We start from the raw sequence: 56,576 nt of genomic DNA, 5'->3' as shown, positions 1-56,576 counted from the left end.
CGCAGGCGACCCCGCCGACGTGGTGCGCGACCTCGGCATCTACTGCACCGCCGACGCCCGCGCCGAGCTCGTCGAACAGGTCCTCGCCGGCGCCGACCGCCAGGCCCTCGTGCGCGATCTCGCCCGAGACGTCTACGCCGACAGCCCCGCCCATGACCTCTCCGTCCCGGCCGCGAAAACCCGCCTCCGGCGCGAAGCCGAACGCCTCCTCGCCGGCCACACCCTCACCCCCGCCGCCCGCGCGGCCCTGGCCCCGGCGCTGACGACCGGCGGCGACGAGGCCATCCGCACCATCGTCGAGGCCACGTGGGCCCACCAGCTCGCCGTGCCGGCCTGGGACATCACGGTCGCCGCGGCCGACCTGTACCCGATGACGGTGCCGGGCGCCCGCCCGCTCGTGGCCCCGATGACGGCGGCGGCCTGGCGCCGAGCTGCCCTGCATGCGGTCCGCCACGCCTAGCGAACCGGAAGCGCTCGGTCCCACCGGCGCGATTGGTACCGCTCATGCGGTGCGCGCTCCGGCCGCTGAGCAGCGTCGACTTCGGTGCTGCGCTGTGGACTCGATCTGAAGCCGTCCGCCGGTATCGGCGCGACCGAAGCGCTCGTCGACCCGCTGCGGTCGGCATTGGCGTGCGCCTAGTTCTCGGCGACGACGGCTCGTTTGCGTTCCAGCAGGGCCCGTTCGGCGGCGTTCTCCGTGAGCTCCACTGCCCGGTCGTACGCGGCCACCGCCTCGCCGCGACGGCCCGCGCGTGCCAGCAGGTCGGCCCGGACGGCGTGCAGCAGGTGGTAGCCGTCCAGATCCAGGGCGTCCACCAGAGCCAGTGCCGGCTCGGGCCCGTCGACCTCCGCGACGGCCACCGCACGATGCAGCGCCACCACCGGCGTCGGCGTCAGAAGCAGCAGGTGGTCGTACAGCTGCACGATCTGCCCCCAGTCGGTCTCGCCGGCGGTGGCCGCGTCGCTGTGGACGGCGTTGATCGCGGCCTGCAGCTGGTACGGCCCGGGCCGGTCGCGGCGCAGGCAGCGGCGCACGAGGTCCTGCCCCTCGGAAACCAGCGCACGATCCCACTGGCCCCGGTCCTGCTCGGGCAGCAGCACCACCGTGCCGCCGGGACCCGTGCGAGCGGGACGGCGTGCCTCGACCAGCAGCATCAGCGCCAGCAACCCCAGCACCTCGGGCTCGTCGGGCATCAGCGAAGCCAGCACTCGTCCCAGCCGGATCGCTTCCGCCGCGAGGTCGGGGCGGTCCAGCGACGCACCGGACGTCGCCGTGTGGCCCTCGGTGAAAATCAGGTACACCACGGCCAGCACGGCGCCGAGACGGGCGGGCAGGTCGGCGTCGGCGGGAACGCGGTAGGGGATGCCGGCGTCGCGGATCTTGGCCTTGGCGCGGGAGATGCGCTGCGCCATCGTGGGCTCCGGCACGAGGAACGCGTGGGCGATCTCGGCCGTCGTCAGGCCGCCCAGCAGCCGCAGGGTGAGCGCGACGCGGGCGTGCTGGGCGAGCGCCGGGTGGCAGCAGGTGAAAACGAGGCGGAGCCGTTCGTCACGCACCGGGCCCTCCTCGACCGGTTCCGCGCCGGCGTGCAGAAGCGAGGCTTGCGCGTGCCGGTCGGCGCGCGAGGCCTCGCGGCGCAGGCGATCCAGCGCCCGGCGGCGAGCCGTGGTCACGAGCCAGCCCGCGGGACTCGGCGGCAGCCCGTCGGCCGGCCAGCGGCTCGCGGCCACCGCGAAGGCCTCCTGCACCGCTTCCTCGGCGACGTCGACGTCGCCGAACACCTTCACCAGCACCGCCACGGTCCGCCCGTACTCGGCGCGGAACACCCGGTCCAGCGCGTCCACAGTGGACACGTTCAGGCCTCGCCCTGGAACGGCCGGACCTCCACCGGCAGCGTGGTGATCTCCGCGAGCCGCCCGGCCCAGCCGAGCGCGGCGTCGAGGTCCGGCGCGCGCACGATCGTGAACCCGCCCAGGTGCTCCTTGCCCTCGGTGAACGGGCCGTCGGTCATCAGCAGGTCACCGTCCTTGGCGCGGACGACCGTCGCCGAACCCGGCGCGTGCAGGCCACCGGAGAAGACCCACGCGCCGGCGGCCTTCATCTCGGCGTTGAGCGCGTCCAGCCGGTCCACGATCCGGTCGAGCTGTGCGGCCGACGGCGTGGGTCCGTCGGGCTGGTAAACGCTGAGCAGGTACTGCTTCATGGCTCGATCCTTCCCTCTCGTCACCCGTTACACGAACGGCCGAAGGGCGTTTCGACACCGCCGGCATCTGCCGACGACAAAGGGCTCTTCGCCGGAGCGCCGCCGGCGAAGAGCCCTCGTACCCGTCGCGCGCCGCTACGGGTAGCTGACCACGTTCACCGGCACCGTGCCGGACGGAGTCGCCGCGCCGGTGTCGTTGACGACGTGCGTGATGCTGCCCCGGGTGTTCAGCGAGACCGTGAGCAGGCTGTGCAGCCGCACGCCGGGCGCGGTCGGCACCTCGAACGCGTGGTAGCTCGACACGGCGGGGTTGGTGTCGAAGAAGCAGTAGCTGCCCAAGCCCCACGCCTCGTGCGAGGTCACGTTCGCCCCGACCTTGTACGCCGCGTACCCGGCGACGCCCGAGGGCGCGTTCCACGACGCCTGGTCCGGCACGTCGTAGGGCATCTCGTTCTGGAAGAAGATCGTCCGCCCGCGCTGGCCGTTCCAGATCACCTGGTACTTCTGGTAGTGCTCCACGAACAGGCCGGTCGCGAGCACGTCGTCGCCGTTGACGAGCACACCGGTATCAGCGGTGTTCGTGGTCCAGCCGACCGTTCCGGGGTTGCCGTGGTCGGCGCGCCAGGCCCACGTGTGGTCGACGATCGTGTCGTCGCTGTTCACGACCAGGCTCGTGGTGGCCTTGCCGGCGAGCTCACCGCCGACGCGGAAGAACACGTCCTGCAGCGTCGTCGGGTCCGCCGAGTGGTCGACGTGCGACCCGGCCGTGCCGACGGTCAGCAGCGACTGCGAGTTCGTGGTGCCCGCGTCGAAGAGCAGGCCCTTCACCCGCACGCCGTCGACGTCGGCGACGTGCATGGCGTCGACCCCGTTGTCGGGCACCAGCGTCGGGTAACCGATGCCGAGCACGACGGTGTCGGCGCGCGTGACGTTCAGCGTCTGGTCGAGGTGGTACACGCCGGGGGTGAAGAACAGGTTGCAGCCGGCGGCCAGGGAGCTGTTGATCGATGCCGCGGTGTCACCGGGCTTGACCACGCGGAACTGGCTCATCGGCAGCGACGTCCCCGGCGTGGAGCCGCCGGCCCAGCTCGGGCCCGACGCGTTGGTGCGCAGGGCGGGCAGGAACACGCGGTAGTTGCCACCGTCGAGGTAGAGGTAGGGCACGTCGCGCGAGACGGGCGTGGTGGCCAGCGTCGTCTCAGGCGGGTTCGGGAACGTGTTCGCCGGCGCGCCGGTGGTGCCGGAGAAGACCATGTTCCACACGCCGCCGTCCCAGCTGCCGAACGCGGAGTCGCGGGTGTACCACTGCTGCTGCGAGATCGACGCGGTCTGCCCGGACACGCGCGTGTCGGCCACGTAGCCGCCGCTGGCGAAGCCGAAGCCGGCCGGGTAGAGCTGCAGCCCGCCGCGGATGTCCATCCGCCGGAACGGTGCGGCCTGCGCCACGGCCCACCGGTCGTTGCCGCTGGAGGGGTTCACGGCCATGTTCTCGGCCGAGCGCCAGAAGTTCTGCAGCGCCACGCCCTGGTCGGAGGCGTTGAACGCGTCGACGGTGATGTCGCCGTTGATCGTCACGTCGTCGGGGTTGCGCCCGAGCCCGGCAACGGAGGTGTAGAAGCCGACGTCGTCGCGCACGGCGTAGGTGCCGGGCTTGAACAGGTGCGCCACGCGGCGGTCGGCGAACTGCGCGGTCTGCGTGTCCTTCTGGGCGTTGAAATCGGCGTCGAGCTGCGCCTGGATCGACGCGGCGGACATGCCCGGGTCGAAGATCCGCACGTTCGGCCCGAAGTCGGGGACGTCGGGCTGCGCCGGGCAGCCGGCCTGCGTGCCGCCGCCCTGGGTGAACGTGAAGTGCGGGGTGTCGAACTGAGGCCCGTTCTTCTCGTAGGTGAACCAGTAGTCGAGCACGCTGCCGCTGCCGAGCCCGCCGACGGTGGTGCGCCAGGTGCCGCCGCCCTCGGTCATGCGCACGTTCTGCTGCCCGGCGCCGGGCACACCGGTGTAGTGCACGTCGACGTAGCGCGCCGGGCTCGCCGGGGTGAAGGTGAGCTGCACCTGCTGCGCGCCGGCCGACGCCGCGGCCTGGGTGTAGTCGCCGGCGGCCGAGGCAGGGGGAGCGGCGACCAGCCCGGCCCCCGCCAGGAGCGCGGCGGTGGCCAGTGCCCGGCGCCATCGCGAGGTGCGGGATGGGGAGCTGCGGTCCAAGGTCCGGTTCACGCCGCGACACCTCCGTCGGTGATTCACAGACACGGATTTGTTGCAAGTCACGACAAAGTAACCGCCGGTCGGTGACCCGGACGTCACGCCTTGGTAACAGTTGTCTGGACCAATACGGCCGAGGGTGGGCCAGGCGGAAACAACGGTGTGGAACTTTCCCTCATTCGGACGGGTGACCCGGAACGAGTTACATGCGACCATTCGCGCTGTCTCAGCGTGATCGAGGGAGGCCGTTGTGTCGCGACTCAGGAACTTGGCCCGGGTGCTCGTGGCGGTGGCGCTGGCCGTTCCGCTGGCGGCTTCCACCACGACCGCGGCGAACGCCGCTCCGCTGCTGGCCGGCGGCTTCGTCGACTTCGGGTGCGCGCAGGCCCGCTTGCACTGCCTGGGCAAGGCGATCAAGTCGCCGGACGGGCCGGGACCGTTGGTCGCGTCGACGCCGGTCGGCTACGGACCGGCCGAGATCCAGGCCGCCTACGGCCTCGGCGGCCGGCACGCGAACGGCCGCACCGTCGCCATCGTCGACGCCATGGACGCACCGACCGCCGAGAGCGACCTCGCAACCTACCGCGCCGCGCGGGGGCTGGCGCCGTGCACGTCGGCCGACGGCTGCTTCCGCAAGGTGAACCAGCACGGGGCGGCGAGCCCGCTGCCGGCGCCGGACTACGGCTGGGCGGAGGAGATCAGCGTCGATCTCGACGCCGTCTCCGCGACCTGCCCCGACTGCCGCATCCTGTTGGTGGAGGCCGATTCCCCGGACACCGACCCGCTGATGACGGCCGTCGACACGGCCGCGGCGACGCCCGGCGTCGTGGCGATCTCCAACAGCTACGGCGGCGTCGAGGACCCGACGATCACCGCCGCCGACACCCACCTCGACCACCCCGGCATCGCCATCACCGCGTCGTCCGGCGATGCCGGCTACGGCGTGAGCTGGCCCGCGTCCTCCCCGTATGTCACCGCGGTCGGCGGCACGACCCTGACCAAGGCCGCCGGCACTTCACGTGGCTGGGCGGAAACGGCGTGGTCGGGCAGCGGCAGCGGGTGCTCCGCGCTCGAGCCGAAACCGGAGTGGCAGCACGACACCGCGTGCGCGAAGCGGACTGTCGCAGACGTGGCCGCGGTGGCCGACCCGAAGACCGGGCTCGGCGTGTACGACACGTACAACAGCTGCGGCGGCGGGGCGTTGTGCGACCTGCTGCTCACGCTCGGGCTCGCGCAGGGCGCCGACGGCTGGGTGCAGGTCGGCGGCACGAGCCTGTCTTCGCCCGTCGTCGCGTCGGTGTACGCGCTGGCCGGCAGCGGCGTCACGGCCGGCGCGCGGCCGTACGCCCACCCCGGCGGCCTGTTCGACGTGACCTCCGGCAGCAACGGCTCGTGCGGTGGTTCGTACCTCTGCACCGCCGGCTCGGGCTACGACGGCCCGACCGGTCTCGGCACGCCGAACGGCACGGCGGCTTTCTGACCGGGGCGCCGTGAAATTCGTGGCGTTGTGACCCGCCGCGCCCAGGGGGAGGGTGGGGGGACCGGTGGCGTCACCGGGGCGCCGCCACGACCGGCGGGAGGTGGATCGTGTTCGCTCGCACCACGACGATCCAGCTGAAGCCGGCGTCGCTGGACGACGCGGTCGCGCACGTGCGTGACAACGTGATGCCCGCGGCGCTGGCGACCGAGGGCAACGTGGGACTGTCGATGCTCGTGGGCCGCAAGGACAGCCGCACGATCGTGACCACGGCGTGGCGCTCGGCCGAGTTCATGCACGAGAGCGCGCAGGCGATGAGCGTGCTCCGGCAGCAGGTCGCCGAGATGTTCGGCGGGCCGCCGCAGGTGGAGGAGTGGGAGATCGCGCTGCTGCACCGTGATCACCATTCCGGTGCCGGGGCCGCGGTGCGGGGCACGTGGATGAAGGTGGATCCCGGGAACGTGGACGCCGCCGTCGACGTGTTCAAGATGACCACGCTGCCCGCGCTCGCCGAGTTCGACGGGTTCTGCAGCGCGAGCCTGCTGGTCGACCGCACGAGCGGCCGGTGCGTGGCCTCGATCGGCTACGACAGCGCCGAGGCGCTCGGCCGTACCGCCGAGAAGGCCAACTCGCTGCGCGCGGCCACTTTGCGGGAAGCGGGCGCCGAACGGCTCGACGTCCGCGAGTTCGACCTCGCCATCGCGCACCTGAACGTGCCCGAGATGGCGTGAGCGGTGTCCGGGCCGCCGGTGCGCGGGGAAGCGCACCGCCGGCCCGGCCCGTGATTCACCGCCGGTGAAGTGAATGCGCGGAATGCGCACCGGCGGATGGGGGAACGATTCTCCGTCGTGCCCATTTCCGGGCGACGAAGAAACGTTAGGGCTGCGCATTTCCCGCGGTTACCGTGGTGCGATGGTGATGTCCAGGCGCGCGATTCTCGCCCAAGCCACCCTCGCCGCCGCGGGCGGTCTCGTGTGGACGGCCGGCCCGGCCACGGCCACCGGACGCCCCCGCGTGGAGGAGTCGCTGCGCGCGGCGATCCGGCGGTTGCACGAGAGCCCGCACGGGCCGCCGGCGGTTGTCGTCGCGATCGGCCGCGGGTCAGGTACTTCCCTCTACACGGCGGGAGTTCCCCGGCTCGGCGCCCGCCGCTCCCCACGCGCGGACGACCACATGCGGGTCGCGAGCGTGGCCAAGGCGTTCAGCGGCGCGACAGCGCTCTCGCTCGTGAGCAGCGGCCGGCTCTCGCTCGACACCGCCGTGGGCCGGACCGTGCGCGGAATGCCCCGCCAGTGGTCGGCGGTGACGTTGCGGCAGCTGCTCGGGCACACCAGCGGCATCCCCGATTTCAGCGGAACCACCGAATTCCGCGACGTGCTGGTCGCGAATCTGCAGAATCCGCCGCCGCCGCGGGAATTGCTGTCGTACGCCGTGGATCCCGATCTGCTGTTCCGCCCGGGCAGCCGCTACGCGTATTCGAACTCCGACAACATCCTCGTCGCGCTGATGTGCGAAGCCGTCACCGGCCGCCGCTACGAGGACGTGCTCCGGCAGCGTGTGCTGCAGCCGCTGGGCCTGCGCGACACGAGCCTCCCTTCTGGTCCGGACCTGCCGGAACCCGCGCTGCACGGCTACGACACCACCGTCGCGGGCCCGCCCGAAGACGTGACGACCGCCGTCGCCGCCGGCTGGAGCTGGGCTTCCGGCGGCGTGGTCTCCACCCCCGCCGACCTGGTCCGCTTCATCCGCGGCTACGTCGGCACCACCCTGCCCGACCGCGACCCCCGGCTCGGCTTCCGCCCGGGCAGCTCCGAACCACCCGGCCCGGGCACCAACGCGGCCGGCCTGGCCCTCTTCCGCTACGACACCCGCTACGGCCGCGTCTACGGCCACACCGGCAACACCCTCGGCTACACCCAGTTCACCGCCGCCACCCCGGACGGCCGCGGCGGCGTCGCGGTCTCCACCACGGCCCAGATCACCCCGACGACCGGCCCACCACTGTTCGGACAGCTGCGCGAGGTGTTCGAACTGGCTGTCGGGGTGCTGCTCGCGGAGGGGTAGCGGCGGGTCGGACGTCATCCGGATTGCCGGTGGCACGTGGGCCAGGTGATGGTCTGGAACAGACGCCATGGTCGCGCCCGCGTTCGACGCCTACGGCTACAGCCTTGACGCGCACGGCCCGGGCGCCGACCGGTTCGTGGTGCTCAACGACGCGCCACTGGGCGAAGGTGACGGCGCCGACCTGCTGGAGACGACCCAGGTCGCGCGCGGCCTGGCCGACCTCGTCGTCGCGTCGCGTGCCGCCGCGCCTTTCGCGCTCGCCGTGGACGCAGCCTGGGGTATGGGCAAGAGCAGTCTGATGCGCGAGCTGGAGTCGACGCTGGCCGCCGAGCCCGCGGTGTCGGTGGTGTGGTTCAACGCGTGGACCTCGGGGCGGGCCAGCGCGCTCGAAGGGTTGATCAAGTCCGTGCTGCTGCGCTTCGACCGCAACCTCGTGCGGCGGGCCGTGCGGTCCATCCAGCGGCAGACGCACCTGCTCGGGGTGCTGCGCGCGGCCGCGCTGGTGTCGGGCAGCGTGTTCGGCCTCGGCCGGCTCGTTGACGAGATCTGGCGGGCGCTGTCGGTGGACGCCCGGTCCCGCAACCAGATGAAAGGCGTGTTGCGTGATCTGTTCGCCGCCTGGCTGGCCAAGGGTGAGCGAGCGGGCGACCGCCGCCTGCTGGTGGTGTTCGTCGATGACCTCGACCGGTGCGCGGCCGAGCGCATCGTCGAAGTGTGCGCGGCGATCAAGCTGTACCTCGACGTGCCGGGTGTCGTGTTCGTGCTGGCCTGCGACCAGGCGGTGCTGTGGAAGGCCGTGCAGGGCTCGGCAGCCGAAGGCGAGCCGGCGGGCGCGGTGGAATACCTGGAGAAGATCATCCAGATCAACTACCGGATTCCGCCGCCGAGCACCGCATCCGCGCTGCGGCTCGTCGACGGCTACTTGGAGATGTCGCGCACCGCGGGGTTGTTCGACGAGTCGATGAAGAGCGTGATCATCGAACGGTCCGGGCGGAACCCGCGACGGATCAAACGGCTCATCAACAGTTTCGTGCTGGAGTACCACCTGAACCGGTCGTGGGACGAGCTCGGCGGCGCGAACCTCGTCCGGGTCGTGCTGCTGCAGCACTTCTACCCGGCGTTCTACGGCATTCTGGTCAACCCGCGCGAGGCGGACCCGATCCGGGATTTCCTGCGCTACCACGAGTTCCGCGGCCGGGTGCGCCACGGCGAGGCCGAGGACCGGCACGATTGGCGAGAACTGTTCACCGACAAGCGACTCCGGCAACCGGACCCCGAGCAGAGGCCGCTCACGGAGTCGCTCGCCGAGCTGGAACGCGAGCTGCCGGCCCAATTCCCCCTGCTGGCCGCGGACCACGACTTCGTCGCCCTGCTCGAAAGCCTCGACGGCCCCGTCAACTCGGATCAGTTCCGCCGGCTCCTGCGCAAGCCGTTGACCGGTGGTCCCGCGCTTTCCCCGCCGGACCCGGCATACCTGGCGCCGTTGTCACAACCGCGGCAACCCTTGGCGGCGACCGGCCGCGACGTCGATCTCGCGGGTCTGCGGGTGCTCTGGATCGACGACAACCCGGTCAGCAACCGCCGGGTGATCGAGCGGCTGTCGAACGCCGGGGCCGTCGTGACGACCGCGACGGACCGCACCTCGGCCTTCGCGGCGGCACTGCGTGAGGGTGAACCCGACGTCGTCCTCTCCGACTTCACCCGCGACGGCGACCCGTTCAGGGGCGTCGACGACCTGGCCTACATCCGCGAGCGCGGCCTCTACCACGGGCCGGTGATCTTCTGCTCGGGTCAGCGGCTCCCACAGCTGCTGCGCCGCGTCGAGGAGCTCGATGCGATCGGCCCGACCAACGACGAGAACGAGATCGTCCGCTGGGTGGAGCGCATCGCGGAGGTGAAGGCCTCGGCACGCCCACCCAGCTAACCGGTGGGCCACACCACGCGACGGTGTGGCCCACCAACGCCGGGCGGCGATCGTCGTTTACGGCTGACGCCCGGCCGTGGCCGGCGCCCCGACCTCGGTCAGCCCCGCCAGCGCCTCCGGCAACGGGCCGCGATGCAGGACACCGAGGCGCTGCGTCGCACGGGTGAGCGCCACGTACAGCTCAGCAGCGCCTCGGGGACCATCCTCGAGAATGCGGTCCGGGTCCACCACCAGGACGGCGTCGAACTCCAGTCCCTTCGTCTCCGCGGCCGGGACCGCGCCGGGCACGTCCGGGGGGCCGATGACGATGCTGGTGCCCTCGCGGGCGGCTTCCGTGCGCTCGAACTCCGCCACCGCGGCGGGCAGGTCGGCGTCGGTGACGGGCCGGGACCACGGCTGGACCCCGTTGGCGCGCACCGACTCCGGCGGTCGGATGCCCGGGGCGAACCCGGCGAGCACCGCGGCCGCGACGCTCATGATCTCCGCCGGCGTGCGGTAGTTGACCGTCAGCGACCGGTACACCCAGCGGTCGCTGACATACCGCTCCAGCATCGAGGACCACGACGTCGCCCCGGCGGCCGAGCGGCGTTGCGCGAGGTCGCCGACGACGGTGAAGGAGCGGCCGGGGCAGCGGCGCATCAGGACGCGCCAGTCCATTTCGGACAGTTCCTGGGCTTCGTCGACCACCACGTGGCGGTAGGTCCAGTCGCGGTCGGCGGTGGCGCGTTCGACGAGGTCGCGGGTGTCGCGTTCGGTGAACCGGTCGGCGAGGTCCTCGGCGTAGAGGAGGTCCTTGGCGAGCAGGCCGACGTCGTCGTTGAGGTCCTCGCGTTCGATGAGCGAGTCGAGCACGTGGGCGGCGTAGGCGGCCTGGGTCTTGCGCTCCCGTTCCGCCGCCAGCGAGGCTCGGGCGTCGGCGGCCTTGTCGCGGCCCAGCAGGTCGACGAGCTCGTCGAGCAGCGGGACGTCCGACACCGTCCATGCCTCGCCGTCTTCGCGCAGCAGCGACGCGTCGGCGCCGGCCGCGCGCAGCCGTTCCGGCGACTCGTACAGCGACGCGAGCAGGCCCTGCGGCGTGAGGATCGGCCACAGCTCGTCGACGGCGGCGGCGAACCGCGGATTGCCGGCGAGGTCAGCGAGCAGGGTGCGTTTGAGGTCGGCGCGTTCCTCGCGGTCGTCGCGGCCCAGCCAGCCGCGGCCGATGCGGGTGATCGCGCGTTCGGTGAGGACGTAGCTGACGATCTCGGTGAACACGTCGCGCGCCTCGTTGTGCGGCAGCCGGCTCGCGCGCGCCTCCTCGACGGCCCACTGCGCGGTCTCGGTGTCGATGCGCACGGTGACGTCGCCGAGCGTGATCGGCACCGGCTCCTCCGGCGTCCGCTGCCGGTCGGCGATCGCGGCCGCCAGCACGTCGAGGATCTTCAGCTCACCCTTCAGCCGCGCCGCCTCCGGCCCGTCCTCGGCCGTGACGTGCAGGCCGGGCACGAAACCGCCGGTGGTCGTGAACACCACGTCCGTCTCGCCCAGCGACGGCAGCACGCGCCCGATGTGGTTCAGGAACGCCGGGTTCGGCCCGACGACCAGCGCGCCGTGGCGCTCCATCCGTTCCCGTTGCGTGTAAAGCAGATAGGCGACGCGGTGCAACGCCACCACGGTCTTCCCGGTTCCCGGGCCGCCCTCGATCACCAGCACGCCGGGGTGGTCGAGCCGGATGATCTCGTCCTGCTCGGCCTGGATCGTCGCCACGATGTCGCGCATGCCCTCACCGCGCGGCGCGTTGACGGCCGCCAGCAGCGCCGCGTCGGCGTCACTGTGCTCGCCGGTACCGGGCCGGCCCAGCACCTCGTCGGTGAACTCGGCGACCCGCCGCCCGCGCGTGTGGAACTGACGGCGCCGGCGCACGTTCTCCGGGTTCGCCCCGGTCGCGGTGTAGAACGGGCGCGCCGCCGGCGCCCGCCAGTCCAGCAGCACAGGCCGGTACTCGTCCTCCTCGTCGAACAACCCGATGCGCCCGACGTAGGACACGTCGCCGTCGAGCGTGTCCAGGCGGCCGAAGCACAGGCCGTTGTCCGCCACGTCCAGCCGCCGCACCTCCCGGCCCAGCGCACGCACGCGCACGTCGCGCTCCATGGGCGTCCCGCCGTTTTCCCCCAGCGCCGCCTCGTACTCGCCCTTCACCCGCGCCCGCTCCCCGTCGAGCCGCGCGTAAAGCCCGGCGACGTAGGTGCGCTCGGACTGCAATTGCTGTTCGTACCCCTCAGCCGACACAGATCCCCTTCACCATTTCCGCCGCGTTTTCGCAGGTCGCAGCTTCAGGGTGGTGATTGTGCGGCATCACCCGGGTCTTGCCGCAAGCCCCGGGGTGCGTTATAAGTTGATAGTGGCGGGGGAGTGTTTTTCCCGTCCCGCCGTTTTCCGGCCTCAGGAACTCCCTCGAATCGCGTCGTTCACGGTGGCCGACGCCCACCACCGCCACGAACGACTCAGCCGTTCTGCTCAGCCCACCACTTCCGCCCACTTTCCGGCAGCGTCGAAATCGGGTCGTAGTACGGGTACTTCCGCTGCAGCGCCTCAGGATCGGCGTGCTCGATGCCCGTGCGGTAGTTCTTCGTCCAGTACGAGATGCCCAGGTCGCGGTCGTAGTCGGCGAGCTGGTGGACCCAGCGCTTCCCGACGTACGGCACGTCGCAGACGATGCGGGGCGTGGCGTAGCCCGGGAGGTAGCCCATGATGGCGTGCTGCAGGTCCTGGGCTTCCCACACGGCGACGCGCCAGTGTTCGGCGTTGGGGATCATGTCGCACATGTAGAAGTAGTACGGCAGGATGTTCGCCTCGCCCTGCAGGGCGAAGCACAGGTCCAGCAGCGCGGCGGGGGTGGCGTTCACCCCGCGCATGAGCACGCCTTGGTTGCGGACGTCGCGGACGCCGACCCCCAGAGCCGTGCGCGCGGCTTCGGCGACCAGGGGCGTGACGGACTGCGCGTGGTTGACGTGGGTGTGGATGGCGAGGTTCACGCCGCGCCGCTGGGCGGTGACGGCGACGCGTTCGAGGCCTTCGACGACCTTGGGCTGCAGCCAGTGCTGCGGCAGCGCCGCCAGGGCCTTCGTCGCGAGGCGCACGTCGCGGACGGTCTCGATGTCCATCAGGCGCATGAGGAACGCCTCGAGCTGCGGCCACGGCACGTTGGCGACGTCCCCGCCGGACACCACGACGTCGCGCACGCCCGGGGTGCGCTTGAGGTAGCCGATCATCGCGTCCTGGCGGTCGACCGGCTTGAGTGCGAGCTTGTGCTTGTCGACCTGCTCGGTGGAGTTCCCGACGAGGTCCATGCGGGTGCAGTGCCCGCAGTACTGGGGACACGTCGAGATCATCTCCGCGAGCACCTTGGTCGGGTACCGGTGCGTGAGCCCCTCGACGACCCACATCTCCGCCTCGTGCAGCGAGTCGCGCTCCGAGTGCGGGTGGCTGGGCCACGCGAGGTCGCGGTCGCTGCGCACGGGCAGCATGTAGCGGCGGATCGGGTCGGCGTAGAACGCCTCGGTGACCTTCGCCGGGTCGCTGCCGGCGGAGGCGGCCATCGTGTTGAGCATCTGCGGGGGCAGCAGCATCGACATCGTGGCCATTTCACGCTGGTCGGCGAGCAGGTCCTCGTAGAACCGCTCCTCCAGCAGATCACCCATCAGCGCGCGGAGCTGCTTGACGTTGCGCACGCAATGCACCCGCTGCCACTGGGCGTCGCGCCACTCGGCGTCGGTCACGTCGTGCCAGCCGGGGAAGCGGCGCCAGTCCGGTTCCACCAGCTCGGTGCGGGCGTACTCGTACGGCTGGTCGTGGGCGGCAGGCGGCACAGGTTCCTGGATCGCAGTCATCTGTACTCCAGTCATTCGTGCTTCAAGTCGTCGGGAACGCGTTAAATTATCCTGCCATAACGTTCCCACGGCGTAAATCTTCTTGCACGGTGACTGTGCGTGCCGCAGCTGTCGGGACCGCCGCGGCACGCGGGGTCAGGCGGCCGGACGGATGTTGTGGTTCACGCGGAAGAGGTTGCCGGGGTCGTAGACCTGCTTCACCGCGGCGAGCCGGTCGTAGCGTTCCGGCCCATAGATGGCGCGCACCGCGGCGGCCGACGACCCCTCGTCGGCGGAGAGGAAGTTCGGCGACTGGCGCTCGGCCGTCCACGGCTGCAGCGCGCCGACAACGTTGTCGAGAGCCGCGCGCAGCTCCTCGGCACGCTCGGGGCCGCCGACGCCGAGCGCGAACAGCAGGAACGGCACCCCGCGCACGGGCACCGCGTTCGGCGCGGCGGGCTCGCGGTCCAGCGCCCCGCCGAGGGCGCGCAGCTCCACGCCCAGCAGCGGGCAGTCCGAGCCCGGCCCGGTGAGCTCGACGAGCGCGTCGATCGTCTCCGCGGTGACCTCGCGCAGGCTGGTGGTGCGGTCGTAGTAGGGGATCGGGTCGGCCGGGTCGAGGTGGATCTCGCCGATGGAGCTGAACGGCTTGTCCTCCACCAGGTCCAGCAGCACGGGGGCGACGTCGCGCAGCGGCGCGAGGAGCCGTTCGGCGTCGGCGGGCGAGCCGAGGTGGGCGTAGCGCAGGTGCACCACGAACGCGCCGCGCAGCACCTCGGGCAGCTCGGGCGCCAGCGGCAGCCGCTGCACCATCACCGACGTCGTGGCCTCCTCCGGCAGCAGCGGCACCCACTGGCGCCACGCGTGCAGCACCACGGCCAGGTCCTCGCCCGCGTAGTAGAGGCCGCCGCCGTAGAAGCGGGTGACGGGGAACAGGTCGAACTCCAGCGCGGTGACCACGCCGAAGTTGCCCTTGCCGCCGCGCAGCGCCCAGAACAGGTCGCGCTCGGTCTCAGCCGTCACGGTCCGGTGCGTGCCGTCGGCGGTCACGACCTCGATGAGCCGCACGTGGTCGGCGGCGTAACCGCGGGTCCGCCCGATCACGGGGCTGAGGCCGCCGCCGAGCGTGTAGCCGACGACGCCGACACCCGGCGCGGACCCGGCCAGCGGCGCGAGGCCGTGCTCGGCCGCGGCGTCGAGGACCTGCTGCCAGCGCGCGCCCGCCTCGACGCGGGCGGTGCGCCGGCGCGGGTCCACGGTCACGCCGGTCATGCGGCTCGTGGTGATCAGCACCGCGCCGTGGGCCGGAACCACGACCTGGTGGGCCGTGGCCTTGATCGCTACGGGCAGTGATCGGCGCCGCGCGAAGCGGACGGCGTTCTGCACGTCGGAGGCCGAGGCCGCGGCGACGACGAGCGCGGGTTCGAGCGGGTTGTTGACGTTGAACGCGGCGCACTCGGCGGCGTATCCGCGCTCGCCGGGCAGCAGCACCTCGCCTTCGGTCACCGCGACGAGGTCGGTGATGTCTTCGGCCTGGATGAGCCCGGTCACCGGGCTCGCGACGATCTGGTGCATCGAAGTCCCCTTGTCTCCCGCGCGGCCGGTCGCCCGCACCGCGCGTCCCCTTCGGCGGCCACCTGGCGGCGGCGCTCCCTCACGGACCAAGCACGTGCCGATCCGCCCGACCCGTTCAGGTGACCTGGCTCACAGGGGTGGAACCGTGTTCACGCGGAGTGAGGAAAACCGACCCCCGGCGGCCGGCGCCGGGGACGCGGGGGAGACTCGACACCGTGACGAACGACAGCACGACGCTCCTGCTCGGCGGCAGGATCTACACCCCGTCTTCCCCCGACGCGACAGCCCTCGCCGTCTCCGGCGGCACCGTGGTCTGGGTGGGCCAGGACGCCCCCGCCCGCGCGCTGCACCCGGACGCGACGGTGGTCGACCTCGACGGCGCGTTCGTCGCCCCCGCGTTCGTCGACGCCCACGTGCACGCCACCGCCACCGGCCTGCACCTGACCGGTCTCGACCTCACGCGCGTGCGCAGCGCCGGCGAGCTGCTGGCCGCCGTCCGCACCGCCGTCGCCGCCGCACCGGGGCAGGTGCTCCTCGCGCACGGCTGGGACGAGTCGGCCTGGACCGACCCGCGCCTGCCCAGCCGCGCCGAGCTGGACGACGCCGCCGGCCCGGCCCCGGTGTACCTCAGCCGCGTCGACGTGCACTCCGCGCTCGTGTCCAGCGCCCTGATCGATCTCGCCCCCGGGGCCCGCGCCGCCGCGGGCTTCTCCGCCGACGGACCGCTCACCCGCGACGCCCACCACCAGGTCCGCGCGGCCGCGCGCGCCGCGATCACGCCGCAGCAGCGCACCGCCGCGCAGCGCGCCTTCCTCGCCGAGGCCGCCGCGCGCGGGATCGTCGGCGTGCACGAGTGCGGCGGCCCCGACATCGCCGGCCGGGACGACTTCGCGGACCTACGCACCCTCGCCGCCGAACCGGGCCTGCCCGAGGTCGTCGGCTACTGGGGCGAGCTCCGCGGCCTCGACACCGCCCGGGCCCTCGGTGCGCACGGCGTGGCGGGCGACCTGTTCGTCGACGGCGCGCTCGGCTCCCGCACCGCCGCGCTGAGCAGCCCGTACGCCGACGAGCCGGGCACGTCCGGCGCCCTCTACACCGACGCAGCCGGCATCGGCGAGCACCTCGCCGCGTGCACCGAGGCCGGGCTGCAGGCCGGGTTCCACGTGATCGGCGACGCCGCCGTCGCGGAGGTCGTCGAAGGCTTCCGGCTGGCCGAGAAGGAGGTGGGCCAGCGCGCGCTCGCGGCTCGCCACCACCGGCTGGAGCACCTGGAGATGGTCACCGCCGAACAGGCCCGTGCCCTCGCCGGCTGGGGTGTGGTCGCCTCGGCGCAACCGCTGTTCGACGACGCCTGGGGCGGCGAGGCGGGTATGTACGCCGAGCGCCTCGGCGCCGAGCGCGCCGCCGGGCTCAACCCGTTCGCGACGCTCGCCGCCGAGGGGGTGGTGCTCGCCTTCGGCTCCGACTCCCCGGTGACGGCGCTCGACCCGTGGGCCGCCGTCCGGGCGGCCGTGCACCACCACACCCCGGCCGCCCGGCTCTCGGCGCGCGCCGCGTTCACCGCCCACACGCGTGCGGGCCACCGCGCCGCGGGCGTCAACGACGGGGTGACCGGCAGCCTCGTGCCCGGCGCGCCGGCGCACTACGCGATCTGGGACGCCACCGACCTCGTCGTCGCGACGGCCGACACCCGCGTGCAGCGCTGGTCCACCGATCCGCGCTCCGGGGTGCCGCCGCTGCCGCGCCTCGACCCGGGCGCGCCGCTGCCGAAGTGCCTGCGGACGGTGCGCGGGGGCACGGTCATCTACGACCAGTTCACCTCAGCCTCCTAGAGTTCGAGGCGTGGCAGTGACTGTCGCGGACCCCGAACCGGGCGCTCCGCACGAAACGACCTCCAAGCGGCGGAAACGACCGCGGTTCTCGCGCGCGTGGCTGGTGCGGCTCGTCGCCGCCGGCGCCACGGGCTACCTGTACTACCTCAGCTTCGCGCCGAGACCGCTGTGGTGGCTGGCGCCGATCGCGTTCGCCGGTTTCGCGCTCGTCCTTCGTGGACGGTCGCTGCGCGGCGCGTTCGGCTACGGCTTCGTCTACGGCGTCGTGTTCTTCCTCGCGTTGCTGGTGTGGCTGCAGGACTTCCTGGGCCGCGAGTTCGGTCCGTGGCCGTGGCTGGGGCTGTCGTGCGCGCTGTCGCTCTACTTCGGACTCGCCGGGGTCTTGATCCGGGTCGTGTCCCGGCTGCCGCTGGCGCCGCTGTGGGGGGCGCTGGTGTTCGTCGCGCTGGAGACGCCGCGGGCGTGGTTCCCGCTCGGCGGCTTCCCGTGGGGCCGCGTCGCGTTCAGCCAGCCCGAAGGCGCGTACCTGTCACTGGCGTCGGTGGGCGGCGCGCCGCTCGTCGGGCTCGCTGTGGTGCTCAGCGGCTTCGGCCTCGCGGCGCTGGCCGCCCGCTGGTGGGAACAGCGCAAGCTGCGCGACCGCAAGCTCATCGCGCCCCTGGTGCTGACGTTCCTTCCGGTCGTCGCCGGGCTCGCGGTGTGGCCGACGGTCGGCACCGACGCGCAGGACGGCTCGCTCACCGTCGCCGCCGTGCAGGGCAACGCACCCGACATCGGCATCGCCCTCGAAGGCCAGCGGGACGTGCTGCGCCAGAACCACCTCGAGGAGAGCGCGAAGCTGCTCGCGCAGATCCAGGCCGGCAAGGTGCCCAAGCCCGACCTGCTGGTGTGGCCCGAGACCGCCACCGCGGTCGACGGCGACGACCCGGCCGTGGACCAGATGGTGAACTCCTACGGCGTGCCCGCCATCATCGGCGCGCTCTACCGGCTGCCCGACGGCACCGCCCAGAACTCCGCGATCGTGTGGGACCCGAAGACCGGGCAGGGCCAGCGCTACGCCAAACAGCAGCTCGTGCCCTTCGGCGAGTACGTGCCCGCGCGCGACATCGCGCGGCTGGTCACCCCGTTCGTCGACGACACCGCCGACATGCGCACGGGCGACGGCAGCAACGCCGCCCTGTCGGTCGCGGGCACCAAGGTCGGCGTGTTGATCTGCTACGAGACCGCGTTCGACTACCCCGCCCGCGAAGCGACCGACGACGGCGGCGAGCTGCTGGTCGTGCCGACCAACAACGCGTGGTACGGACCGGGGGAGATGAGCTACCAGCAGCTGGCGATGTCGCGGCTGCGCGCGGTCGAGCACGGGCGCGCCGTGGTGGTCTCGGCCACCTCCGGGGTGAGCGCCCTGGTGGCCCCCGACGGGACGATCACCAGCTCAACCAGCCTTTTCACCGCAGACGCCCTGGTCGGCCGCATGCCGCTGCGGACGCAGACTACGCTGTCGGATCGACTCGGTGCGTGGACGGAGTACGGACTGCTGGCACTGGCGATCGCCGGTGTCGCCGGCGGGTTCGTACTCCGTTTTCGCACTCGGCGCGCGAGCGCCGGCACGACAGCAGGGGACGCGGCGGGCTGAACCGCCGGATTCGGAGGAGACGGATGGCGCAGGCGCCGCGGGGGGCCGAAGGAATCGAGCCGGTGCTGGTGGTGATCCCGACCTACAACGAGCGGGAGAACCTGGGCCCGGTTCTGGACCGGCTCCACAAGGCACTCCCGGACGTCCACGTGCTCGTCGTCGACGACGGCAGCCCGGACGGCACCGGTGAGCTCGCCGACGAGCGGGCCGCCGCCGACGAGCGCGTCCACGTGCTCCACCGGACGGAGAAGGCGGGGCTGGGCAAGGCCTACATCGCCGGGTTCCGCTGGGGCCTGGCGCAGGGCTACGCCACGTTCGTCGAGATGGACGCCGACGGCTCGCACGCCCCGGAGGACCTGCCGCGGATCCTGGACGCCGTCGCGGACACCGACCTGTCCATCGGCTCGCGCTACGTGCCCGGCGGCAGCACGGTCAACTGGCCGCTGAGCCGGCAGCTGCTCTCGCGCGGCGCGAACCTGTACTCGCGCATCGCCCTGGGCCTCAAGGTGTCCGACATGACGGCCGGCTTCCGCGCCTACCGCCGTCCGGTGCTGGAGAAGCTCGAGCTCGACGAGATCGCCTCCCACGGCTACTGCTTCCAGATCGACCTCACCCGCCGCACCGCCGACGCGGGCTTCGACATCGTCGAGGTCCCCATCACCTTCACCGACCGCGAGATCGGCCAGTCGAAGATGAGCGGCGACATCATGCGCGAAGCCTTCTTCCGCGTCGCCGAGTGGGGCGTGAAGCGGCGCCTGGAGCAGGTCAAGCGCCTGCTCGGCCGCCACTGACGCACCCGAGAACCACGAACGTCGGCCGTCCCGATCCGGGGTGGCCGACGTTCGCATGTCCGGAGGAACTGTGCTGGTGCTGGCCTTCTCCGGCCAGTCACGCAGGCCTCCGGCTCGCAGTGAAGCGGCGCTTCGGGTGACGGGTCAGCGTGCGCCGGGTTTGGGGAGCCGGACGCCGGCGGCCAGCAGGCGGGCTTCGAGGAGCGCGGTGAGGCGGGCCGCGGCCGATTCGTGTTGTTCGCGGTGGTGGGCGACCAGCCGGTAGCGCGTGGCGGCTTCGGTGCGGGCTTGCAGGCCGGTGACGATCCTGAGCTGCGCGGGGTTGGCGAGGTAGTGCTCGGCGAGGTCGGCGGCCAGTTCGGCGACGCGGGGGTCGTCCGGTGCCCAGGCGGCCAGCTCGGCGGTGCGCCGGGTCAGCTCGACGAAACGCGGGTCCTGCAGTGCGTGTTCGATGTCGGTGAGGTAGTCGTCGAAGCGTTCGGGGACCAGGGCCTTGGCCAGGACGAAGGACTCGCAGGCGGTTTGCACGTCGTACGGGGTGAAGCCGAGGGTGGGCATTCCCTCCAGCATGGCCAGGGCGCGGTCGGGCAGCAGGGTCCGGTCGCCGGAGGCGAGCCGGTGGAGGGTGTCCCGGCGCTCGGTCAGCTCGGCGATCCGGTCGGTGAGGTGCTGCTCGACGTCGACGAGGGCGGCGGCGAAGGACTCGGCGTCCGAGGCAAGCAGCGGGCCGATGTCGGCCAGTGGCACCCCGGCGGCGGCCAGCGTCTTGACCTGCACCAGCCGCAACAGCTCGGCCGAGCCGTATCGCCGGTAGCCCGAGCCGTCGCGCGCGGGCTCGTCGACCAGGCCGAGCTTGTGGTAGTGCCGCACCGTTTTGATCGTGATGCCGGCGAACGCGGCCGCCTGGCCGATGGTCACCCCGTCCGTCATCGCCTCAGCGCACCTGGTGGCCGTGTGCGTCGGCGGTCTCCCGCACGGCGGCGGCGACCGCCCGGAAGTCCTTGCGCAGGATCTGCGTGTGGTTGCTCCCGACCTTCGCGCTGACCCGCAGGTTCGGGTTGCGGCGCAGGACCGGGTCGAGCGAGGCCCGCATCTGCTCCATCTCCTCCGCGCCACCACCGAGGTTCGCGCCCGTGGCGAGAACGTAGCGCACCGGGCAGGCCAGCCGGTCCAGGACGGGTTCGAGGGCCGCGCAGACCTCGTTGATCTCGATGTTGACCTCCGCGTGCTGAGCGGCACTCATCGAGGCGGCCAGCCCGAACGGACGCGCGAGCGGCAGAACCAGCCGCATCTTCCGGAAGATGCGCCGGATCTGCTCCCGGCCTTCCTCGCCGGTATGCCCCCACGGAACCGCGCCGTCGACCGAGACCACGCCGGTGACCCGGTCCGGGTGCCGGTCGGCCCAGTGCACGGCGAGCGCCGCGCCGTAGGACCAGCCGACCAGGAGGGGCCGGTCGACCCCGGTCGCCTCGACTACCGCGTCGACGTCGCGAAGGCACCCCTCGAAGGAGTAGTCCGCCGAGCGCTTCGACCGGCCACGCGCCCGTTCGTCGTAGGTGATGTGTCTCCAGCCGGGGCCGAGCTCGGCGATCACGCGCCGCCAGGACCGCTGGGCTGCGAAGGAGCCGTTGAGGAAAACGACGGGACGGCCGGGGCCGTGGCTGTCGCTCACGAACAGTGCGGTGTCGTCGACCGGGACCAGGCCCGACCACGGTGAAGGAGGAGTCATGCACGCACCATCCACGTTGACCTCGGGTCAAGGTCAAGGTCAAGGGACGACATCGGGGGTGTCAGCGCCCGGACATGCGATCGGCCCCCGTGGAGGGAGGTCACGGGGGCCGATCGATCGGGGGATGGGTGGGAGCCAGCTACTGGCCGAAACTCACGCGGACCGGCTGGTCCGGCGTCCCTTGAGTTCGGCGAGACGTTCGTTCAGCAGGTCCTCGAGCTCGGGAATGGAGCGGCGCTCCAGAAGCATGTCCCAGTGCGTCCTGGGGGGCTTGGTCTTCTTCTGCTCGGGCTGCCCGCCGTCGACGATCTCGCTCTCGCTGCCGTGCAGGCGGCACTCCCAGACGGTCGGGATCTCGGCGTCGTCGGAGAACGGCACCTCGAACTCGTGGTTCTTGGGGCACGCGTAGCGCACGGTTCGGCGCGGGGCGAGGTCGTGATTGCGGTCGGTCTCGTAGCTGACCGCTCCCAGCCGGCTTCCACGGAGAACACGGTCGGCCATGATGGGGTCCTTTCAGTCAGCTCCGGGTGGAGCCAGGGTGTTGCTCACCCTATGCAACGAACGCGGCGTCCGGGGGATTCCCCGGTAACCATGTCGTTGCTCACGATGAGCTGTGTCACCCTTCGGCATCAGCTTCCTCTACTGGGACAGGTTTCGCGCTCCGGCGTGACGCAGACACCGCCTTCCAAGTGCGGATATCCCCCAGTTGGGCTACTGACGCTCCGTTCACGACAACCGTAACTGACCGTGGTGGGCCGTTGCGGGACCCAAGTCACCCAACCGGAAGTGTCGGCGGCACAATACCTGATAACGGACCGTAGTGGATTCAGCATCGGAACGTGCCGAAGCTGAAGATTCAACTACAGACTGGTCGGTATCTGCTACCACAACGGTGTCACCCTCACGGAGTATTTCGTCGTCCCGAACGCGCGCGTTGAACCGGCCCGGCAGCCCGCACCAGCACAGCACCTCGACCTGCACCGGCTGCAGCTCGTCGGCCAGTTCGAACAGCCGGCCCGCGCCCGGGAACAGACGGCTGCGGAAGTCGGTGGCGATGCCGAAGCAGTACACGTCGATGCCGGCCTCGTCGGCCAGCTCCGCCAGCTGGTCGACCTGCGCGGGGGAGAGGAACTGCGCCTCGTCGACGATGATGTAGTCCACGTGCTGCCCGTCGGCCCAGCGCTCGCGAACCAGGTCCCGCACGTCCGTGGTCGTGCCGACCTCCGTGGCGCGGCGCGTGATCCCGATCCGGCTGCTGATCTGCGGCGCCCCGGACCGGTCGTGGCGCACCAGCACCAGCCCGCGCCGGCCCTGCCGCGCGTGGTTGTGGTCGATCTGCAGGGCCAGCGTCGACTTCCCGCAGTCCATCGGGCCGTAGCAGAACTTCAGGCGGCCGCCCCGGGCGCGCGCGGCGGGGACCGGGGACAGCGCGTCGGTGGGATCGTCGGGAACGGCTTCTTCGAGGGCAGTCACGACGATCGACCCTATCCGGCCCCGGCCCGCCCGCTCACAGCACGGCGGGCGGACGGTTCCCGGCAGCCACGATCGCGCGCCGCACCGGCACCAGCGCCACGAACACGAACCCGAGCACGAAGAAGACCACCAGCGCCACGATCGCCAGCCGGAACGACCCCGTCGCCTGCCCGACGCCCGCGAACACCAGCGGACCCAGCCACGACGTGCCCTTCTCGCCCACGACGTAGAGCGAGTAGTACTGCGCGTCCTTCCCGGCCGGGATCATCTGGCTGAACAGCGACCGCGACAACGCGTTCGTGCCGCCCAGCACCAGCCCGATCCCCACCGCGACCGCGTAGAACTGCAGCGGCTGCTGCGGCTGGATGAAGTACGCGCCCGCCAGCACCACGACCCACAGCACCAGGCTGCCCAGGATCGTCCGCTTCGCACCCAGCCGGCGCGCCACGAGCCCGTGCAGCACCCCGCCCACGTAGGCGAGGAACTGGATCACCAGCACCGTGACGATCAGCACCTCGTCGGAGAAGCGCAGCTCGTCCTTCCCGTACTGCGCCGACACCGCCACCACCGTGGAGATCCCGTCGGCGAAGATCAGGTAGCTGCCCAGGAACGCCAGCGTCAGCGGGAACGCCTTCGCCTCCACCGCCGTCCGCCGCAGTTCCCGGAACCCGGCCCGCAGCACCGACACCCCGCGCTCGACCGCCACCGGCGTGTGGACGCGGGGGAGCGCCCGCAGCACCGGGATCGTGAACACCGCCCACCACAGGCCCGAGGTCAGGAAGCAGATCCGCACCGCGGTGCCCGTGTCCACGCCCAGCGCGTCGCGGCTGAGGTAGAACGCCAGCTGCAACGCGAGCGCGAGCCCACCGCCCAGGTAACCGAACGCCCAGCCCTTCGCGGACACGTCGTCGCGCTCGTCGGGCTCGGCGATGTCGACCAGGAACGAGTAGTACACGACCAGCGAACCGCCGTAGCCGATGTTCGCGACGATGAACAGCGCCGCCCCCAGCTGCCAGTCGGAGCCGGCCATGAAGAACATCAGCGCCGACGCCAGCGCGCCCAGCCACGCGAACCAGCCCAGGATCCGCCGCTTGTTCCGGCTCCGGTCGGCCACCGCGCCCGCGATCGGCAGCACCAGCACCTGCACCACCGTCGCCACCGACAGCAGGTAACCCCACGTCGAACCGGCGGGAAAATGCAATCCGAACACCGACACGTCGCAGTTGTGGAGCTTGTCGTCCACACCGGACGCGTCGAGGCACGCCTTGTCCCCGTTAAGGGTGATGTTCTGCTTCGCGTCCGCCGCCGCGACAGTGCTCATGTAGAGCGCCCCGAACACGGTCGTGACCGATGAATAGAACGGCGAATTGGCCCAGTCGTAGAAGTACCAGCCCCACCGTTCCCGCTTCTTGTCACGGGTCTCGGCCAGCGTCATCCACGGCTCCTCAGCGGTCGCGAATCTCCAGGTCAGGCGGCAGACTACTGGGGCGGCCGCGCGCGACACCGCCGAACGGGTAAACCGTGTCCGGTTCGTCGCCTGCCGATCATCCGCGCTGAGCCGAACGGCTCTCGAAATGGCGCGCGAGGCGTGTCGCTCACCCGATTCTTCGCCGTTTTGTGTGAGGCTGGTGTGCGTGGTGTGACTCTTGTGGTCAATGGGTCGCGTGCTTACTGTGCACCCATGACCAACCGCGTTCGCACTGCTCACCGCGGTGCCGTGAGGATCGTGCTCCTCGCGGCCGCCGTCCTGGGGCTGCAGCTCGCCGTCGCCGGCGCCGCGTCCGCGGACCCCGCCTCCAGCTCCTGGGCCAAGCTCCGCATGTGCGAGGCCAGCGGCCGCTACACGATCAACACCGGAAACGGCTACTACGGCGCCTACCAGTTCGACCTGCCCACCTGGCGCAGCGTCGGCGGCCAAGGCCGCCCCGACCAGGCCAGCCCCCGCGAACAGGACTACCGCGCGCTCTACCTCTACCGGATGCGCGGCTGGCAGCCCTGGCAGTGCGCCGGGATGCTCAAGCTCACCGGCGACGCCGACGCACGCAGCAAGCGCATCCCGTCCTACGACGAATCCGCCTACATGGGCGGCACCGGCCTGCCCGCACCGCCGGCCCCGAAACCCCAGCCCGCACCACCCGCGCCGCCCGGCGCCATGCCCGCCTGGCCCGGCGTCGTCTACGCCTACGGCGACTGCGCACCCGCGCTCAAGACCTTCCAGCTGCGCATGAACGCCTTCGGCTACGGCTTCACCGGCACCGGCTGCTACTACGACAAGACCAAAACCGCCGTCCTCGACCTGCAGCGCGCCAACGGCATCAACGACTCCGGCCGCCTCGGCCCCCTCACGTGGAAGGCTGCCTGGCAGGGCAAACGCCCCCGCTAGAACCGCGGCTCAGCCGGCCTGCTGCCACACACCCCGCTCGACGAGCACATCGCGCAGCAGGTCCGGCCGATCCGTCACGAGCCCGTGCACACCCAGGTCCAGCAGCTCCCGCATCTGCGCCGGCTCGTCGATCGTCCACACGTGAACCTCGAACCCCGCCCGCTCCGCCGCCTTCACGAACGAACGGTCCACCACCGTCAGCGGCCCCTGCTTCACCGGCACCTGAGCCAGATACCCGCCCGCCAACCGGCTCAACGGCAACGGCGGCACCCACCCGTTGGCCCACACCATCAGCACCGACCGCGGCCCCATCGCCGTGCACAGCTTCGGCCCCGCCAGCCGCCGCAACCGCGCCAGCCGCGAGTCCGAAAAGGACGCAGCCGCCACCCGGTCGAACGCGCCCGTGCGCTCCAGCACCCGCACGAACGGCTCCACCGCGCCGTTCGCCTTCACGTCCACGTTGAACCGCGCCTGCGGTAGCTCCTCCAGCACGTCCTCCAGCCGCGACAACGTCGCCCGCCCGCCGACCTTCACTCCCTTCAGCTGCTCCCACCTCTGCGCCGCGATCGACCCACCACCGTCGGTCGTCCGGTCCAGCGTGTCGTCGTGGTGCACCACCACCACACCGTCCGACGTCGCGTGCACATCCGTCTCGACGTACCGGTACCCCTCCTCGACCGCACGCTTGAACGCCGGCAGCGAGTTCTCCATCCCCTCCAGCTCGTCCAGGTGCCACCCGCGGTGGGCGAACGCACGGGGGAGCGGATCGGCCAGGTACGCAAACGGTGGGCGCATGCCCACAGTGTGCGCCACCGGCATGGCCTCGGCATGAGAACACGATGGCCAGCTAGGGTCTGGCGGGTGAGGGAACTGGCCGAGCACCCGATGACCGGCGACGAACTGGTCGTACCACGCCGCAGCAACGCACCCAAGCACTGCGGCTGGTGCGGCCGCCGCCTGCCCGAAGGCGGCAACGTCGGCCGCCGCCGCCGCTACTGCGGGCAATCCTGCCGCCAGCGCGCCTACGAACGCCGCACCGCCCTGCAACGCAGCGGCCTGCCCGAAGACGCCGTCGTGCTCTCCGACACCGAGATCGCCGCCCTGCAGGACCGCCTCTTCCAGCTGCGCTGCGCCGCCGAGGACATCGCCACCGCCACCCACGACGGCGCCGACGCCGACGAACTGCGCCGCCTCGCCGAAGAAATCGTGCACGCCGCAAAGGACCTCGAGCAGCTCCGCTGAGAAGCCACCCCGGCCCACGGAGACTTCCAACGGCTCCGCGGTGAATTCAACCGGCTCCGCCGGCCCGCCGAGCGGACTAGAGTCCGGAATGTCCCCGGGGGACTTGCCGGCAGCGAAGCCGCGCGCCGGCCGAGCAAGGGAGACGCCCGTGACGAAGGCCGCGTTCACACCCGCCACCGAACTCGACGCCGTCCGCGAACTCACCGTCGGCGACCTGCTCCGCGAAGCCGCACGCCAAGCCCCGGACGCACCCGCCCTCGTCGAAGGCCTGCCCGACCCCGCGACGCGTCGACGCTGGACCTACGGCGAGCTGCTCGGCGAAGCCGAAGACGCCGCCCGCGCCCTGCTCGGCCGCTTCGAACCCGGCGAACGCGTCGCCGCCTGGGCCAACAACATCCCCGAATGGGTCCTGCTCGAGATGGCCGCCGCCCTCGCCGGCCTGACCCTCGTCACCGTCAACCCCGCCCTGCGCGAAGCCGAACTCCGCCACGTCCTCGGCCAGTCCGGCGCCTGCGGCGTCTTCCTCGTCAGCGAGTACCGCGGCACCCCCATGGCCGCCATCCTCGACCACGTCCGCCCCGACCTGCCCCACCTGCGCGAAACCATCCGGTTCGAAGACTGGCGCGCCTTCCGCGCCTCCGGGCTGCCCACCCAGGCCCTGCCCGGCGTCGAACCCGGCGACCCCGCCCAGATCCAATACACCTCCGGCACCACCGGCACCCCCAAAGGCGCCGTGCTCCACCACCGGGGCATCATCAACAACGCCCTGCTCTCCTACGCCCGCACGCTGGACATGCGCCCCGGCGAGAACTTCGTCAACCCCATGCCCCTGTTCCACACCGCCGGCTGCGTACTCGCCACCCTCGCCCCGATCGCCACCCTCGGCACCCAGGTCCTCATGCCCTGGTTCGACCCCGCACTGCAGCTCGCCCTCCTCGAACAGGAGAGGGGAGTGGTCTTCGGCGGCGTGCCCACCATGCTGCTCGCCCTGCTCGGCCACCCCGACTTCCCCAAGACCGACCTCAGCTCCGTCCGCTACGCCCTCAGCGGCGGCGCCACCGTGCCACCCGCCCTCGTCCGCCGCATCGAAGCCACCCTCGACGTCCCCATGTGCATCGTCTACGCCCAGACCGAAGCCTCGCCCTGCATCACCATGACCACCCCCGACGACAGCGCCGACGACCGCGCCGAAACCCTCGGCCGCGCCCTGCCCGCCTGCGCCGTCAAGATCGTCGACCCCCTCACCGGGGAAATCGCCGCCACGGGGGAGACCGGCGAACTCTGCACCCGCGGCTACCACGTGATGACCGGCTACCACGCCATGCCCGAACAGACCGCCGCCGCCATCGACCCCGAAGGCTGGCTCCACACCGGCGACCTCGCCCGCATGGACGACCGCGGCTACCTCACCATCGAAGGCCGCGTCAAAGAGATGATCATCCGCGGGGGAGAGAACATCTACCCCCGCGAGATCGAACACGTCCTGCTCGACCACCCCGCCGTCGCCGACGTCGCCGTGGTCGGCATCCCCGACCCGGAGTGGGGCGAACAAGTCGGCGCCTTCGTGCTCCTGCGCCCCGGCGCCGACACCGGCGAAGAAGAACTGTTCGCCCACGTCCGCAAACACCTCGCACCGCACAAGACACCCAAGGTCTGGCAGTTCGTGACCGAGTTCCCGCTCACCGGCTCCGGCAAGATCCGCAAACACGTGCTCCGCGACCAGTACATGGCCCACCACTGAACCTCAGCCCGCCTCACCCGCGCCCAGCCCGTCCAACGCCCGGTACGTCCGGTTGCTCGCGGCCGCGGCCCGCTGCTCCCGCCCCGTCGCCTCGATGTAGTTCTGGCTCGTGGCCAGGCTCGCGTGCCCCAGCAACGTCATGATCTCCGACGCCGTCGCCCCGTCCTCCGCCAGCCGCGTCGCGAACGTGTGCCGCAACGCGTGCAGGTTCGCCCCCGTCGGCACCCGGTCGTGCAACCCCGCCCACCGGTAACACGACTTCACCAGGTACTCCAGCGCCCCGCGCCCGATCGGCTCACCCGCCCGGTCGCGCAGCAACGGCTCCGACGCCGGGAACCGCAGCTGCGGAAACCGCCGCCGGCACGACTTCCCGTAGTCCTCGATCAGCTTCGCCAGCACCGGCTGCACCGGGATCGACCGGTCCCGGCTGCCCTTGCCCGACACGTGCAACCGCAGCTCACCGTCCCGGCCCACCACTGAACGCGGTGTCAGCGCCCGCATCTCCGCCGCCCGCAACCCCGCCACCAGCCCGAGCGCCAGCACCAGCACATCGCGCTCCGGCCACGGATCCCGCGCGCGCCGCGCACCGTCGGCCGCCGCGGCGAGCAACCGCTCCGGAGTTTCCTCACCCCGCAACGGTTTCGGCACCAGCGGAGGAGTCTTGGGCCGGGCGACCGCGCCCATCGGGTTGCCCGCCAGCAGCCCGTCGGACACGCAGAAGGTGAGGAACTGGTTCCAGGTCGACCAGGCCCGCAGCACCGAGCTCTTCGCGTGCCCGTCGGCGAACGCGCCGAACGCCGTGCGCAGCGCCGGCGCCGTCAGGTGCCCGACGTCCAGCTCCTCGGGCGCACGGCCGAGCTCCTGGAGCAGGAGAGTGGTGATCCCGGCCAGGTCACGACGGTAGGCGGCAGTGGTGTGCGGCGAGTCCTTGCGCGGCCGCCGTGCCGCGAAGAACGCTTGCTGTGCCTCGGAAACCAGCATGTGGATCTTGTACAGCACGGCACCGACAGTTTCGACGTCCGGATGGTCATCCGGTATGCTGCATAATGGCAATTATGCATGAAACGTGGCTGCGGAAGGGCTGAATCCCCTTGGGGGACAACGGTTCTCTCGGTCTCGTGCCCTCGGCTCGCCTGGCCGGTTTCGCGCGTCTACAGCTCTGTTGTCCGGCGTTGCCGAGGGATCGTTCATCTGTTCGAGTGGTCGGCCGGGACCGCCTCGGGCGGCCCGCCGCGGGCTGATCGACTGTCAGCGCTCCAGAGCGCGTGTTGGTTGCGTGCTTTCGATGTCCTGCCAGTCGCGTTCAATTCGTCACGGTGACGAATTGAACGGGTGCTTCGGGTGGTGTTGACGCCTGAACTCGGGGATCTCCGCCGAGGTCTCCGGACGGCCTCCCGGAGGCTCGCTCAGGAGCCGTCCTGAGGCAGGCGATCAGGTTGAGTGGATCCGCAACCCTGACGGGCTTCCCGGGGTGCGCTCTCGACTGCTGCCCATACCGCTCGGATCAGCCTCCTGAAGCCCCTCTCCGGGCTTCCTTCCGCAGGTCGGCCAAGTGCCGATAATGTACATTATGTCAAGTAAGGTGGATCGGCACGGCTCCCCACACCTCACGTGCCTACGTCCGGCAGGGACAGGCTCGAATCGCGACCCGGCGCAATACTCGAAGACACGCCATTCCCCATGACCCGGCTTGGGGTCCGGGATTTGACACTGCCGGACAAGGAGCAGTCATGAGCTTCGCTACGGTCAACCCTGCCACGGGTGAACTGGTCAAGGAATTCCCGCTGCAGTCGGACGAAGAAGTCTTCGCCGCACTGGAAACCGCGGACAAGCGGTACCGCGAGGACTGGAAATTCCGCCCCGCGGCCGAACGCGCGCGGATCGTCGCCCGTGCCGCGCAGATCCTGCGCGAGAGGCGGGACGAATACGTCGACCACCTGACTCTGGAAATGGGCAAGGTGACCCGGTTCGGTTACCTGGAAGTCGATTTGGTCGCCGACATCCTGGATTACTACGCGCAGAACGGTGAACGGTTCCTGGCGGCCGAAGAACTGCCCGACGAGCCCGGTGCGACAGTGGTCGCCGAGCCGATCGGGGTCATCCTGGCGATCGAGCCGTGGAACTTCCCCTACTACCAGCTGGCCCGGGTCGTCGCGGCTCAGCTGGTGGCGGGGAACGTCGTGCTGCTGAAGCACGCGGAGAGCGTTCCGCAGTCCGCGCTCGCGTTCGCGCGGCTGTTCGAGGAAGCCGGCGCGCCGGAGGGGGTGTACACGAATCTGTTCTGCAGCATCGAGCAGATCGCGGCGCTGATCGAGGATTTCCGGGTGCGCGGGGTGACCTTGACGGGCAGCGAGCGGGCGGGTGCGTCCGTCGGTTCTCGTGCGGGGCGGAACCTGAAGAAGGTGGTTCTGGAGCTGGGTGGCAGCGATCCCGCCCTGGTTCTGCCGGGTGCGGATCTCGGATTCGCGGCGGAGCAGATCGTGATGGGCCGGACGTTCAACTCGGCGCAGGGCTGCGTGAACATCAAGCGGGTGATCGTGGTCGGGCGTGCGCGGGGCGAGCAGCTGCTGGCCGATCTGACGGCGCGGTTCGCGGCGTTGAGGGTGGGTGATCCGACGGACGAGACGACGCAGCTGGGCCCGGTGGCGATGGAGCGGGCGCTGGATACGCTGCTCACGCAGATCGCGGACGCCGAGGCGGCGGGAGCGCGGATCGTCGTGGGTGGTCGTCGTCTGGACCGGCCGGGGTTCTTCCTCGAGCCGACGATCGTCACGGACATCGCGCCGGAGAATCCGCTCTACCAGCAGGAGGCGTTCGGTCCGGTGCTGTCGTTCTACGTGGTGGACAGCGAGGAGGAAGCGCTGGCGCTCGCGAATGCGACGAAGTACGGGCTGGGCAGCTACGTCTTCGACGCCGACGTCGAGCACGCGAAGCAGGTGGCCGCGCGCTTGGAGGCCGGCATGGTCTACATCAACTCGTGTTTCTTCGATTCGCCGCGCATGCCGTTCGGCGGGGTGAAGAACTCGGGGTTCGGGCGGGAGCTGTCGGAGCTGGGTATCGGCGAGTTCCTCAACCGCAAGCTGATCCGGGTGGTCGAGCCTGTTTGAGCCACTCCCCTGCGCCCCGGGCCGCGTCCTCGATCCGGGGCACAGGGCTCAGCCGGCAGTGAGCATTTCGAGGTAGTGCGGGTTGGACATGATGCCGAGGACGTTGCCGAACGGGTCGACGACCGACGCGGTGACGAAGCCGTGGCCGCGTTCGCGGATGCCGTCGTGTTCCTTCGCGCCGAGGGCCAGGAGGCGGTCGAGAGAGCCGGCCAGGTCGTCGACGTGCCAGTAGAGGATGGCGCCGGCGGGGCCGTCGGGGGCCGGGGGCAGGTATTTGCGGTCGACGATGCCGAGCTCGGCTTCGTGGTCGCCGAGGCGGTATTCGATGTAGCCGGGGCGGGAGAAGTAGGGCTCGATGCCGAGGACGTCGGTGTACCAGGCCTGGGCGGCCCGCAGGTCGTCGGCGGAGAAGTTCAGGGTGGCCATTCCTCGCAGCATGAGCTGGTCCTTTCGCGGTGGTGTCCGGTTTGTCGTGCCTTCAGCCAAGCACGGTTAAGTGCTCATCCGCCGAGCACTTTTTTTGCGAGGATCGGGTCATGCGAGCGGATCGGCTGGTGGCGGCTCTCCTGGTGTTGCAGGCGCGGGGCCGGGTGACGGCGGCGCGCCTGGCTGAGGAGCTGGAGGTGTCGGTCGCGACGGCGCGGCGGGATCTGGAGGCGCTGGCGGCGGCCGGGGTGCCGGTGTATCCGCAGGCCGGGCGGGGTGGCGGGTGGCAGCTGGTCGGTGGGGCGCGCACGGATCTGAGCGGGTTGACGGCGGCGGAGGCGCAGGCGTTGTTCGTGCTGGTGGGGCCGACGGGGCGCCTGTCCCCCGACGTCCGGTCGGCGTTGCGGAAGCTGGTGCGGGCGTTGCCGGAGACGTTCCGGGCCGATGCCCGGGCGGCGGCGGGCGCGGTGGTGCTGGATCCGTCGGCGTGGGGTCGTGAGCTGCGGAAGCAGCCGGGGTTCGTGGCGGTGCTGCAGCAGGCCGTGGTGGGCAGGCGCAGGGTCGGGCTGGAGTACACCAGCTGGGGTGGCGAGCCGGCGGAACGGCTGGTGGATCCGTGGGGGCTCGTGGACAAGGACGGTGTCTGGTACCTCGTCGCGGGGACCGAGCGGGGCCGGCGGACGTTCCGGGTGGACCGGATCTCGGCGGTGACCGTGACCGACGAGCCCGCCGAACAGCCGGAAGACCTCGGCCGGGAGTGGGCGCAGGTGGTCGCCGAGGTGGAAGCCCGGCGGGGCGGGACGACGGCGTCGGTGCTCGTCGAGCGGTCGCTCCTCCCCTGGGTTCGCCGGCAGTTCGGCCGCCAGTGCCGGGTCCTGGGTGAGGAGGGCGACCGGGTGCGGGTGGAGCTGGCGGCGCCGACGGCCGAGCTGCTCGCCCGGCAGGTGGCGGGCTGGGGTGCCCGGGCCGAGGTGCTGGAGCCGCCCGAGGTGCGGGCCGGCCTGGCGCGGCTGGGGCGTGAGCTGGGCGAACGGTACGGTTGACTGAAGTAATGAATCGGTGGTTCACTTCTTGACGTGCCCTACCGCAGGACTCCGAAGGTGCAGGAGCGGCTCGATGCGCTGCGCGACTCGATCGTCGCCGCGGCGGTCGAGCAGCTGGCCGAGCACGGCTACGCGGGCTGTTCCGTCGCTGCGGTGGCGGAGCGGGCCGGGGTGGCCGTCGGCACGGTGTACCGCCACTTCCCCACCAAGGCCGAGCTGGTCGTGCGGGTGTTCCGCCAGGTCGTGACGCGGGAGGTCGAGGCGGTGCGCGAGGCGTCGGCCGGCCCGGGTGAGCCGGCGGAGCGGGTGGCCGCGGTGTTCGAGACGTTCGCGGCGCGCGCGTTGAAGGCGCCGCGGCTGGCGTACGCGCTGCTGGCCGAGCCGGTGGACGCGCTCATCGACGCGGAACGGCTGGAGTTCCGGCGCGCGTTTCGGGATGTGGTGGCCGAGCACGTGGCCGCCGGGGTGCGGTCGGGTGCGTTGCCCGCGCAGGATTCCGTGCTGACCGCGGCGGCGCTGGTGGGCGCCGCGGCGGAGGTGTTGATCGGGCCGCTGCGGGGCGGCGCGGTGAGTGATGTCGTCGAGTTGCGGACGTTCGTCGTCCGGTCTTTGGGAGGTTCCGATGTCCGCCACGCATGAGGTCACCAACCAGGTGCCGCCGTTGGTCTACGACGTCGCGCAGGATCCGGCGCTGCTCGAGGCGCTGGACCGCGCGGACGCGGGCTGGGCGGCCGAGGAGGTCCACGAGCTGGGCCGGCTCGCCGGGAGTGAGCAGGCGCAGGAGTGGGGCCGGATCGTCAACGAGAACGAGCCGGTGCTGCACACGCACGACCGGTACGGGAACCGGATCGACGAGGTCGAGTACCACCCGTACTGGCACGAGCTGATGAGCGTCGCCGTGTCGCACGGGGTGCAGGCCGCGCCGTGGCGTGACGAGCGGGCCGGGGCGCACGCGGCGCGGGCGGCGAAGCTGTACGTGTGGGGTCAGGTGGAGGCCGGGCACACGTGCCCGATTTCGATGACCTACGCGGCGGTTCCGGCGCTGCGCGCCAACCCGGAGCTGGCGGCGCTGTACGAGCCGTTGCTGGCGGCGACGGAGTACGACTTCGGGCTGCGGGAGCCGAGCACCAAGCGCGGGCTGATCGCGGGCATGTCGATGACGGAGAAGCAGGGCGGCTCCGACGTGCGGGCCAACACCACGACCGCGCGTCCGGTCGCCGATGGTTCGTACCGGTTGGTGGGTCACAAGTGGTTCACCTCCGCGCCGATGTCGGACCTGTTCCTCACTCTGGCGCAGGCGCCCGGTGGTCTGTCGTGTTTCCTGCTCCCCCGGGTGCTGCCCGACGGCAGCCGCAACCCGATCCGGCTGCAGCGGCTGAAGGACAAGCTGGGCAACCGGTCGAACGCGTCGTCGGAGATCGAGTACGAGGACGCCGTGGGCTGGCTCGTGGGCGAGGAGGGCCGCGGCGTCCGCACGATCATCGAGATGGTGAACAACACGCGGCTCGACTGCGCGCTCGGCAGTGCGTCGGGGATGCGGCTGGGTGCGGTGCGGGCGGTGCACCACGCGACGCACCGGCACGCGTTCGGCAAGGCGCTGGTGGATCAGCCGTTGATGGCGAACGTGCTGGCCGACCTCGTGGTGGAGTCCGACGCGGCCGCGACGGTGGCGATGCGGCTCGCGGCGGCGGGCGATAGGCCGGACGACGCGCAGGAGCAGGCGTTCCGGCGTCTCGGGCTGGCGGTCACGAAGTACTGGGTGTGCAAGCGGGCGCCGGCGCACGCGGCCGAGGCGCTGGAGTGCTTCGGTGGCAACGGGTACGTCGAGGAGTCCGGGATGCCGCGGCTCTACCGCGAGGCCCCGCTGATGTCCATCTGGGAGGGTTCGGGCAACGTGGCGGCGCTCGACGCGTTGCGCGCGATGGGCCGTCAGCCGGAGTCGGTGGCGGCGTTCTTCACCGAGGTCGAGCTGGCCGCGGGTGCCGACGCGCGGCTGGACGACGCCGTGGACCGGCTGAAGAAGGACCTGTCCGATCTGGACGACGTGGAGTTCCGCGCGCGGCGCGTGGTGGAGTCGATGGCGTTGGTGCTGCAGGGTTCTCTGCTGGTGCGCCACGGTGACCAGGCGGTGGCGGACGCGTTCTGCGCGTCGCGGTTCGCCGGTGACTGGGGCATCGCGTTCGGCACGTTGCCGGCGGGCACGGACACCTCGGCCATCATCGATCGCGCCCGGGTGTAGGCGGCGCGTTCGGCGGACGCGGGGCCGGCCGGCGCGCTAGCGTCCTCGGTCATGACCGCCTCCGAAACCGACTTCGTGTCCGCCACCCGCACCGCCTACGACACCGTCGCGGTGTCCTACGCCGAATTGTTGAAGGACGATCTCGCCGCGAGCCCGTGGGACCGCGCGATGCTGGACACCTTCGCCGAGCTGGTGGGCGCCGGTGCGCGCGTCGGGGATCTCGGGTGCGGTCCGGGCCGGGTCACGGGGTATCTGGCGGGACGGGGGCTGGCCGCGTTCGGGATCGACCTGTCCCCCGGCATGGTCGAGGTCGCGCGCGCGGCGCATCCGGGTCTGGAGTTCGAGGTCGGGTCGCTGGCCGCGTTGCCGCTGCCCGACACGTCGCTGGCGGGCGCGCTCGCGTGGTACTCGCTGATCCACACGCCGCCGGAGAAGCTGCCGGTCCTGGTCGCCGAGCTCGCTCGCGTGGTCGAGCCGGGCGGACGGCTGCTGACCGCGTTCCAGGTCGGCACCGAGCGCCGGCACCTGACCCACAGCTACGGCCACGACATCTCCCTCTACGCCTATCGGCTCGACCCGGACTTCATCACCGGGCTGCTCACCGACGCCGGCTTCACAATGGAGGCCCGGCTCGTCCGCGCGAGGGGGCCGCGTGAGAAGACGCCGCAGGCTTATCTGCTGGCGCGCAAGGAAAGCTGAGTCATTCGCGCAGCCGGGCCAGGACCGCGTCGAGGGCGTGGCGCACCGAGCCGGGCACGTCGTCGTGGCGCAACGCGGTCATCAGCTGCTCGTTGATCCCGCCCGGCGTGGTGTGTTTCGCGGTCAGCTCGGTGAGCGACGCGGTGCCCAGCGACTGGCCCAGCTGCGCGAACAGGTGCGTCACGTAGGCGTCGGCAGCGCCCGGTTCGACACCGTGGGCGGCGAGCCAGCCGGCGATGGTCGCGAGGTAGTCCAGGTGCGCGGCGAAGGTGGCCGTGGCGGCGCTGAAGGCGTCCAGCGTCGGCTCATCCGGCGGGACGACCACCCCGCCGAGCGGCTCGAACAGGTCGCGGGCGGCGGGGTGGTCCGGGAACAGCGCGGTGCGGCTCTGCCGGCGGGCGGCCTGCGGCAGCGGAATGGTCCGCACGACGTGCGCGGCCGGCGCCGTCCACTCCCGCAGCGTCGCCAGCGGCACCCCGGCCACGGCGCTGAGCACCACGTGATCCGGCCGGAACTCCAGCTCTGCCACCACTTCCCGGGCCACGGCGGGCCGGACGGCGAGCACGATCACCGAAGCCGCGTCGAGTACGTCCTGGTTGGTCTCGCAAACGCGCACGTTCGGGAACCGCGCCGCCAGCTCCTGCCCGGCCTGCCGGCCGCGCGGAGACAGGAACACCGCAGGTCCGTCGGCGCCGAGCCCTTCGACGATCGCCGCCGTGATCTCCCCGGCTCCCACGAACCCGTACGCCCGCATGCCCCGCCCTCCTAGTGTGGACCCTCGACGATCGGAGGTCACCCGTGCACGCCATGCACTACGAGATCACCCTGCCCGCCGGCTACGACATGCAGATCATCCACCGCAGGGTGCGCGAGCGGGGACCGTTGCTGGACGAATTCCCCGGGCTGGGACTCAAGGCGTACGGGGTGCGGGAGCGCGGCGTCGACGGCTCGGCGCTCAACCAGTACTCCCCCTTCTACCTCTGGCACGACCCGGCGGGCATGCATTCGTTCCTGTGGGACGGCGGGTTCCGCGGGATCGTCGACGACTTCGGCCGCCCGCCCGTGCAGCATTGGACCGTGCTCGCGTTCGAGGAGGGGCCCGCGTTCGGGACCACACCGCGGGCGGCCGGCAAACGCACGGAAATCCTGCCCCGCGAGGTGCTGCCGGGTGAGGTGATCACGTCGGCGGTCGCAGGCCTGACCGAGCACGCGCGGCGCGCCGGCGTGCACTCGGCAGCGCTCGTGATCGACCCGCGCGGCTGGGAACTGGTGCGCTACACGCTGTGGGCCGGGGACGCACCGGACGAAGACCCCGTGCGGTACCGGATCGGGCACGTGTCGATGCCGGGCCTGGCGAAATTGCGCCGTGGCAGGCAGTGGTGAACTCGGTACGGTGATCGTCGGAGCAACCTGAGGGAGCAGCATGACTCGCTTGCACGATCGCCGGATCCTCGTGACGGGTGCCGGTTCCGGCATCGGCCGCGCCACCACGCTGCGTCTGCTGGAAGAGGGGGCGCGGGTGGTGGCCACCGACGTGTCCGCGGAGACCATCGCGGGCACGGCCGAGCTGGCGGGCGACCCACGGCTCGAAACCTTCGTGATGGACGTCGCCGACGAGCAGTCGGTGGTGAAGGGCACCGCGGCCGCGATCGAGCACCTCGGCGGGCTCGACGTGCTCGTCAACGCCGCCGGCATCCTGCAGGCCTCCCACACGCACGAGACGTCGCTGGAGTTCTGGAACCGGATTGTCGCGGTGAACCTCACGGGCACGTTCCTGGTCACGCGCGAGGCTTTGCCCGCGCTGATCGCCACGGGGAAGAGCGTGGTGATCAACTTCAGTTCCACCTCCGCGGCGTTCGCCCACCCGTACATGGCGGCGTACGCGGCGAGCAAGGGCGGGATCCAGGCATTCACGCACTCGCTGGCGCTGGAGTACAGCAAGCAGGGCGTGCGCGCGGTCAGCGTCGCGCCGGGCAGCGTGAAGAGCGGTATCACCGACAACGCGGGCACCTGGATGCCGCAGGACGTGGACTGGGCGCTGTTCGGCAAGCTCCTGCCGATCCTGCCGACGGACCTCGCGACGCCCGTCGGCAATCCGGTCGGGCGCCCGGAGTCCGTCGCCGGCGTCGTGGCGATGCTGGCGTCGGACGACGGCGAGTTCATCACCGGCACCGAGATCCGCATCGACGGCGGCACCCACGCCTAACGCGGCATCGGCCTGAACTCGGCCAGGTCCGGCAACGGCGGCACCACCCGCGCATACGCGTCGGCGGCCAGGATGCCGTCGGCGGGGCGGGTGGTGCGCTGCCCGAGCTCGTCGAGGACCTCGCGTTCGGTGCGGCCACGGGCGAGCAGCAGCACGAACGGGTCGGCGTCGAGCAGCCACGACACCTGGAACGACAGCGCGGCCGCGTGCCGGCACGGCAGCTCGAAGCCAGGGCAGTCGCACTCCGGGTCCAGGTCGCCGATGCCGGGCAGCAGCGGCACGTCGTCGGCCAGTTCGGTCGGCAGGTGCCGGTCGAGCAGCGCGGCGAGGTTCCCGGCCCGGTCGGCGGCGCGCCCCAGCAGCACGTCCCAGTCCGCTGTGGACAGTTCCGCCAGGTGCACGCTCGTGCGGAACGGGCCGCCGTCGGTGTCGTCCACCGTCGCGGCGATCCGGCCGGGGCTCACGGTGATCGGCCCGACCAGGCCCGCGACGGCGTACCGACGGCCGCGCCGCAGCTGCCGCAGATCCAGGGCTGTGTCCTCCATCGCGCGCAGCCACGCACGGCCCCACCACGTGCGCGCGAACGGCCCCCGGCCTTCGCGCGCGGGGAACGCGGGGAAGCCTCGGACGCGGTCGGTCACGCCGGCCTCCTCAGCTGCACGAGCTGGGCGAGCTCGGCGTCGGTCAGCTCGGTGAACGCCGCTTCCCCGCCGGCGAGCACGGCGTCGGCGAGCGCTCGTTTCTCCCGCAGCAGTGCGGCGATCCGGTCCTCCACGGTGCCCTCGGCGACGAGCCGGTGCACCTGGACCGGGCGCGTCTGCCCGATCCGGTACGCGCGGTCGGTCGCCTGGTCCTCGACGGCCGGGTTCCACCAGCGGTCGTAGTGCACGACGTGGTCGGCGCGGGTGAGCGTGAGGCCCGTCCCGGACGCCTTCAGCGACAGCAGGAAGACCGGCACGGCGCCGTCCTGGAACCGGCGGACCAGCTCCTCGCGCCGGGCGACGGGAGTACCGCCGTGCAGGAGCTGGCTGGGGATCCCGCGGTCCTCGAGGTGGCGTTGCAGCAGCCGCGCCATCACCACGTACTGGGTGAACACGAGCACCGCGCCGTCTTCGGCGCGGATCGTGTCGAGCAGCTCGTCCAGCAGCTCCAGCTTGCCGGACCGGCCGGACAGCGGCGCGTCCTCGCCTTCGGCCAGGTAGTGCGCCGGGTGGTTGCAGATCTGCTTGAGCGCGGTGAGCAGCTTGACGATCCGGCCGCGGCGCGCCATCCCGTCGCTCGCCCCGACTTCGGCCAGCAACTCCCGCACGGCCGCCTCGTACAGCGCGGCCTGCTCGGCCGTCAGCGCCACGGGCCGGTCGGTCTCGGTCTTCGCGGGCAGCTCGGGCGCGATCCCCGGGTCGGATTTGCGCCGCCGCAGCAGGAACGGCCGCAGCAGCCGGGAAAGCCGTTCCGCCGCGGCGGGATCGGCGCCGGACTCGACGGGTTTCGCCCACCGGGCGCGGAACTCCGCCAGCGTGCCGAGCAGGCCCGGTGTGGTCCAGTCCAGGATCGCCCACAGCTCCGACAGCGTGTTCTCCACCGGCGTGCCCGTCAGCGCCACCCGAGCCGTCGAACGCAGCGTGCGCAGCGCTTTCGCCGTGTCGGAGCGGTGGTTCTTCACGTGCTGGGCCTCGTCGGCCACCAGCAGTTCCCACGCCACGGCGGCCAGCGGCGCCGGGTCCGCGCGCAGCGTGCCGTAGGTGGTGAGGACGAACCCGTCGAGGTCGTCGAGCGAGCGCGCGCCGCCGTGGAACCGCCGCACGGCCACACCCGGGGCGAAGCGGTGGATCTCGGCTTCCCACGTGCCCAGCAGCGACGCCGGGCACACCACCAGCGTCGGGCCGGTGGCGCGGTGCAGGTGCAGGGCGATGAGGGTGAGCGTCTTGCCCAGACCCATGTCGTCGGCGAGGCAGCCGCCCAGGCCCAGGGAGGTGACGGTGTCGAGCCAGTGCAGGCCGCGCAGCTGGTAGTCACGCAGGGTCGCGGTCAGACCCGGGGGCTGCGGCGCCGGTCCGGGCAGCTCGGCGAGCCGCGAGCGCAGGGTGGCGAGCCAGCCATCGGTGACGAGCTCGACCTCGGCACCGTCCACTTCGGTCGTGCCGGCCAGGACAGCAGCCAGCGCGTCGACGGGCGCGAGGGGTTTCAGCGCCCGCTCCCGGGCGCGGCTCGCCGATGCCGGGTCGAGCAGCACCCACCGATCCCGCAGCCGCACGACAGGCCGGCGGGCCTCGGCGAGCACGTCCAGCTCGGCCGCCGACAACTGCGTGCCACCGAGGGCGAGCTGCCAGTCGAGCTCCAGCGCGCGGCCGCCCCCGAAGAACGCCGGCACGTCGTCCGGCGCGGCACCGGGGCGCACGACGGCGCGGGCCGTGAGCCCGGCCAGCTCGGCGGGCCAGTGGACGGCGACGCCGAGCTCGGCCAGCCGGCCGGCGGCGTCACCGAGCAGCTCGCGGATGTCGTCGTCGCGCAGCGCCACCTCCGCGGGCACGGGCGCGGCCAGCAGCGGCGCGAGCGCCGGCCACACCTCGGCGCAGCGCCGCAGCAGGAGAAGTACCTCGTGGCGGACCGCCTCGGCACCGGTCCGCCACAGTTCCGCCGCATCCACGAGCGTGTCGCCGTGCACCTGCACCACCGCGCGGAACCGGCCGTCGTCCAGGTCGTCCGATTCGAGCCGCAACGACACCCGCGTGGTGGCGGCGAGGCCGGCGACGTCACGCAGGAACCGCAGCAGCAGCGGGAACGGCTCGGGCAGCCGGGCCGGGTCACCGGGCAACGGGGTGGCGTGGGCGTGCGGCGGCATCGCGTCCGCGAGCCGGCGCAGCCACTGCTCTTCCTCCGGTGCCAGCGGTCCCGTCCATCCGGCCTCGGCCAGGCGCGTCCCCGCCTGCGCGGCGACCGACCAGAACTCGGCCGACGCGTCGCCGCGGGCTCGGCCCAGCAGTTCGACGGCGTCGGCAACCGGGACCCGCCGCGCCGGAACCGTGCGCAGACCGTCTCGCAGCACCACGTCGAGTGGTCCCCGCTCGCCCGGTCCCACCGGTGTCGTGCCGCCCGGGTGCCAGAACACGACGAAACCCGGCTCGACGACGACGGCCTCCCCCGGCGATGCGCTCCCCACGACTCCCCTTCCCGTCGGTCTCGGACGCCGTCCGCCGACGTTACCAGAACTCTGTACGACGTACGAGGAAATACAGGGCAGAATGACGCGGATGAGCACGGAGTACACCGGCGGCGGCGACCCGCGGCGCACGATCGAGCTGCTCTGGGGCGTCCCCGGGCCGCCGCGGCGCGGGCCGAAACCCAAGCTCACCGTCGCCGACGTCGTCGCGACCGCGACCCGGCTGGCCGACGCCGACGGGCTGGAGGCCGTGACCATGCGCCGCGCCGCCGACGAGCTCGGCGTCGCCCCGATGTCGCTCTACACCTACGTGCCCGGCCACGCCGAGCTGATCGACCTGATGCTCGACGACGCCCACGGCGAGCTCACTGCCGAACTGCCCTCGACCGGCTGGCGCGACGCGCTCACCGCCGTGGCCGAGGACCTGTGGCGCCTCTACCACCGCCACCCCTGGCTCCTGCAGATCACCACCGGCCGCCCGCCGCTCGGACCCAACACCTTCGCCAAGTACGAACGCGAGCTCAGCGCACTCGACGGCCTCGACCTCGACGAGCTGGAGCTCGACGCCGTCGTCAGTCTCGTCATCGGGCTCGTGCAGGGCACCGCGCGCGGCTCCATCGACGCCGTCCGGCTCGCGCGCCGCACTGGCCTGACCGACGCCGAGTGGTGGGAACGCAGCGCGCCCGTCCTCACCGAAATCCCCGCCGCCGACGCCGCGAACTTCCCGCGCGCGAGCCGCGTCGGCACCGCCGCAGGCCAGGCCCACAACGCCGCGTCCAACCCCGAGCACCACTTCCGCTTCGGCCTCGCCCGCATCCTCGACGGGGTGACGCTGCTCGTCGAGCGCCGCTGAAGGCCTGGAGACTGTCGGTCCCCCGGTTTAGGTTCGCACCAGGTGTCGGTTTCGCGCATGCCCGATCGTCGAGCGGGTACGAGCGAGCCGGTACCGGAGGGAGCACGGGTGGAGGAGCACGGGCGGGACGCCGCGGTGGAGGCCGCCGTCGCGCGGGCGTTCCGGGAAGAGTGGTCGCTGGTCGTGGCCACCCTCATCCGGATCACCGGCGACTGGGACCTCGCCGAGGAGTGCGCCCAGGACGCCTTCACCCTCGCCGTGCGCACCTGGCCGCGCGACGGCATCCCGACCCGACCCGGGGCCTGGCTCACCACCGCCGCCCGCAACCGAGCCGTCGACCGGATCCGCCGCGACGCCGTCGGAGCGGGCAAGCTCCGGGAGGCCGCGCGCATGATCGTCCCCGACGAACCACCCACCGACGACACCACCGTGCCCGACGACCGCCTCCGCCTCATCTTCACCTGCTGCCACCCGGCGCTCGCCGTCGAAGCCCAGGTCGCGCTCGCGTTGCGCACCCTGGCCGGGCTCAGCACCGCCGAGATCGCCCGCGCGTTCCTCGTGCCGGAGGCCACGATGTCGCAGCGGCTCGTGCGCGTGAAACGCAAGATCCGCAGCGCCGGCATCCCCTACCGCGTGCCGCCCGCGCACCTGCTGCCCGAACGCACCGCGGCCGTGCTCGGCGTGCTGTACCTGCTGTTCAACGAGGGCTACACCGCCAGTGCCGGACCCGACCTGCAACGACCGGACCTCGCCGCCGAAGCGATCCGCCTGGCCCGCGTGCTCGTGCACCTGATGCCCGACGAACCCGAGGCCACCGGCCTGCTCGCGCTCCTGCTGTTGCAGCACGCCCGCCGGGCCACCCGCGTCGCCGGCAACGGGGAGCTGGTGCCGCTCGAGGAACAGGATCGCGGCCGCTGGGACACCGCCGCGATCACCGAAGGCACGACCCTGCTGGAAGCCGCGTTACGACGCCGCAGCCCCGGGCCGTACCAGGTGCAGGCCGCGATCGCCGCGTGCCACGCCACCGCCGCCCGCGCCGCCGACACCGACTGGGCCCAGATCGCCGGCCTCTACCGCGAGCTGCGCCGGCACCTGCCCACCCCCGTCGTGGAGCTCAACCACGCGGTCGCCGCGGGGATGGCCTTCGGGCCCGCGACCGGCCTCGCGCTCGCCGACGAGCTCACCGCCCGCGGCACGCTCGCCGGCTACCACCTGCTGCCCGCGACCCGCGCCGACTTCCTGCGCCGCCTCGGCCGCACCGCCGAAGCCCACGCCGCATACACCGACGCGTTCGACCTCACCCGCACCGACGCCGAGCGCAGCTACCTGCGGCGCAGGCTCGCCGAAACATCGCCCGAAAAATCCCGGGCCGGAGTGTCGGTCCCGGCGCCGCCCGTTCGTCGGCTGGACGAACCGACCCGTGAACCGGAAGGACCGCGATGATCACCAAGACCCTGCGCGTGCCCGGCGCCGAGCTGACCTACGACGTCGACGGCGACGGCCCCGTGCTGCTGCTCGTGCCCGGCGGACCCGCCGACGCCACGGCGTTCACCGGCCTGCGCCCGCACCTGACCGGCCACTACACCGTGGTCACCTTCGACCCGCGCGGCATCTCCCGCAGCCCGATCACCGGCGAACCCGGCCGCGACCTCGTCGGCGAGCACGCCGACGACGTGCACCGCCTGCTCACCGAAATCGGCGGCGAGCCCGCGCACGTGTTCGCCAACAGCGGCGGCGCGGTCACGATGCTGGAGCACGCCCGGCGCCACCCGGGCGAGGTGGCGACCCTGGTCGCCCACGAGCCGCCGATCAGCCGCTACCTCGGCGAAATGCTCGCCGACTTCCCCAACATCCCGGCGATCTACCGCGAGCAGGGCATCGAAGCCGCGCTCGGCGCGTTCATGGCCGCCTCCGGCTTCGACGTGCCGCCGCCACCGGCCCACCCGTCGGCCGAGCAAATCGAGCAGGGCAAACGGATGCAGGGCAACTTCGCCTTCTTCTTCGGCCACCTCATGGCCGCCATCGGCGCCTGGGAACCCGACCTCGACGCCCTGCGCGCCACCGACACCCGCCTCGTCGTCGCCGTCGGCAAGGCCGCGGCCGGCACCCCCGCCCACACCGCCGGGCTCGAACTCGCCCGCGCGCTCGGGCAGGAAGCCGTGGAGTTCCCCGGCGACCACGGCGCGTTCGCCGGCGAGCCCGGCCCCTTCGCCACCCGGCTGACCGAAGTCCTCACCCACGCCTAGGAGACCGCTCATGCGTTACCTGCTCATGATCGCCGGCGAAGAGCCCACGGAAGAACAGAAGATCGCCGGGTGCGGAGGCTGGTCCGACGACCTGCTCGCCCGCGGCATCTTCGTCGGCGGTGGCGGCCTGCACCCGCCGGCCACCGCCACCTCCGTCCGCGTGCGCGACGGAGACGTCCTGCTGACCGACGGCCCGTTCGCCGAGAGCAAGGAACAGATCGGCGGCTTCGTCATGATCGACTGCGCCGACCTCGACGAGGCCGTCGAAATCGCCTCCCGCCACCCCGCCGCCGCGTACGGCACCATCGAAGTCCGCCCCATGCTGGGCTGACCCGAACCCAGAGGAGAACCCCATGCCGTCCCTGGTGGAGCGCGAAGACCAGCCCTACGTCGGCTACCGCGCGACCGTCGGCCTCGACGGGCTGCGCGAGGTCGCGCACCGCATCGCCACGATCGTCGGCGCCCTCGCCGAACGCGAGGTCGCGCCGGCGGGCGCGCCGTTCTTCCGCTACCTCGTGATCGGCCCGGACATGGCGAGCCTGACGGTGGAAGCCGGTGTGCCCGTCGCCGCGCCGGTCGAGCTGGGCGAGGAGTACCGCAACGACGTCGTGCCCGGCGGGAAGTACGTGCTCGCTACCCACTACGGCGCACCCGACGGACTCGTCGCCGCCACCGCCGAACTGCTCGAGTGGGGCGCGGCCGAAGGCGTGCGCTGGGACCGCACCCAGGCCGCCGACGGCGAGCACTGGACCGGGCGCCTCGAGGTCTACCGCACCGACCCGCGGGTGGAACCCGACGCCACGAAGTGGGAGACCGACCTGTACTTCCGCGTCGCCGACTGACGAGCGCGCCGCGGGACCGGCTTGAGCATCGCGTCAGCCGGTCCCGCGCGCCAGCCACCCGCCGAGCAAGCACGCGAATCCGGCCGTCGAAGCGAACGCGCGCAGCAGGTTCCACCGCACCCAGCTCGTCTCGAACCGCGCCCGCAGTTCGGCCAGCGGCGCCGTGCCGCGGTCCAGCGCGTTGTTCATCGGGATGTTCTTCACCGCCGTGATCACGATCATCGCCAGCAGCAGCGCGAACCCGGCGATCAGCCACGGCAGCGCCCCGCGCCCGCCGGATGCCAGATCCAGCACCGCCGCGGCCGCCGCCAGCAGGGGCGCGCCGAGGAACGTGAGCAGGAACCAGCCGTTGACGATCGCGATGTTGATCTCGCGCATCGCCGTGACGAACGTGTGGTCGTCCGCGCGCGCCAGGCCCGGCATCACCGACACCGCGTAGGAGTAGAACAACCCCGCGATCAACCCCGCCGCGACGATCGCGACCACCAGCACCACCCCGGACACCGTGGACATGCCGTGCTCCCTTCCCCAGCCGGCGCGGCTCACCGCGTCCAGACGCCCGTCGCCGCCGTCGAGCGCGCGTAATCGCCGAAATCGCGCGCCGGGCGCCCCAGCACCTGCTCCACGTCGCCGGTCACGTGCGAGTTGCGCCCGTCCAGCACCCGCGCGAACAGCTCGACCAGCACCCACGCCTCGTCCTCGGGCACCCGGCCGTCGGTCGAGAGCCGCACGAACTCGTCCGGCGAAACCGGACGATAGCGGACATCCCGCCCGATCGCGGCGGAGATTTCCCCGGCCACGTCGCCGAAGGTCAGCAGCCGCGGGCTGGTCAGCTCCAGCGTGCGGCCGTCGAGCGCACCCGTGGTCAGCGCCTCGGCCGCGATGTCGGCGACGTCGTCGGCGTCCACGAACGGCTCCGTGGTCTGCCCGGCCGGCAACGCGATCTCGCCCGCCAGCACCGGCTCGAGGAAGAAGTGCTCGCTGAAGTTCTGGAAGAACCAGCTCGCCCGCAGCACCGTCCACGCCGCGCCCGACTCGCGCACCACCTGCTCGCTGACCGCCGCGTCCTCCTCGCCCCGCCCGGACAGCAGCACGATCCGCTCCACCCCGGCCGCCACCGCCTCCGCGCAGAACGCCCGGATCACCGGCGCCGCCCACGGCACCACGAGGTCGGGATAGAACGTCACGTACACCGAGCCGACGCCGTCGAGCACCGGCGCCCACGTCGTGTCGTCCGCCCAGTCGAACCGCGGCTCGCTGCCCCGCGAGACCGCCCGCACCTCGGCACCGCGCGCAGCCAGCCGCTGCGACACCCGGCGCCCCGTCTTGCCCGTACCACCCAGAACCAGAGTTGTTTTCGTCATGAGAGCCAGTGAAGCGCCGATGAATGAGACTCTTCATGGTTCATCGGCTCGATCCCATGTTCCATCGTCTACACTGCTCGCATGGATCCGCTCGCCGCGCTCCTCGACGGGCCCCGCGCGCACGGGGCCTTCCTGCTCCGCTCGGTCCTGACGCCGCCGTGGTCACTGCGCATCGAGGACGAGGCCCCGCTGACGGTCGTGGCCGTGGTGACCGGCGAGGCCTGGCTCGTGCCCGATCACGACGACGCCACACACCTCGGCGCCGGGGACATCGCGGTCGTCCTCGGCCCCGAGCCGTACGTGTTCGCCGACGACCCGGCCACCCCACCGCAGGCGGTGATCCTGCCCGGCCAGGAATGCCGCACCCCCGACGGCGAGCACCTCGTCGACCTCGTCGACGTCGGCGTCCGCACCTGGGGCACACCGGGCGGCGGCACCACCGTGCTGCTCACCGGCACCTACCCCCGCGTCGGCGAAGTGTCGCGCCGCCTGCTCGCCGCCCTGCCGCAGACCCTGCTCGTGCGCGCGGCCGACTGGGACAACGCGCTCGTGCCGCTGCTCGCGACCGAGATCGGCAGAGACGTCCCCGGTCAGGAAGCCGTGCTCGACCGGCTGCTGGACCTGCTGCTCATCGCCGCCCTGCGCACCTGGTTCGCCCGCCCCGGTTCGCCCGCGCCGGCCTGGTACCGCGCCCACGACGACCCGGTCGCCGGCCGTGCGCTGCGGCTGCTGCAGGACCGGCCCGCACACCCCTGGACCGTCGCCGAGCTCGCCGCCGGCACCGGTGTCTCCCGCGCCGCCCTGGCCCGGCGCTTCACCGCGACCGTCGGTGAACCCCCGATGGCCTACCTGGCCGCGTGGCGCCTCGCCCTCGCCGCCGACCTGCTGCGCCAGCAACCCGACACCACGATCGGCGCCATCGCCCGCCAAGTCGGCTACGGCAGTGCGTTCGCGCTGAGCGCCGCGTTCAAACGCGAATACGGCCGCAGTCCCCAGCAGTACCGCACGCGCGTGCCGGCCTGACCGCGCCGCCGGAGATCGTCACCGGAGGTTCGAGGTCGCCGACGTCGCGAAGTGGGCGACCGTCCCGGCAATCGCGTCGAGGTAGTGGCTCAGCACCACCTGGTTGACGTTGTCGAGGCGATCACAGCTTCGGTGATAACACGGGTCGTACCGCTCGTCGGCCAACCCGCCCCACGCCTGGGCCTGCGGCTCCGACTTCCGCTTGCGGTCACCGTTCTCCGCGCCACCCGACGGGATCCCGGCCTCGACGAACGCCGATTCGTCGTCGCCGACGAACTCGATGATCTGCGGTTCCACCCCGGTCTGCTTCAGCTGGCCGGCGAGGACGCCGGCGACGGTGGCCGAACCGGGCGGACCCGACGCGGACCGGTCGTCACCCACCCCGCCCTGCGCGAAGTACCCGCCGTTCGGCGAAGCGATCATGTCCACGTTGAGGTAGAGCAGGATCTTGCCGAGCTCCTCGGTGGAAAGCCCGCGCACGTAAGCCTTCGAGCCCTGGGAACCGTCCTCTTCGGACCCGAAGAACGCGAACCGCACCGCGTTGCGCAACGCCGCCGAAGGACCGAGCCGCTTCGCGATCTCCAGCAGCGCCGCCACACCCGAACCGTTGTCGACGATGCCCGGCCCCTCCTTCACCGAATCCAGATGAGCCCCGACCACCACCACGTGGTCGGGGCTGCCGGTGCGAGTCTGGGCGACGACGTTGCGCATCGTGCCCCGCTGCCGCGACCCCTCGTAAGTGGGTGTGTCCACCTGGTAACCGGCAGCCCGCAGGACACCGGCCACGTAGTCGACGCTCGCGTCGTATCCCGGGCCCGGGGACGCCCGATTGCCGCCGTTCTCGTCGGCGATCCGCTGCAACGCCTGCAGGTGGACGACCGCGCCGGCGTCACTCACCGCACTCTTCAACTGCTGGGCCACCGGACCGTCGGTGGCCGGAACGCTGACGGGCTCCTCCGCCGGAGCCGAACAACCCGCCACAACCACGCCCGCGATCAGCGCGAGCAGGAGTCTTCTGCGAGACGGGACCCGTTTCGACGACCGCATCACCAGGGTGCTCCTCCCCGAGCCCGAGCCCGTGTCACGAGATGACCGGACGGGCCCGCGCCCGCACCGGCCACCATCGTCGCCGCTCGCCCGGGCCGCGGCACCGCACGGCAAAGGTGAAACCGGCTCCGGTCCACCCCGGACGATCTCAGGCCGTGGCGACCCGCTCCGCACCCACGATGTGGTCCACGAACCCGTAGGCCAGCGCCTCCTGCGCGTCGAACCACCGGTCGCGGTCGGCGTCGGCGGTGATCCGCTCCACCGACTGCCCCGTCTGGGCCGCCGTCAGCTCCGCGATCCGCCGCTTCATCTTGCCGAACACCTCGGCCTGGATCGCGATGTCCGTCGCCGCCCCCGAGATCCCCGCCGACGGCTGGTGCATCACGATCCGCGTGTTCGGCAGCAGGTGCCGCTTGCCCGGCGTGCCCGACGAGAGCAGGAACTGCCCCATCGACGCCACGAACCCCAGCCCCCAGGTCGCCACGTCCGGCTTCACCAGCTGCATCGTGTCGTAGATCGCCATCCCCGCCGTGACCGAACCCCCGGGCGAGTTCAGGTAGAAAGTGATGTCCTTCTCCGAGTCGTCCGCGGCCAGCAGCAACAGCTGCGCCGTGATCCGGTTCGCCACCTCGTCGGTCACCTCCGTGCCCAGGAACACGATCCGGTCGCGCAGCAACTGCTCGTACACCGACTCGTTCGGCTGCTGCCCCGCCGCGTGCATTTCGGGAACCACCGTCAGCGTCATCGTCTTCTCCTCACTCGGTGCGAGATCCCTGTCCGCCCCGAACGTAGGAGCGCGGGCACGGCCGTGGGGGCGCCGTTCGCTCACGGCGTGGCCGGTTCGCTCCCGGCGATCACCCGGGCCGAAGCCGCTCAGCGCAGGACGGCCGCCAGCAGATCGGTCCCCAGCGCCGTCAGATCGGGCAGGTTGAGGGTGTAGCGGACGTACCGGCCGTGCCGGCGGGTCGTGAGCAGGCCCGCACGGCGCAGGACGGCGAGGTGGCGGGAGACCTCCGGGGGCGAGAGCTCCCAGGCGTGGGCGAGTTCGCCAGTGGTGTGCGGGCCGCGGGCCAGGGTGCGCAGCAGCCGCAGCCGCACCGGATGCGCGAGTGCTTCCAGCCGGAGCGTGACCGTTTCCAGCGAGACCGGCGCCGACGGGCTCGCCGCGGCGACGGGGTACTGCACCACCGGCCGCCAGCCGGGCGCGTGGATCGCCACCAGGTGCGGGCGGCCGAAGACACTGGGCAGGAACGTGACCCCGGTGTCGCGGGCGGCGGTCGCGTTGTCCTGCAGCTTGTCCACGATGATGCAGCTGCCGTCCGGAGCCAGGGTGACGGCGCCGGAGACCGACGCGAGCGCCGCCCCGGCACCCTGGCGCTTCAGCAGATCGTTCTTCAGCCGCAGATCGGCGGCGAGCTGCGCGGCGACGCCCCGCCAGGCGGCGTCGAAGAACGCTTCGGCGCACTGTTCGAGGGTGTGGCGCACCCGGGCCCGCACGGCTGCGGGGTCCGCGAGCAGCCGTTCCGCGAAAGCCTCTTGGAGCGCGCCACGGGCCTGAGCGAGGTCCAGGGCCCGCTCGCGCGCCGTCGCGTCGGCGAGCGGTGACGGCCCGGAGAAGTGGACCCGGTTGCTGCCGCACGTGGTGATGAGAGCGGCCGTCACGTAGGTTTCGTCGTCGATCCGGTCCACGTCGTCCAGCTCCTCGGCGAGGGTCGGCCGGGGCCGCGCGGGGACCAGGAAGTCGGCTCGTGAGGAACGCCAGAGGAACTCCGCCTCCCTGAGCCGCTCGGCCAGCTCCGGCCGCAGCCCCGCCCACACCTCGCCCGCCCAGCCGGCGAGCTGCGGGTGATGCCCGGGCTCGGCCAGCACGTGCAGCATCGCGGTCAGCTCGGCCAGCGGCGACGCCGCGAACCGGAGACCCCCGGACGGCAGGCCGCCGATGTCGATCCTCAACGTCATCCCCTCATCTTCGCCGGTCCGACGGCCGGAGACCGCGTCGATTGACGGGGTCCGTCAACCGACGCGGTGATCCCGGCGGCCGGCCGCACCGTGGACGCCATGGCAACCACCACCAAGATCCGGCCGGGCGCCCTCGTCCGTGCCTCCGGCGGCCCCCGCTACGCCGTCGCCCTGGCCGTGGACGCGCTCGGCACCGGCCTGCTGCGGCCCTTCCTGTTGCTCTACGGGGTGACGGTGCTCAGGCTCTCCCCGCCGGTCACCGGCATCGCCATGACCGTCGGCGCCGTCGCGGGCTTGGTGTGCATGCCCGCCGTCGGCCGGTGGCTGGACCGGGGCGCGCGCAGCACGGCCGTGGCGGCGTCGATGCTGGTGCGGGTGCTGGGCGTGGCACTGCTGCTCGCCGCCCCCGCGGGGCACGTCTGGCTGTTCGCGACGGCGGCGCTGTTCCTCGGCATCGGCAACCAGGCCTGGCCGGCCGCCCACGCCGCCCTCGTGGCCACGGTCTCCCACAGCCGGGAACGGGACGCGGCACTCGCGGGAGGCCGCGCACTGCGCAACGCCGGCCTCGGCGCGGGCGCCCTCCTCGCCACCGCATGCCTGACCGGCGGCACCACCGCACTTCAGGCGCTGGCAGCCGTCACCGGACTCGCCTACCTCGCCGCGGCGGCCTTGGCGTGGTCGGTGCACATCCGCGCACATCCGGCCGCTGCTCCGGCCGGCGACGGGGCCGATCGGCCGGCACCTCGGATGCGCACGGTGCTGGCCGCCAACGTGGTCTACGTCTTCTGCCTCAACGTCCCCGAAGTCGCGCTTCCCCTGGTCCTGGTGACGCAGCTGCACGCGTCCCCGGTGTGGCCGGCAGCCATCTTCGTCGCCAACACGGTGCTGGTGGTCACCCTGCAGGTTCCCGTCACCGTCCTGCTGTCCCGCTTCTCCCGGCGCACCGTGCTGGCTCTCGCCGGTGTGGTGATCGCCGGGTCCTACCTCGGCTTTCTGGCGGCCACGTCGCTGGGCGTTGGCTGGGGAGCCCCGGCCGTCGCGGCGGTGTCCGTGGTCTGCACCCTCGGCGAGATCATCTACGCCGGCAGCGCGACCGCGCTCGTCACTGCCCTGGCCCCGGTACCGGTCCTGGGCCGCGCCCTCGCCCGCTTCCAGCTGTCCACGGGCTTCGGCCTCGCCGTCTCCCCGGCGGTCATCACCGCGCTCGCCGCCCACGGCCCGGCCGCCCTCTGGGGCAGCCTCACCGCGGCGACGCTCGTCTCCGCCGCCGCCATCGAGAAGGACCAAGCACCGGCGAGGCGCTCTGCTCGCCGGCACGGGTCAGGGCCGAGCGGCGGTGCCGGTGCGGGCCGCTGATTACGCTTCCACCATGGACACTCCGGCGGACGACCGCGTCCCCATCTTGTTGCGCAGCCGGCCCAGCTGGCTCGTCGCCCAGCTCGCCACGCAGGTCACGCGGCTGGTGGGCGAGGCGTTCGACGCCGCCGGGTTCCGCCGCTACCACTACGCACTGCTCGCCGCGCTCGACGAGTTCGGCCCCGCGAGCCAGGCCGCGCTCGGACGGCGCTGCCGCATCGACCGCAGCTACGTCGTCGAGGCCGTCAGCGAGCTGGAGGCCGGCGGCCTCGTGCTGCGCGCGCCCGACCCGGCCGACCGGCGCCGCAACGTCGTCACCCTCACCGGCGCGGGCCGCACCCACCTCGCCGCAATGACCCGGACCCTCGACGACGTGCAGGCCGAGCTCACCGCACCCCTGCTCGCGGCCGAGCGCGTGCAGTTCGTCGACCAGCTCGGGCGGGTGCTCGACCACCTGCGCGAGCCCCGCGTCACCGGTAAGGGTTCCGAAATCCCGTGATCTCGATCATGGCGGTGAACGGGGCTAGCGTGGCGTACGTGTGAGCCGCAGGCCGTACCGGCTCTCTCCGTCCGTTCGCATGCGAAGGATCCGCCCCTATGACGAACCACCCCTTCCGCTTCGGGGTCTCCCTGCTCAACGTCGGTTCCCGCACGGACTGGCGCGCCCGCGCCCGCGAAGTGCAGGACCGCGGCTACGACGTGCTCCAGGTCCCCGACCACCTCGGCATGGCCTCGCCGTTCCCCGCGCTGGTCGCGGCAGCCGACGTCACGAGCATCCGGCTGGGCACCTACGTGCTCAACGCCGGCGTCCTCAGCCCCGCCTACCTCGCCCGCGACGTCGCCGACGTGCAGCGCCTCACCGACGGCCGGCTGGAGCTCGGCCTCGGCACCGGCTACATGCCCAACGAGTTCGAGGCCGCCGGCGTGCCGATGGGATCCGGCGGCGAGCGCATCCGCAAGCTGGAGTCCACGCTCAAGGCCACGCGCGAACTGCTCGCCGCCGAAACGGGTGCGCCCGTGCCGCCGATCATGCTGTCCGGCTCGGGCGACCGCATGGTGGCGCTCGGTGGCCGTGAAGCCGACATCTTCAGCTTCTCGATCATGGCCGGCGTCACTCCGGGCACCGCCCCGGAAGACGCCTTCGCCCACCGCGTGCAGGTGCTGCGCGACGCCGCGGGCGACCGCTTCGGCGACATCGAGCTGAACCTGTTCGTCGCGGCCGTCGGAGACAGCGTCGAGGAGCTCGACCTCGGCATCATCCGCCAGGCCAGCGGCCTGCCCGACGACCAGCTCACCCAGCTGCCCGGCGTGCTCGTCGGCTCGCCGCGCGAGATCGCCGAGCGGCTGGAGCGCTACCGCGAAACCTTCGGCACCACCTACATCAGCGTGCTCGAACCGCACCTCGCCGCGTTCGCCGAGGTCATCAAGCACCTCAGCTGACCGACGTCGCGGGCGCCCAGGGTCCGCATCCGCTCCACCACCCTGGGCGCCGCGCGGCGAATTTTCTGTGACCCGAGAGCACGAGAAATCGGGCCGGGTATCCCGTTGTGCGAATCGGCATTTTATGACCTGTTCGAGCGGCCCCTAGGGTCGAAATATGGAGTGGAGTTTTCAGCCAGCCGAAAAGCTGGCGGCCGCATTGCATGCCGGTGAAGTGACCTCGGCGGAACTGACCGACGAGGCGATCGCCCGGATCGAGCGCGACGACAAGGTGATCAACGCGATCTGCGTGCCGGACTTCGACCGTGCGCGAGCCGCCGCGCGCGATGCCGACCAGGCGCGCGCTCGCGGCGAGGACCGGCCGCTGCTCGGCATCCCGGTGACAGTCAAGGAGTCCTACGACATCGCCGGGCTGCCGACGACCTGGGGCATGCCGCAGCACCGGGGTTACGTGCCGGCCGAGGACGCGGTCCAGGTGGCGCGGCTCAAGGCCGCGGGCGCGGTCGTGCTGGGCAAGACCAATGTGCCCTTGGGGCTGCAAGACATCCAGACCTTCAACGAGATCTACGGCACCACCCACAATCCGTGGAATCACGACCGCACGGCAGGCGGATCCTCCGGCGGATCAGCGGCGGCCCTCGCGTCCGGATTCTGCGCGCTGTCCATCGGCTCCGACCTCGCCGGTTCACTGCGCACCCCCGCGCATTTCTGCGGCATTTACGCGCCAAACCCACACTCGGACTGGCCGCGACCCGTGGCATGGTCGCGCCGCCGGCACCGGCTTTGCCGGTCGACCTCGACCTCGCCGTCGTCGGCCCGATGGCACGCACCGCCCGTGACCTCACACTCCTGCTCGACGTCATGGCCGGACCGGACCCGCTCACGCACGGCAAGGCGCACCACGTGACACTGCCGCCCCCGCGCCACGAACGGCTCGGCGACTTCCGCGTCCTGGTCCTCGACGAGCACCCGCTCATCCCGACCGGGTCCGCGGTGCGGGCGGGCGTGAACCGGGTGGCCGACGCACTTTCCGACGCCGGCGCCCGCGTCGAACGGCAAACTCCGCTGCTGCCCGACCTGGCCGAAGCCGCGACGCTGTACATGCAGCTGCTGGTTTCGGGCTCCGTCGCACGGTTTCCGATCGACGCCTACGAGCAGCTGCAGACCCGCGCTGCCGGACTGAACGCGGACGACCGGAGCCTCGACGCGACGCGGTTGCGCGCCATGGTGTTGAGCCACCGCGACTGGCTCGAGGTGAACAACCGCCGCGAGCTCCACCGCCACGGCTGGCGGCAGCTCTTCGCCGAGTTCGACGCCGTGGTCTGCCCGATCACGCCGACTCCGGCGTTCGGTCACGACCACCACCCCAACCCGCTCGAACGCCGGATCGACATCGACGGCGCCGCGTACCCGTACTTCGACCAGCTCGTCTGGGCCGGCCTGGCCACCATGCCCGGCCTGCCCGCCACCGCGATACCAGCGGGCCAGTCCCCCGAGGGGCTGCCGGTGGGGGTCCAGCTCATCGGCCCGATGTTCGAGGACCGCACCCCGCTGCGGCTGGCCGAACTGCTCGAACAGAAGATCGGCGGCTTCCAGGCCCCGAGGCGGGACGTACTACCCACCCTCGGTGGCCTGCTTACCGCTTAAGCGGCAAAATCGCGGGCGTGACCCCCGAGCTCGGCCCGACGACCCGCGTCATGCACGCGATGGAACAGCTGTGGGCGGAAATCCGCAGCCGGCACCCCGACGTGCCCGACGCCATCCTCGTCCTGGCGTCCGGCACGATGGGCACCACCACCGAGATCCACGGCCACTTCGCCCGCTCCCGCTGGCACGTCGGCCCCGGCGAGGACCCTCGCGCCGAGTTCTTCCTCGGTGCCGAAGGCCTGCGCCGCCCCGCCGCGGAAATCCTGGCCACCACGTTGCACGAAGCCGCGCACGGCCTGGCCGCGACCCGGGACATCGTCGACGTCAGCGACGGCCGGTACCACAACAAGCGGTTCGCGGCGCTCGCCCACGAGCTGGGCGTGCGGGCCGAGCAGGCGGACCGGATCGGGTGGTCGGCCACCACCGCCCTGCCCGCGACGATCGACGCTTACGCGGGTTCCCTGCGCGTTCTCGAACGGGCGTTGACGGTGTGGCGGCACACCGAACAGGAGGTCGCGGTCCGCGCGCGGGCTCCGGAACCGCTGCCCACGGATCCCGACCAGCCCGACGTCGTCGTGCCGGCACCGGTTCCGGTCGTGATCGCGCCGGTGGACGGCCGCGGCGCTCACCGCGGCGGGCCGAACTACGTGGCGGCGGTGTGCGGGTGCGACAAGCCGCGCCGCATCCGGGCCGCCCGGTCGGTTCTCGAGCTGGGGCCGATCACCTGCAGTCTCTGCAACTCGCCCTTCACGGAATTCGCGAACTGACCAAGGCCCTCAGCGGTAGCAGTACGAGTCCGACGAGGCGTCCCCGCCCTCCAGCCGGACCTGGTGCGGCCGCAGGCCACGGAAGTCTTCGCCGTGCAGGAAGCACTTCCCGTCGACGCGCAGGCCGCCGCGGACGGGATCGGTCTCGAGCTTCGCCATCCAGGCCCCGACACCGTCCGGGTAGAACTGGTCGTCCCAGGCGCCGTAGAGGGAGTTGGTGACGTAGATCCGGCGACCGTCGCGGCTCACCTCGACCATCTGGGGACCACCCGAGAGCTGCAGCGACGGCGCGGACGGGTGCGGCACCCGCCCGGTGATGCCCCCGAGACGCACCGAGCCGGTCTCCTTCGGGTGGGCCGGGTCGCTGACGTCGAACTGCTTGAGCTCACCGATGCCCCAGCACGACACGTACAGGAACCGGTCGTCCACGCTGAGGCCGATGTCGGTGATCAGCGGCGGCACGGCCCCGAACGGCCGCAGCGCCGGCGGCAGATCCGCGGCGTCGGCGGGCTCGGCGGGCACGGTGATCACCTTGTCCACCGCCCAGGTGTCGCCGTCGAGGTGCCAGCGCCACACCGAAGCCGACAGGTCCTCGGTGGACACCACCACACCGACGAACCCCCACGTGGCGTCCGGGTCGTGCGACGGACGCACCTCGAGCACCATCTGGTGCTGCTCACCGAGATCGACGCTCTGCAGGTGCCGGCCCTCGGCCAGGTCCCAGAAGTGCAGCGAATGCCCGTACTTGTGGCCCAGCAGCAACTCCGGGTCGATGCCGTCCTCGATCATCGCGGGGGTGCCCCACTCGCTGCTGATCAGGACGTTCCGGTTGAGGTGCCACCACGCGTCGTAGGCCAGGTACTGCGGGCCCCGCTCGGTCTCCCACGCGCGCACCACGTCGAACGTGTCGTGGTCGAGCAGCGCGATGCCGCCCGGACCGGCCGAGCCTTCGCCGGCGCCGAGGCACGACAGGTACACCCCATCCGGCCCGCAGTGGGAGGTGTGGGGACGGGAGTACCCGGCCTTCTCGG

51 protein-coding genes and 1 pseudogene (2 of these 52 only partly in view) are annotated in these 56,576 nt (G+C 71.9%); 29 read left to right on the top strand and 23 right to left on the bottom strand.

Translation table 11 applies throughout. The features are described 5' to 3' along the window. On the top strand, positions 1–460 hold the end of the coding sequence (locus ACQPXB_RS25395; protein WP_432844677.1) for a nucleoside-diphosphate kinase. The gene continues 530 nt to the left of window position 1, outside the view; only the last 460 of its 990 coding nucleotides appear in the window; the start codon falls outside the window, past its left edge; it ends in the stop codon at positions 458–460. A 176-nt stretch (positions 461–636) separates the two neighbouring features. Here ACQPXB_RS25395 and ACQPXB_RS25390 read toward each other — a convergent pair whose 3' ends face one another. The 3 genes from ACQPXB_RS25390 to ACQPXB_RS25380 form a co-directional block, all read right to left on the bottom strand. Beyond that, entirely contained in the window at positions 637–1,854 is a 1,218-nt protein-coding gene (locus ACQPXB_RS25390) for an RNA polymerase sigma factor (RefSeq protein WP_432844676.1), read from the bottom strand. Between the two features lie 2 nt (positions 1,855–1,856). Beyond that, positions 1,857–2,204, bottom strand: coding sequence for a YciI family protein (locus tag ACQPXB_RS25385; RefSeq protein ID WP_366576124.1), 348 nt, complete (start codon positions 2,202–2,204; stop codon positions 1,857–1,859). 135 nt (positions 2,205–2,339) lie between these two features. Beyond that, the gene (locus ACQPXB_RS25380; RefSeq protein WP_432844675.1) at positions 2,340–4,421 is read right to left on the bottom strand and encodes a hypothetical protein; all 2,082 of its coding nucleotides are present in this window, start codon (positions 4,419–4,421) and stop codon (positions 2,340–2,342) included. Positions 4,422–4,656: 235 nt separating this feature from the next. Between ACQPXB_RS25380 and ACQPXB_RS25375 the strand changes: the two genes are divergently transcribed. The 4 genes from ACQPXB_RS25375 to ACQPXB_RS25360 all read left to right on the top strand — a co-directional run bounded on the left by ACQPXB_RS25375 (position 4,657) and on the right by ACQPXB_RS25360 (position 9,871). After that, positions 4,657–5,886 carry a S53 family peptidase gene (locus ACQPXB_RS25375; RefSeq protein ID WP_432844674.1) on the top strand — a complete coding sequence of 410 codons (1,230 nt, stop codon included), beginning with the start codon at positions 4,657–4,659 and terminating at the stop codon, positions 5,884–5,886. A gap of 107 nt (positions 5,887–5,993) precedes the next feature. Continuing rightward, positions 5,994–6,614 carry a hypothetical protein gene (locus ACQPXB_RS25370; RefSeq protein WP_366576118.1) on the top strand — a complete coding sequence of 207 codons (621 nt, stop codon included), beginning with the start codon at positions 5,994–5,996 and terminating at the stop codon, positions 6,612–6,614. 181 nt (positions 6,615–6,795) lie between these two features. Continuing rightward, complete coding sequence (locus ACQPXB_RS25365; protein WP_432844673.1) at positions 6,796–7,947, top strand: serine hydrolase domain-containing protein; 1,152 nt, start codon at positions 6,796–6,798, stop codon at positions 7,945–7,947. Between the two features lie 67 nt (positions 7,948–8,014). Next, positions 8,015–9,871 (top strand): P-loop NTPase fold protein, encoded by a 1,857-nt coding sequence (locus ACQPXB_RS25360; RefSeq protein ID WP_432844672.1) that lies wholly within the window; start codon positions 8,015–8,017, stop codon positions 9,869–9,871. Between the two features lie 57 nt (positions 9,872–9,928). Here the strand turns inward: ACQPXB_RS25360 and helR are convergent, their stop codons facing one another. The 3 genes from helR to ACQPXB_RS25345 all read right to left on the bottom strand — a co-directional run bounded on the left by helR (position 9,929) and on the right by ACQPXB_RS25345 (position 15,294). Next, positions 9,929–12,139, bottom strand: coding sequence for an RNA polymerase recycling motor ATPase HelR (gene helR / locus ACQPXB_RS25355; RefSeq protein ID WP_432844671.1), 2,211 nt, complete (start codon positions 12,137–12,139; stop codon positions 9,929–9,931). A 215-nt stretch (positions 12,140–12,354) separates the two neighbouring features. Then, positions 12,355–13,740 (bottom strand): KamA family radical SAM protein, encoded by a 1,386-nt coding sequence (locus ACQPXB_RS25350; RefSeq protein ID WP_432844670.1) that lies wholly within the window; start codon positions 13,738–13,740, stop codon positions 12,355–12,357. 135 nt (positions 13,741–13,875) lie between these two features. Further along, positions 13,876–15,294, bottom strand: coding sequence for an FAD-binding oxidoreductase (locus tag ACQPXB_RS25345; RefSeq protein WP_432844669.1), 1,419 nt, complete (start codon positions 15,292–15,294; stop codon positions 13,876–13,878). A 215-nt stretch (positions 15,295–15,509) separates the two neighbouring features. Between ACQPXB_RS25345 and ACQPXB_RS25340 the strand changes: the two genes are divergently transcribed. From ACQPXB_RS25340 to ACQPXB_RS25330, 3 genes are read left to right on the top strand one after another with little or no spacing between them, the layout of a single operon-like run. Next, on the top strand, positions 15,510–17,126 hold the full coding sequence (locus tag ACQPXB_RS25340; RefSeq protein ID WP_432844668.1) for an amidohydrolase: 1,617 nt from the start codon (positions 15,510–15,512) through the stop codon (positions 17,124–17,126). A gap of 10 nt (positions 17,127–17,136) precedes the next feature. Next, positions 17,137–18,762: an apolipoprotein N-acyltransferase gene (gene lnt, locus ACQPXB_RS25335; protein WP_432844667.1), complete on the top strand. Its 1,626-nt coding sequence runs from the start codon at positions 17,137–17,139 to the stop codon at positions 18,760–18,762. Between the two features lie 23 nt (positions 18,763–18,785). Further along, positions 18,786–19,553, top strand: coding sequence for a polyprenol monophosphomannose synthase (locus ACQPXB_RS25330; protein ID WP_360601452.1), 768 nt, complete (start codon positions 18,786–18,788; stop codon positions 19,551–19,553). 144 nt (positions 19,554–19,697) lie between these two features. On the opposite strand, the gene ACQPXB_RS25325 is transcribed toward ACQPXB_RS25330, so the two are convergent. From ACQPXB_RS25325 to ACQPXB_RS25305, 5 genes are all read right to left on the bottom strand, one after another. After that, positions 19,698–20,483, bottom strand: coding sequence for a MerR family transcriptional regulator (locus ACQPXB_RS25325; RefSeq protein ID WP_432844666.1), 786 nt, complete (start codon positions 20,481–20,483; stop codon positions 19,698–19,700). A gap of 4 nt (positions 20,484–20,487) precedes the next feature. Next, a complete protein-coding gene (locus ACQPXB_RS25320; RefSeq protein WP_432844665.1) occupies positions 20,488–21,282 on the bottom strand; it encodes an alpha/beta fold hydrolase in 795 nt (264 codons plus the stop codon). A 153-nt stretch (positions 21,283–21,435) separates the two neighbouring features. Further along, a complete protein-coding gene (locus tag ACQPXB_RS25315) occupies positions 21,436–21,783 on the bottom strand; it encodes an RNA polymerase-binding protein RbpA (RefSeq protein WP_091613651.1) in 348 nt (115 codons plus the stop codon). Positions 21,784–22,008: 225 nt separating this feature from the next. Next, positions 22,009–22,755, bottom strand: a complete 747-nt coding sequence (locus ACQPXB_RS25310) for a thymidine kinase (RefSeq protein ID WP_432844664.1) — start codon at positions 22,753–22,755, stop codon at positions 22,009–22,011. Positions 22,756–22,789: 34 nt separating this feature from the next. Next, positions 22,790–24,190 carry an MFS transporter gene (locus ACQPXB_RS25305; protein WP_432844663.1) on the bottom strand — a complete coding sequence of 467 codons (1,401 nt, stop codon included), beginning with the start codon at positions 24,188–24,190 and terminating at the stop codon, positions 22,790–22,792. A gap of 246 nt (positions 24,191–24,436) precedes the next feature. On the opposite strand from ACQPXB_RS25305, the gene ACQPXB_RS25300 reads away from it, so the two are divergent. Continuing rightward, positions 24,437–25,138, top strand: coding sequence for a transglycosylase family protein (locus tag ACQPXB_RS25300; protein WP_366576099.1), 702 nt, complete (start codon positions 24,437–24,439; stop codon positions 25,136–25,138). Positions 25,139–25,147: 9 nt separating this feature from the next. On the opposite strand, the gene ACQPXB_RS25295 is transcribed toward ACQPXB_RS25300, so the two are convergent. Further along, positions 25,148–25,933 (bottom strand): glycerophosphodiester phosphodiesterase, encoded by a 786-nt coding sequence (locus ACQPXB_RS25295; RefSeq protein ID WP_432844662.1) that lies wholly within the window; start codon positions 25,931–25,933, stop codon positions 25,148–25,150. 90 nt (positions 25,934–26,023) lie between these two features. On the opposite strand from ACQPXB_RS25295, the gene ACQPXB_RS25290 reads away from it, so the two are divergent. Next, on the top strand, positions 26,024–26,380 hold the full coding sequence (locus ACQPXB_RS25290; RefSeq protein WP_364180209.1) for a hypothetical protein: 357 nt from the start codon (positions 26,024–26,026) through the stop codon (positions 26,378–26,380). A 148-nt stretch (positions 26,381–26,528) separates the two neighbouring features. Beyond that, on the top strand, positions 26,529–28,121 hold the full coding sequence (locus tag ACQPXB_RS25285) for an AMP-binding protein (protein WP_432844661.1): 1,593 nt from the start codon (positions 26,529–26,531) through the stop codon (positions 28,119–28,121). A 3-nt stretch (positions 28,122–28,124) separates the two neighbouring features. Here the strand turns inward: ACQPXB_RS25285 and ACQPXB_RS25280 are convergent, their stop codons facing one another. Then, on the bottom strand, positions 28,125–29,120 hold the full coding sequence (locus tag ACQPXB_RS25280) for a tyrosine-type recombinase/integrase (protein WP_386945509.1): 996 nt from the start codon (positions 29,118–29,120) through the stop codon (positions 28,125–28,127). A 731-nt stretch (positions 29,121–29,851) separates the two neighbouring features. Here ACQPXB_RS25280 and ACQPXB_RS25275 point away from each other — a divergent pair. Next, positions 29,852–31,228 carry an NAD-dependent succinate-semialdehyde dehydrogenase gene (locus tag ACQPXB_RS25275; protein WP_432844660.1) on the top strand — a complete coding sequence of 459 codons (1,377 nt, stop codon included), beginning with the start codon at positions 29,852–29,854 and terminating at the stop codon, positions 31,226–31,228. 48 nt (positions 31,229–31,276) lie between these two features. On the opposite strand, the gene ACQPXB_RS25270 is transcribed toward ACQPXB_RS25275, so the two are convergent. Beyond that, positions 31,277–31,666: a VOC family protein gene (locus ACQPXB_RS25270; RefSeq protein WP_432844659.1), complete on the bottom strand. Its 390-nt coding sequence runs from the start codon at positions 31,664–31,666 to the stop codon at positions 31,277–31,279. Positions 31,667–31,764: 98 nt separating this feature from the next. Here ACQPXB_RS25270 and ACQPXB_RS25265 point away from each other — a divergent pair, with 98 nt between their 5' ends. From ACQPXB_RS25265 to ACQPXB_RS25250, 4 genes are read left to right on the top strand one after another with little or no spacing between them, the layout of a single operon-like run. Then, entirely contained in the window at positions 31,765–32,697 is a 933-nt protein-coding gene (locus ACQPXB_RS25265; protein ID WP_432844658.1) for a helix-turn-helix transcriptional regulator, read from the top strand. Between the two features lie 33 nt (positions 32,698–32,730). After that, the gene (locus tag ACQPXB_RS25260) at positions 32,731–33,336 is read left to right on the top strand and encodes a TetR/AcrR family transcriptional regulator (protein WP_220240733.1); all 606 of its coding nucleotides are present in this window, start codon (positions 32,731–32,733) and stop codon (positions 33,334–33,336) included. Beyond that, positions 33,320–34,936: an acyl-CoA dehydrogenase family protein gene (locus tag ACQPXB_RS25255; protein WP_366576085.1), complete on the top strand. Its 1,617-nt coding sequence runs from the start codon at positions 33,320–33,322 to the stop codon at positions 34,934–34,936. The genes ACQPXB_RS25260 and ACQPXB_RS25255 overlap by 17 nt, the downstream gene beginning before the upstream one ends. Positions 34,937–34,987: 51 nt before the next feature. Continuing rightward, complete coding sequence (locus tag ACQPXB_RS25250; protein ID WP_432844657.1) at positions 34,988–35,635, top strand: class I SAM-dependent methyltransferase; 648 nt, start codon at positions 34,988–34,990, stop codon at positions 35,633–35,635. A gap of 1 nt (position 35,636) precedes the next feature. Here the strand turns inward: ACQPXB_RS25250 and ACQPXB_RS25245 are convergent, their stop codons facing one another. Further along, positions 35,637–36,389 (bottom strand): NAD(P)-binding domain-containing protein, encoded by a 753-nt coding sequence (locus ACQPXB_RS25245; RefSeq protein ID WP_432844656.1) that lies wholly within the window; start codon positions 36,387–36,389, stop codon positions 35,637–35,639. Between the two features lie 53 nt (positions 36,390–36,442). Between ACQPXB_RS25245 and ACQPXB_RS25240 the strand changes: the two genes are divergently transcribed. After that, the gene (locus tag ACQPXB_RS25240) at positions 36,443–37,018 is read left to right on the top strand and encodes a DUF4865 family protein (RefSeq protein ID WP_432856781.1); all 576 of its coding nucleotides are present in this window, start codon (positions 36,443–36,445) and stop codon (positions 37,016–37,018) included. Between the two features lie 40 nt (positions 37,019–37,058). Continuing rightward, complete coding sequence (locus ACQPXB_RS25235; RefSeq protein ID WP_366576077.1) at positions 37,059–37,841, top strand: SDR family NAD(P)-dependent oxidoreductase; 783 nt, start codon at positions 37,059–37,061, stop codon at positions 37,839–37,841. Here ACQPXB_RS25235 and ACQPXB_RS25230 read toward each other — a convergent pair. Next, positions 37,838–38,482, bottom strand: coding sequence for an SWIM zinc finger family protein (locus tag ACQPXB_RS25230; RefSeq protein WP_432844655.1), 645 nt, complete (start codon positions 38,480–38,482; stop codon positions 37,838–37,840). The genes ACQPXB_RS25235 and ACQPXB_RS25230 overlap by 4 nt on opposite strands. Next, complete coding sequence (locus ACQPXB_RS25225; RefSeq protein ID WP_432856778.1) at positions 38,479–40,824, bottom strand: DEAD/DEAH box helicase; 2,346 nt, start codon at positions 40,822–40,824, stop codon at positions 38,479–38,481. The genes ACQPXB_RS25230 and ACQPXB_RS25225 overlap by 4 nt, the downstream gene beginning before the upstream one ends. Before the next feature lie 259 nt (positions 40,825–41,083). Between ACQPXB_RS25225 and ACQPXB_RS25220 the strand changes: the two genes are divergently transcribed. The 5 genes from ACQPXB_RS25220 (at position 41,084) to ACQPXB_RS25200 (ending at position 44,942) form a co-directional block, all read left to right on the top strand. After that, the gene (locus ACQPXB_RS25220; protein ID WP_432844654.1) at positions 41,084–41,854 is read left to right on the top strand and encodes a TetR/AcrR family transcriptional regulator C-terminal domain-containing protein; all 771 of its coding nucleotides are present in this window, start codon (positions 41,084–41,086) and stop codon (positions 41,852–41,854) included. A 108-nt stretch (positions 41,855–41,962) separates the two neighbouring features. After that, on the top strand, positions 41,963–43,297 hold the full coding sequence (locus ACQPXB_RS25215; protein WP_432844653.1) for an RNA polymerase sigma factor: 1,335 nt from the start codon (positions 41,963–41,965) through the stop codon (positions 43,295–43,297). After that, a complete protein-coding gene (locus ACQPXB_RS25210; protein WP_432844652.1) occupies positions 43,294–44,100 on the top strand; it encodes an alpha/beta fold hydrolase in 807 nt (268 codons plus the stop codon). The genes ACQPXB_RS25215 and ACQPXB_RS25210 overlap by 4 nt, the downstream gene beginning before the upstream one ends. Before the next feature lie 10 nt (positions 44,101–44,110). After that, positions 44,111–44,431, top strand: coding sequence for a YciI family protein (locus ACQPXB_RS25205; protein WP_366576065.1), 321 nt, complete (start codon positions 44,111–44,113; stop codon positions 44,429–44,431). 22 nt (positions 44,432–44,453) lie between these two features. Then, positions 44,454–44,942, top strand: a complete 489-nt coding sequence (locus tag ACQPXB_RS25200; protein WP_432844651.1) for a GyrI-like domain-containing protein — start codon at positions 44,454–44,456, stop codon at positions 44,940–44,942. A 33-nt stretch (positions 44,943–44,975) separates the two neighbouring features. Here the strand turns inward: ACQPXB_RS25200 and ACQPXB_RS25195 are convergent, their stop codons facing one another. Together ACQPXB_RS25195 and ACQPXB_RS25190 are read right to left on the bottom strand one after the other, a co-directional pair. Then, on the bottom strand, positions 44,976–45,455 hold the full coding sequence (locus ACQPXB_RS25195) for a DUF1772 domain-containing protein (protein WP_366576061.1): 480 nt from the start codon (positions 45,453–45,455) through the stop codon (positions 44,976–44,978). A gap of 29 nt (positions 45,456–45,484) precedes the next feature. Beyond that, complete coding sequence (locus ACQPXB_RS25190; RefSeq protein WP_432844650.1) at positions 45,485–46,306, bottom strand: NAD(P)H-binding protein; 822 nt, start codon at positions 46,304–46,306, stop codon at positions 45,485–45,487. 81 nt (positions 46,307–46,387) lie between these two features. Between ACQPXB_RS25190 and ACQPXB_RS25185 the strand changes: the two genes are divergently transcribed. After that, entirely contained in the window at positions 46,388–47,329 is a 942-nt protein-coding gene (locus tag ACQPXB_RS25185) for an AraC family transcriptional regulator (protein WP_432844649.1), read from the top strand. Between the two features lie 18 nt (positions 47,330–47,347). Here ACQPXB_RS25185 and ACQPXB_RS25180 read toward each other — a convergent pair whose 3' ends face one another. The 3 genes from ACQPXB_RS25180 to ACQPXB_RS25170 all read right to left on the bottom strand — a co-directional run bounded on the left by ACQPXB_RS25180 (position 47,348) and on the right by ACQPXB_RS25170 (position 50,335). Further along, positions 47,348–48,226, bottom strand: a complete 879-nt coding sequence (locus ACQPXB_RS25180) for a M20/M25/M40 family metallo-hydrolase (protein WP_366576056.1) — start codon at positions 48,224–48,226, stop codon at positions 47,348–47,350. Between the two features lie 298 nt (positions 48,227–48,524). After that, positions 48,525–49,121: a ClpP family protease gene (locus ACQPXB_RS25175; protein WP_432844648.1), complete on the bottom strand. Its 597-nt coding sequence runs from the start codon at positions 49,119–49,121 to the stop codon at positions 48,525–48,527. 128 nt (positions 49,122–49,249) lie between these two features. Then, positions 49,250–50,335: a DUF5937 family protein gene (locus tag ACQPXB_RS25170; protein WP_432844647.1), complete on the bottom strand. Its 1,086-nt coding sequence runs from the start codon at positions 50,333–50,335 to the stop codon at positions 49,250–49,252. 99 nt (positions 50,336–50,434) lie between these two features. Here ACQPXB_RS25170 and ACQPXB_RS25165 point away from each other — a divergent pair, with 99 nt between their 5' ends. The 5 genes and pseudogenes from ACQPXB_RS25165 to ACQPXB_RS25145 all read left to right on the top strand — a co-directional run bounded on the left by ACQPXB_RS25165 (position 50,435) and on the right by ACQPXB_RS25145 (position 55,545). Then, positions 50,435–51,691, top strand: coding sequence for an MFS transporter (locus ACQPXB_RS25165; RefSeq protein ID WP_432844646.1), 1,257 nt, complete (start codon positions 50,435–50,437; stop codon positions 51,689–51,691). Between the two features lie 13 nt (positions 51,692–51,704). After that, positions 51,705–52,190, top strand: coding sequence for a MarR family winged helix-turn-helix transcriptional regulator (locus tag ACQPXB_RS25160; RefSeq protein WP_386945529.1), 486 nt, complete (start codon positions 51,705–51,707; stop codon positions 52,188–52,190). A gap of 98 nt (positions 52,191–52,288) precedes the next feature. Beyond that, positions 52,289–53,131 carry a TIGR03621 family F420-dependent LLM class oxidoreductase gene (locus ACQPXB_RS25155; protein WP_432844645.1) on the top strand — a complete coding sequence of 281 codons (843 nt, stop codon included), beginning with the start codon at positions 52,289–52,291 and terminating at the stop codon, positions 53,129–53,131. 157 nt (positions 53,132–53,288) lie between these two features. After that, positions 53,289–54,778 (top strand): annotated as a pseudogene (locus tag ACQPXB_RS25150) (amidase). Positions 54,779–54,795: 17 nt separating this feature from the next. Then, positions 54,796–55,545 (top strand): hypothetical protein, encoded by a 750-nt coding sequence (locus ACQPXB_RS25145; RefSeq protein ID WP_432844644.1) that lies wholly within the window; start codon positions 54,796–54,798, stop codon positions 55,543–55,545. 9 nt (positions 55,546–55,554) lie between these two features. Here ACQPXB_RS25145 and ACQPXB_RS25140 read toward each other — a convergent pair whose 3' ends face one another. After that, positions 55,555–56,576, bottom strand: the 3' portion of a protein-coding gene (locus ACQPXB_RS25140) for a selenium-binding protein SBP56-related protein (RefSeq protein WP_386945535.1). It continues 403 nt past the right edge of the window; only the last 1,022 of its 1,425 coding nucleotides appear in the window; the start codon falls outside the window, past its right edge — the gene reads right to left on this strand; it ends in the stop codon at positions 55,555–55,557.

This window comes from Amycolatopsis sp. CA-161197 (assembly GCF_050942255.1).
Lineage (GTDB): Bacteria > Actinomycetota > Actinomycetes > Mycobacteriales > Pseudonocardiaceae > Amycolatopsis.
This window is presented reverse-complemented; position numbering and strand designations above follow the sequence as displayed.

Bases quoted from the DNA above. Each gene is read 5' to 3' on its own strand.
- ACQPXB_RS25325 (WP_432844666.1), bottom strand. From the start codon at position 20,483: ATGACGGACGGGGTGACCATCGGCCAGGCGGCCGCGTTCGCCGGCATC.
- ACQPXB_RS25240 (WP_432856781.1), top strand. From the start codon at position 36,443: ATGCACTACGAGATCACCCTGCCCGCCGGCTACGACATGCAGATCATC.
- ACQPXB_RS25160 (WP_386945529.1), top strand. From the start codon at position 51,705: ATGGACACTCCGGCGGACGACCGCGTCCCCATCTTGTTGCGCAGCCGG.
- ACQPXB_RS25235 (WP_366576077.1), top strand. From the start codon at position 37,059: ATGACTCGCTTGCACGATCGCCGGATCCTCGTGACGGGTGCCGGTTCC.
- ACQPXB_RS25270 (WP_432844659.1), bottom strand. From the start codon at position 31,666: ATGCTGCGAGGAATGGCCACCCTGAACTTCTCCGCCGACGACCTGCGG.
- ACQPXB_RS25190 (WP_432844650.1), bottom strand. From the start codon at position 46,306: ATGACGAAAACAACTCTGGTTCTGGGTGGTACGGGCAAGACGGGGCGC.
- ACQPXB_RS25350 (WP_432844670.1), bottom strand. From the start codon at position 13,740: ATGACTGCGATCCAGGAACCTGTGCCGCCTGCCGCCCACGACCAGCCG.
- ACQPXB_RS25165 (WP_432844646.1), top strand. From the start codon at position 50,435: ATGGCAACCACCACCAAGATCCGGCCGGGCGCCCTCGTCCGTGCCTCC.
- ACQPXB_RS25315 (WP_091613651.1), bottom strand. From the start codon at position 21,783: ATGGCCGACCGTGTTCTCCGTGGAAGCCGGCTGGGAGCGGTCAGCTAC.
- ACQPXB_RS25365 (WP_432844673.1), top strand. From the start codon at position 6,796: ATGGTGATGTCCAGGCGCGCGATTCTCGCCCAAGCCACCCTCGCCGCC.
- ACQPXB_RS25295 (WP_432844662.1), bottom strand. From the start codon at position 25,933: ATGCGCCCACCGTTTGCGTACCTGGCCGATCCGCTCCCCCGTGCGTTC.
- ACQPXB_RS25385 (WP_366576124.1), bottom strand. From the start codon at position 2,204: ATGAAGCAGTACCTGCTCAGCGTTTACCAGCCCGACGGACCCACGCCG.
- ACQPXB_RS25330 (WP_360601452.1), top strand. From the start codon at position 18,786: ATGGCGCAGGCGCCGCGGGGGGCCGAAGGAATCGAGCCGGTGCTGGTG.
- ACQPXB_RS25185 (WP_432844649.1), top strand. From the start codon at position 46,388: ATGGATCCGCTCGCCGCGCTCCTCGACGGGCCCCGCGCGCACGGGGCC.
- ACQPXB_RS25360 (WP_432844672.1), top strand. From the start codon at position 8,015: ATGGTCGCGCCCGCGTTCGACGCCTACGGCTACAGCCTTGACGCGCAC.
- ACQPXB_RS25170 (WP_432844647.1), bottom strand. From the start codon at position 50,335: ATGACGTTGAGGATCGACATCGGCGGCCTGCCGTCCGGGGGTCTCCGG.
- ACQPXB_RS25175 (WP_432844648.1), bottom strand. From the start codon at position 49,121: ATGACGCTGACGGTGGTTCCCGAAATGCACGCGGCGGGGCAGCAGCCG.
- ACQPXB_RS25200 (WP_432844651.1), top strand. From the start codon at position 44,454: ATGCCGTCCCTGGTGGAGCGCGAAGACCAGCCCTACGTCGGCTACCGC.
- ACQPXB_RS25305 (WP_432844663.1), bottom strand. From the start codon at position 24,190: ATGACGCTGGCCGAGACCCGTGACAAGAAGCGGGAACGGTGGGGCTGG.
- ACQPXB_RS25300 (WP_366576099.1), top strand. From the start codon at position 24,437: ATGACCAACCGCGTTCGCACTGCTCACCGCGGTGCCGTGAGGATCGTG.
- ACQPXB_RS25320 (WP_432844665.1), bottom strand. From the start codon at position 21,282: ATGACTCCTCCTTCACCGTGGTCGGGCCTGGTCCCGGTCGACGACACC.
- ACQPXB_RS25290 (WP_364180209.1), top strand. From the start codon at position 26,024: ATGACCGGCGACGAACTGGTCGTACCACGCCGCAGCAACGCACCCAAG.
- ACQPXB_RS25205 (WP_366576065.1), top strand. From the start codon at position 44,111: ATGCGTTACCTGCTCATGATCGCCGGCGAAGAGCCCACGGAAGAACAG.
- ACQPXB_RS25275 (WP_432844660.1), top strand. From the start codon at position 29,852: ATGAGCTTCGCTACGGTCAACCCTGCCACGGGTGAACTGGTCAAGGAA.
- ACQPXB_RS25250 (WP_432844657.1), top strand. From the start codon at position 34,988: ATGACCGCCTCCGAAACCGACTTCGTGTCCGCCACCCGCACCGCCTAC.
- ACQPXB_RS25195 (WP_366576061.1), bottom strand. From the start codon at position 45,455: ATGTCCACGGTGTCCGGGGTGGTGCTGGTGGTCGCGATCGTCGCGGCG.
- ACQPXB_RS25245 (WP_432844656.1), bottom strand. From the start codon at position 36,389: ATGCGGGCGTACGGGTTCGTGGGAGCCGGGGAGATCACGGCGGCGATC.
- ACQPXB_RS25255 (WP_366576085.1), top strand. From the start codon at position 33,320: ATGTCCGCCACGCATGAGGTCACCAACCAGGTGCCGCCGTTGGTCTAC.
- ACQPXB_RS25220 (WP_432844654.1), top strand. From the start codon at position 41,084: ATGACGCGGATGAGCACGGAGTACACCGGCGGCGGCGACCCGCGGCGC.
- ACQPXB_RS25265 (WP_432844658.1), top strand. From the start codon at position 31,765: ATGCGAGCGGATCGGCTGGTGGCGGCTCTCCTGGTGTTGCAGGCGCGG.
- ACQPXB_RS25345 (WP_432844669.1), bottom strand. From the start codon at position 15,294: ATGCACCAGATCGTCGCGAGCCCGGTGACCGGGCTCATCCAGGCCGAA.
- ACQPXB_RS25155 (WP_432844645.1), top strand. From the start codon at position 52,289: ATGACGAACCACCCCTTCCGCTTCGGGGTCTCCCTGCTCAACGTCGGT.
- ACQPXB_RS25210 (WP_432844652.1), top strand. From the start codon at position 43,294: ATGATCACCAAGACCCTGCGCGTGCCCGGCGCCGAGCTGACCTACGAC.